Genomic DNA, 47364 nt, shown 5'->3' on the forward strand with positions numbered 1-47364 from the left:
GCTCTTGTCCCTCCGTCATGAGCCGATAGGCCCGCTCGGAATCCTGAATGGCGTATCGGTGCGTCACCAAAGGTTTCAGACGGATCCTTCCCTGCTGGACCAGGTCGAGAAAAGCCCGCATGTTGCGGTTTTCGGTCCATCGGACATAACCGTAGGGGTAGTCGTGTCCCTTCTCCTCGTATTCGCCGTCGTAGCGACCCGGCCCGTAAGACATGGACAAGCGCAGGTCCAATTCCTTCTTATAATAGGGCTCGCGGGGCAGGGTCATCCCCACCGCGCCCACCACGACAACGCGTCCTTTCTTTCGCGAGATCTCTCCGGCGACCTCGACCGGACCGTTTTCCTTGGTACTGGCCGTGATCAGCGCGGCGTCGACGCCGTGCCCGGACGTAAAAGCGGCGGCTGCGTCGACCAAGGCGTCGGGAAGCGCCGCCGAGTCCGCGCCGAAGGTCCTGGCCATCTCCAGTCTGTCGGGGTCAAGATCCGAAGCCAGCACGAAACATCCCGAGGCTTTTAACAATTGGACGGTCATCTGGCCCAAAAGACCGAGACCGATCACCGCCACACGATCGCCCAAACGAGGCTCGGTCTGACGGACCGCCTGAAGCGCAATCGCGCCCAGGGCCACGAAGGAGGCATCCTCAAAATCGACTCCGGTCGGAATCTTAACGCAAAGGTTCTTTGGAACATAAACGACCTCGGCATGCGAGGCATAATTCTGTCCCGCACAGGCCACACCCTCGCCCACCGAAAGTCCGCTCACCTTCTCCCCCACGCTCAGTACGGTGCCGGCGCAGCTGTAGCCGAGGGCGGCCGGGGAATCGAGCCGATCGAGGGCCATTCTCAGCGTATCGATCAGACCGTCTTTCCGGGCCTGATTCAGCATTTTCCGGACCATCTCGGGGCGATCGAGGGCCTTGCCCACCAGGCTTTTCTGCGCCATCTGCACGGTGGTTTTCTCCGTTCCGGCACTGATCAGGGAAAAGCGATTGGCCACCAAAATTCCGCCGGGACGCAAGGTCGGAGCGGGAAGTTCGTCGACCTTCAACACGCCTGTACGATAATTTTGAACGATCTGCTTCATAGGAATCGATATTGGCACACACACACCAAAAAACCTAATGACGACGGCACCGCGGGTTTCATGGAAGGGAACTTATCACGCCGTCAATCACGGCATAATCAAGGTCATGTAAATTCTCTGTTAACTCTTATCAATCCAAGAAATTTTTCCGATTCAGAATTGGAGGGAGACCCAAGGGGCCGAAGGAAAGGATCTCTTTGAAAACGTGGTTACGCGATTAGGGGGAAGTGGATGTTGAGCAAGGAAGATGAGAAACAACAAAACGAAATTTTCCACCGGCCGTTCGATCGATGCGTTCCACGTATTCGAACCGCACGCGAATCGAATCCCCGAGCCGGAGACGGGCCTCGGCCCGAATCCGTTGTTCATCGTGCGGCGAATAACCCGGGTTGCGGACGACCCGGATGACCACCTCGTCCGGTCGACTCTGCACGATCTGCGCTTCGCGGACGCGGGTCGCATCTTTAAAAAGGTGATCGAGCCGCCCCACGATACGACCCTCGGGGGTCCGGACATAATCTTCAACGCGGCCTTCGATCCGCTCAACCAGGGGAAAGGCGCAACCGCAGGCGCACGGACCCTTCCGCGGGGTGGCCGCATCGCCCACGCGGTAGCGTATCAGCGGCATGGCCCGGTTGTTCAAGCCGGTGCAGACCATTGTGCCGTCATCGAGCAGGTCCAACAGACCGTAGTCCGTGCGATAATGCAAGCCGCCCGCGGCGCATTGCACGATATTGCAGGTCATCTCGGTATTCCCATACCAATTGAACACCGGCGCGCCGAAAGCTTGCCGGATCGCTTCGCGTTGGAAATCAAGCAAGGTTTCGCTGGCGGTAAAGACGGCCCGCGGCCGAAGCGCATCGATCCCGTTGTCCTGGACATGGCGCGCCAGAAGATAAAGCGACGAAGGATACCCATGCACAAAGTCCGGCCGGAAGTCGGTCAGCGCCTTAATATAGGAGGCAAGGTTTTGGGGCGTGAAATGATACGAGGAGCACAGCAATCGTTTTTCGACATGGTCCGCCCGCCAGAACGGCGGATGGCTTTGACGGGCGGGAACCACGGGATGGCCTGAAACGTAGGCCCCTCGGCTCAGGTAGGGGACGCCGCCCCAGGCCCGGTGACGCCACCGGAACGCCATCTCCATTTGGTGATAGTCCCGACTGATGCGGACCGTCAACGGCGTCCCCGTGGTACCGCTGGTTTTCAGCGTCAACAGCGCCCCGGGCGAATACTCATCGGACAAGAATTCTTCGAGCCGGGCGGCCACGGCGCTTTTTTCCAAAAGAGGCCACGCCGACAGGTCGTCGGGGGGCAGACCCTGCCGCCGGTAATACGGCACATGCCGACTGGCATACTCCAACATCCGGCGCACGGCCGCCTGTTGTTCATCGAGCAACCGATCCAGGGAGGCGCGTTCGTTCTGCTCCAGTCGACGGAGCGACTCATGGAAAAACGCGCCGTATTTCAACCGGAACGTCCGCAGGCTGACCAGATTGACCGCGAACGTTTGCGCCCAGACGGGCAACGCATCGTATGCCGTTTTACCCGGGATCATGGAAAGGTCGCCGGCCCCGGCTCCGCGACGCCGACCCCGTTCTCCGCTTCGATATGACCGGTCCACCCGAAATGGGGTCGAAAATGGAGGATCCTTCCCGCGTCCGGAACGATCCGGATCTGCTCGGGAGAAAAATCAACCAACGGCAGGTCGGAAAGACGAAAGGCCTCCCGAATGGTCGGAATTTTCCGCCAGTCGAATCCCATGAGTTCGGCCGCCGCCCAATCGGCCGCGACGGGATTCGTCCCGCCGACCAGCACGCCGCAGGGCTTGGCGTCGGCCTCCATCGGCCCGTTGCCCTCCCCCGCGACGATGCCGTCGATAATCGTGAGATACCGGAGCGGTTTTCGTCTCGCTTGAGCCGTCCCGTCGAAGTGAAAGAGGATCCGATTCAAATCCAGGGTCATCCGCCAGGTCGTGTCGTTGCCGTGCCAGTTGCCGCTGCGGACCACCGCGTGGGTGGACCCGAACATCCTCGCGCCGAGGCGGACGGCGACGGGCGCCCACAGTTTCGCGGCCGGCCCGGACCATTTCGCCGCCTGCTTGAAACCGGAAATGAGCAGACTTTGCAGCCGAGAGGCGGAGTCGCTGCGCGGAAACTCGTCGCCCCCTTGGGCCGGCGTGCCGATGCAGAAATGCGGGAGATAATTTTTGTCCCCGTTGATGCCGACCAGATTTTTAAGGCTCAACGTGACGCCGACCTTCTTGTGCGTTTTCAACTTGGGCAAGTTGATAAAAACATCCGCGTCCATCGCGCTTCGCGAAATCAGGTACTCGTGACGTCCGTTCGAATGGTGCGACGCGGTAAACGCCGTGTCGTAATCGGCGCCGTAGAAGGCTCCGGCCTTGCCGTGAAAGCTGCTGTGTTCGCCGAGATCCACCAAGGTGTATCCCCGCGGGTCCTCCCGAAGCCGGCGCCGCTCGACCACCACACCGCGCTCGGTCCGCCAGTACTCGCGGCGAAGGTCGAGGATCTCCACGTTCATGCCGGGATGGTCGCGTCCCAACCGCTCTTGCAACGCCGCCATGCCCGTCCGCGAGCATATCCGGCCGAAATCGCTGTCGGTCTGAGGCGCATCGGCGATCGTAATCGTCCCCCGGCCGCCGAGGGCGTCCGCCACCTCGAAGGCGACGGCCGCGATGACCGACCCGTGCGTGATAATCTGTTCCCATTCGCCGGGACGTTCCGTGTGCGACTCGCGGATGAAATTCGGTTTCAGCAGCACGCGATCCCCCGGCCGGATGATCTCCGACCAGGTCAAGCCGAGTTCCTTCAGAACGCGTCGGACCGAAGCGCGCACCACGTCGATCTCGTACCGGGGCTCCTGCCGAATGACCGCAACGAGTCGAGGATCGATCATGACAGCCCCCCGACGTCCGCCCGCCGGCGGCCCCGTCTCTGCGCGGAGGCCATCGTCTGACGAAAGGCCCCCTCCAGGCGAAACGCAAACCGTTCCATCGTAAAACATTCCTCGACGCGCTTCAGGGCGTTCGCCGCCATCTCCCGCCGCAAAGCGGGATGGCGAATCAACCGGACGATTTTTTCCGCGATGGCCTGCGGCGAATGGGGAGGAATGATAAACCCGGTGACCCCGTCCAGAACGGTCTCTTTCAGACAACCGCGGTCCGTTGCGACCACCGGAAGCCCCGCGCTCATCGCCTCCAGCACCGTGATCGGCTGACCCTCTTGCTGGATGCCGGGGAACACAAAGACGTCGCCGGAGCGCAGGAAGTCGCTTTTGGGCCGTCCCGTGACGGAGCCGACAAAGCGGACTTTCCCCGCCAGGCCGAGCGCCGCCACCGTTTCCTCGGCTTCCATCCGGGTCGCGTCCCCCCACCACGGCCCCGCGATGAGAAATTCCACGTCGGCGTGGGCCGTCACGACCATCGGAACCGCCTCCAGCAACACGAAGAGGCCTTTTTGCCGGCTCAGGCTGGATAAGAACACCACCCGAAATATTTTGGGCCCGGGCGGAGCCAAAACCGGCCCGGACCGTTGCCGAACGGCATCGGACGGCACGCCGTTGGGAACGACCGAGATCCGCTCCGGCGCCGCCCAGCGGCGGAAGATCGGCCGGAGCATTTCGCCCAGGACGATGAACCGCGAGACTCGCCTGAGAATCATCCCCATATAGGCCTTCCAGAATAGTCCCCCATTGGAATATAACGTCTCCAAATAAGCGCCGTGGAGATGAACCACAACGGGGATCCGCGCGAGGAAGGCCGGAATCATGAACAGGCTGTCCCGGAGAAACCCGATCCGTGTCTGGGAAACGGGCAGGTAGAACAGCGCCGGCCTCTCCTTCAGGATGAGCGCCAGGTTCCGAAAAAATTGCCTCGCGAAGAGCGCGACATCGTAAACATCGGGCTTGTCGACATGGTCGATGCCCCTCCGGTCCGTAATATCCAAATGGACCAACCGGAACGTCTCGGCCATCGGCGATGCCAAAAGGGTCTGCATGGCCGTGCTGACGCCGTGATGGGGCGGCGGAATCGGGCCGATCAGGAGCAGGGTCGGTCTCTCAGCCATTAGGCTTGATCCTTTTTCGAAAAGGTTGGATCACCGTTGTTTGTCCGGCCTTCAGACAACCGTGCATGCCGTCCCGATGAGCGAAGGTCGTCCGAAGCTTACGCCGCCGCGGTCGCTCTGTTCCAACGCGGACGGGCCGGCGTCGCAAATGTCGTTCTGCGAAGATTTTCTATCTGATCGTCGGTCAGTAAATTGTACAGATAGAGGGCAACCCCATTACCCCCTCCAACGTCGCGGGACTGCGCCAGCACGCGTGCGACCTCTTCCCCATCCCGAGCGACGGCCCTTCGGCTGGAACCGATAAAACCGAAGTTCCCGCAAAGAACCGCCATGGCCTGCGGCCGCTTCATACGGGCCTTCAGGGCCTTCAGTCGCGTCCAGTCCGGATTCTCGGAATACTCCATGCTGTACAGCACATCGATCAGCCCGCTGTCGGCCCACCGAAGGCTATCCTGTCCTTGAATATAGGTGTCCGGGCTTCCCGGATTGGCGCATACGCTGATCACCATGTTCCTCCCCGTTTGTCGAACCGCCGTCGAGACTCGACGCACGATTTCTCCAACGGCCTTTTCTTGCCACCGGGCCAGGGCCCCTCGCGCATCGCTCGACACGCCATAAATCATACGGTCCGCAACGAGATTTCTCCCGGTTTCTTTGCGGTAGTCATCGATACAGTACGGGCTTTGCGATATTCCCACCGCGCGAATGTAGTCCAGATTGATCCCCTGCACGGGATACCGGGAGACGCATTCCAGCATGAGGTCGCAGATAAAGTCCCGAAACTCAGGGCGATGGACATCGAAGGCCAGCTCGGGGGTGCCCGGATCGTGGAATTGCGGAAAAAAATCCCGCTGCCTTAACATCACATTGAACCAGGGATGAACCTCGATCTGATAACGGCCGGCGGTCTTGATCAGGTTATCCAGAGGATCAAATCCCGGGTCGGACTTCGCGATGTCCGCCAATCGATCGCTGTCCCAGGGAGCCGTGCCGGACGGCCAACTGGTTCCCCTTCCATGCCATACGCTCGGCATCAACACGTTGAAGCCGGCCCGTTTGATCCTTTCGCACATTTTTTCCGCCCTGCGCGGCGTGATCCAATTCAAGCTCTCGTCAAACATGGCGCGCGATTCGTACATTTCCTCCCCGGACCCGGCTCCGTCGTAAAACGGCCACAGCCCGGCCCCCGCCGATAAAGCGGCCAGCTTTAGAAATTCACGCCGCGAGAAATTCATACGCATTCTGATATCGAAGGTGCGACCGGCCGGCCATGACGGCCCTCACGTCACTCACGAGCGCGAATCCGGACGAAGCGCCGTCGTTTCCGGCGACCGGATGGACACTCATTTTCTGGCCTCGACAAAAAGGGTTTCGTCCGGCCGGTTATCGAGGATGTCGATATCCGGGACGTTTCCCTCGCGGAACGTCATTCGTTCGATTTGAGCAAATCCGGCCTTCTCCAGAAGCATCTTTAACAGATCGAAATCGTACATATAGTGGTGGTGATTCCAATAGCCCGCCCGTGATCGGTTAAAGAAGAATTCAAGGGCCTGCTCCTTTGCGCCTTGCTGGAACAATCGAAAGGCGTGCTCGACGTCCGGAACGGCGATTCGGATCAGGCCGTCCCGCCGGAGGGCGCGGAACGCATCGCGCAGGAGCCGTTCCGCTTCCTCCCGAAACATGTGTTCCAAAACGTGCGAGGAATAAATCACATCCACCGTCTCATCCTCAAACGGCACCCCGTACTCCAAGCGGTGGTGCACGAAACGGTGGCTCTTTAAAATCGAGATATACTCCGAGCGGGAATACCACTGCCGGTTGTCGGACCAGTCGTACAACCGGTTCAGAACGAACGACGGAAACCCCGAAACCAGCGCGTTGAGGCTGGCATCCACATTGATCCATCCCGGCGCGACGGTGAGACCCGAACCAAGATTGACCTTGACGGGCGTGTCGCCCGCCGAAACACGTCGACGCTTCCTCGCCCACGCGATAAAAATCGCGGCCTTGTCAAACAGACGCGCCATGGCGTACAAAACCATTGAAAGGTTGTTTGTTCATAACGGTCGGTCTTCCCCTCTCATCCGCACGGCGCATCCATTCATAAATACGGCCATCCTCTATTAATGAATCAACGCTCTTATGACACCTCTCACGGCATTCACAACGGTGAGCAAGGAAGGGAACGCATGCGTGCATCCGGATGCCGCCACCCATAGGGGATGGTATAAACGGAGCCAGAGAGGCAAGTTCAACAAGCGGTGGGCTCTTCGCCGGACGAGCTTGAGGGTCTCCACCTGCTCCCGGCGGCTTTTTTGTTTGAAGTAGCTTCCGGGATTGGTGTACCACAGCACGGTGCGACGGGGCAGAATGACGGCCTTGCCGTATTGCAAGGCGCGCAGCTGAAAGTCGTAATCCTCGCTGAGCGGCAGCCGCTCATCGTATCCCCCGATCCGCCGCCAGGTGGATTTAGGATAGAACAACGTCGAGTTGACGAAGACGTTGCGTCTGTACACCGTCATGGGACTGAGCCAGCCGATCCGATCCGGAACGGCCTCCCCGGAAGTGGACAGTAACTCCCGGGGGATATGTTCATGAAAAACATTTGTCGTGACGTATTCAGTGCCCAGGAAAGCGAGATCCGGGTGCCGGCGCGCAAAGCTCATCGAGTATTCCAATCGAAGGGGCAAACTCAAGTCATCGGCATCGTTGATCGCAATATAGTCTCCCGTCGCCGCGGAAACACCCTCATTCAGAGCCCGCCCCCGTCCGAGTCTTCCTCTTTGAAGATACCGAAACCTGGCGTCATCGACGGCCGCGCAAATTTCGCCCGTTTGATCGAACGATCCGTCATCCACCACGACAACCTCAAAGTTCGGATAGGTCTGGGCCAGCGCCGCGCTCACGGAGGCGCGAATATACCGCTCCGCATTGTAAGCCGTAATCACAACGGACACTTTCGGCTGTCGATCGGGGTTGTCCATCGGCGTTCACGGGGAGGCGGAGGGAAACCATCGCGCAAGCGGCGGGACCTTCCGGGCCAGACCGCGAAGCGCCTCCCGATCCTCGGCTTCCACTTTCATAACCAAGAGCGCCGCGCCGAAGATCGCCGTGGCCGCGAATCCCGCGGCCGCGGCGGAGGACAGCACGTGTTCCGACCGCAGGAACATTCCGACGGCCAATGTCAAAGCGCCGGCCAAGATCGACTTCACCATGCCGCGTGAAAACGGAATCACGCCGCAGAGCCGCCTCGCTTCCGCAACGCACAGGATGCTTCCCGCGATCACATTCAACGACACCGCCCACGCGGCGCCAAGCGGCCCGTAGCGCGGGATCAGCACCATGTTCGCGCCGATCAACAGCAGTCCCATGACGATGGAATTCATCATGATCGTCCCCGGGTATCCGGCCATGATGATGGTCGCCGTTGCCGGTCCCGATGCGCTGCTCACCAAATATCCCGCGGCCAGAATGATCAGCCAGGGAACGCCCTTCGTGAAATCCTCCCCGAAGAGATGAAGAATCTCCCGGCCGAAGAGCACGAAATAGATGAAGATCAGGATCGACAGAGCCAGGGTCCAACGAGAAGTGAACCCGTAAAGCGATTTGAGACGAACGCGGTCCTTCCGGGCGAAAAGAGTCCCGACCATCGGGATCACCGCCGAATGAAACGCGGTCATGATGAGACCGAGAATCGCCGCGGTCTGCGACGCGGCGCTGTAGACGCCGACGTCCCGGGAGGGAAACCACGCTCCCACAAACAGCATATCGGACCGGGGCGCAAACACCCCGAAGAGATTCGAGATCACCAGGGGAAACGAAAAAGCCAGGAGCGCGGGAGCGGTTCGCCTCCATCCGGAACCGTCGTGACGGGAACGGACGTCCGTCATTCGCAGAAGGCATGCGATCGCGAGCCCCGCAGTCAGTGTGAGGACCGCCAGAACGGCTCCCAGAACTCCCGCGAGCCCCCACCCCATCCAGAGCGCGAGTCCGGCGAGCGCAAACTTTCCCCCCGGCTCGACAACATATTTGATCGAAACAAACCGCCGGACATCGTGCAACGCCCTGAGGGAAGAAAGCAGAACGGCCGAAACGGCCGCCCCGGGAATTCCGACGGCCAATACGGTCAGGACCGTCGCCAAATCGGGCTTTCCGAAAACCTTCTCCGACAACGGGTGCGCCAACAAGGCCAGACAGACCCCCAACGCGCTTCCGAACAGGAGCGCCATGCCGCTCGCGGCGGTGATATACGGCCCGATCCGACCCGTTTTATCCCGATCGAGCGATTGCGAGACAAACTTCATGACCGACGTATCGAGACTGAGGGGTGCAAACAGGATCAGGATGTTGAAGAGGCTGAGGCCGAGGGCATACAGGCCGAAATCCGTCGGTCCCAACACACGCGCGAGATAGATTCCGAACAGATAGTTGAGCCCGCAACCGAACACGGACGCGACCAGGATGAGGGCGCTGCTGCCGAGGGCGTCCGGCGCGTCACCCGTCGTCGAAACGCGCTCGGGTGCGGGGAAACCGCTATTCAAAGGATCGGAAGAGCCCGGGTCGATGACCGCCGACGCCTCCGCCGTTTCGAGCATCGTTGTCGTTTTACTTTCCATCACCTTTGCTCCGGATTATGACTTGACGGCGTCGGTTGGAAAACGCCTTGATGGCGTCAAGAAAACGCTCCACCGACACGCTCATCCTCAGCCCGTCTCCCGCCTGCATGGCGGCGGCCCGCATGGCTTTGAGTCGATTCGGCGACTTCAAAAGGGCTTCAATCGCCGCCGCATATTCATCGACGTCCTGCTTCGTCATGACGCCGGTCTCGGTCGTCAGATATTCGATCTCCGGACTGTGCGCGGGGTAGTCGGTCGTGACCAGCGGCAGTCCATAGGCGAATCCATGCACGATGGCCAGGCCGACCAATCCCGGGATCACCAGCATCTCGGCCAGACGGAAATAAACGCTGAGACGTCCGGGGTCGATTAAGGCTCCGAGGAAATGGGCATGCCGCAGGTTCAGCGCATCCCGCAAGGCCTCCAGACCTTTCCGCTCGGGACCGTCCCCGACGACCAGAAGGGCCGCGTTCGGCCGGCGCTCCTGCAGCCGCGCGAAGGCCCGCAAGAGGATATCGACACGCTTCTCTCCGTACAATCGGCCCGAAAACAAGAGAACGCTTTTTTCATCGAGTTCCAGAGTCGCCCGGGCCCGCGCGAGATCTTCTTCAGTCACCTTCGCAGCGGCCGACCGAAAACCCTCCACGTCGATGGTATTGTAATGAGGTCTGACCCGCTCGCCCGGAAGGCCGTTCTTGCGCCAATAGTTGGCGCCTCCCTCGGTATAAGTGATCAGGCCGTCCGCATGCCGGGTCATGAACCGTTTCGCCGCTTCCTTCACGGCCCGCGACCATGAGAGGCGATCCACCGCTTGGAAGTTATACCCGTGCCCCCACCAGATCCACCGCCGACAAAGCCCGCGCCGTCGCGCCCATAAATAGGGGATATTCAACCCCTGCAGCTCCTGGGGAGCGATGATAATATCCGATCCGGCGATCGCCTTGGTCAGGCCCGTAAGCCAGAGTCCGCCCTCCCTTCTCCCGATCGGATGCGAAGGAAGCGGCCGGTGTCGAAATTCGCCGCGGGGAGGTCCCGATTCGGCTGCGCTGAGCACGGTGATTCGGAACCCTTCCCGCTCGCCGCGCGCGCTCAGTTGCGAGAAAAACGGCACGCGGTAATGAGGAATTTCCCGTTGAATGATGGACACGGTCTGCATCAAGCCCCCATCCGGCCTCACTCGACGGGATCCCCGCAGCTTCCGGGATCATCCCCCGTCGGAAAATCGTCGGCACCACATCTCCAGCACCAGGGCTTTGTACGACGGAGGAACCACCGCCCCCAGCGCAAAAGGACCGTCGGACAATGTTCGCGCGGCCTCCGGCTTGAGCACGCCGGCCTGAACAAGATAGCCGTCGTGGAGAAGCGGGCCGTACTTGGCGAACAGGGCCCGGTGCCACTCGATGACCGGAGGATGGAACCCCCGCTTCCGGCGCCGGAGCACCCAGTCCGGCAAGATGCCCTTGAGGGCGGTCCTGAACCACGCTTTGGGCGGCAACTCATAATCGGTTTGTGCCTTGCGGAGTCCGATCACCGTTTCGACCAAGCGGTAATCGACGAGCGGGAGTCGGAGCTCGACCGAGGAGGCCATGCCGAGACGATCTCCCTGCGCCATGCCGTTTTCCAGAAGGTAGGTCGAACAGATCAACCGGGTCAGCAGGATGTCGGGACGCGGCCATGGTTGCGCGATCGTGAAGGGGTCGTACGGCGTTGCGGTTCCGAGCGACTCGACAAACGCGGGGGCATACCAATTTCGCATCTGGCGGCGCGCGATGCGGAAATCCGGCGTCAGGTCGTAGAAGACCGCTTGATCGCGGCGGCTGTCCCGGTCACGAAGGAAGGATTCCCACGACGTTCGCAGACCGCCCGCCGACGTGCCCCAATTCCACAACCCGCGCTTTGACCACGTCTGCGGAAGCCACTGCACCGAGAGATAGTCTTGGAATCTGCGTTGACCCATGGCCGGAACGGCGCCCTTGCGGAACGATTCTTTCGCCGCCTGAGCCGTCCAGGGATAGCCCCAGAACAGTTCGTCGCCTCCCTGCCCCTGGAGCATGACGGCTACCCCCGCCTGCCTCGCGGCGTTCATCACGGCGTAGTACCCGAAGCCGGAGAGGTCGGCGATCGGATCGTCACACCAATACACCAACTCCGGAAAGAACCGCACCATCCAGTCTTGGGTAATTTCAACTCCGTGAAACGGCAAGCCCAGGTGGTCCGCCAAGGCCTTCGCGTCGGCGCGCTCGTCGTGAAGGGGCTTTCCGGAATACCCGATGCTGAAGGCGTGCATTTGACCGGGGTATTTCTTCGCGGCGACGGCCGCGATCGCGCTGGAGTCCAACCCGCCGCTGAGCGCGACGCCGACCGGCACATCGGACCGCACGACGAGTTCGCCTACCGTTTCTAACTCGGCCCGGATCGCTTCGACCGGATCGCCGGAACGCGCCGCGATTTCGTCCATGCTCCAATACGCCGTCTCCTCGACCTTCCAAGGATCAAGGGCTACGGTCAACATATGGGCCGCCGGCAGTTTGCGGAGGTGTCGCAGAGCTGTCCGCGGTTCGGGGACGTAGTTAAAGTGGAAGAACAGATCGACGGCATGAGGGTCCAACTCAAACGGAAGCAATTTCGAGTTCAAAAGAGTCTTCAACTCGGAACCGAAGACCAGCATTTGGCGGTCGAGGAACAGGTACAGGGGTTTTTCCCCCATCCGGTCCCGGACGAGGATCAGGCGTCTTACTCGACCGTCCCACAAGGCGAACGAAAACATGCCCCGCAAGTGATGAACGCAGTCCCGGCCGTATTCCTCGTACAGGTGCACGATCACTTCGCAGTCGCTTCCCGTCGCGAACCGATGGCCTCGCGCCTGAAGCCGGGCGCGGAGCTCGACGTAATTGTAAATTTCTCCGTTGGCGATCACGGTCAGCGTCCCGTCTTCGTTGTGAAGCGGCTGCCATCCGCGGGCGACATCGATGATGCTCAAGCGGCGCATCGCAAGAGCGACGTGCTTATCGTAGTAGTGCCCCTCGCCGTCGGGCCCACGGTGCACCATGGCCTTGCTCATGAGCGAGACCCGTTCATAATGTTCCGGCCGGAGAGGGTCACGAGCAATCAACCCGGCTATGCCGCACATGACATTTTCCTCATGCTCAGGACAACGGCTCGATGCTTCCAAACATCCCTTGGATCTTTCTCTCTCCTCCTAAACGGGGAGAGAATGAGTTTGCCGCCGGACCCGGGGAAATCGGAGCCGGTCGAAGCCGGCCGCCGCCGGCCGGGCGCCCGACCCGGCCCGGGGCAACGCGGTCGCGCCTTTTTCCGTTTGCCTCAAGCTCATGGCAAAGATCGCGATATACCAATACAGCACTCCGGAGTACATGGCGGCGGAAAAAATAACGGTTTCACCCACATTCGAAAGGCTCATAAAAATTAAGACATACAGTTCCGCCCCGTATTGTCTCGCCGTGTCCCGCTTAAACAGCGCCCATAAGGCATAGCCGATAATCGCAACGTACAGGAAGGCGCCCAACGCGCCCGAATCAAGCAATGCCTGGATAAAACCGTCGTGGAGCGTCGGAGTGAATGATCGTTGATGTTGCGCATCCGTGCCGGGTGCCTTCATAACCTTCAGTCCCTGCGCTTCGTTGTCGAACGCATCCGCCCCGATTGTAAATCCGTAGCCTAAAAAAGGCCTGTTCCAGAACTTGGCAAGAGCGACATTCCATATGGTCACTCTTCCCGACAGATTTGTTATGGACTTTTCCCGCAAAATCTGTGATTCCTCTTTCGATGAAATACGAAGATCGGCCGCCGCCATCATCAACGGCAAGATCGCCGCGAAGATAATCGTAGCCGTCGTCCATGTCCGCTTATGCTTAAAATAGAAAGCGGCGGTGACGCACAACGCCACGACCGCGGCCACCCAAAAAGTCCTGGATCCGGTCAGATAGAGACATGGAAGAGAGACGAACAGCCCCGCAATACGAAGCGGCCAATTCCATCGGCCCAGCACGGATAAACCGAACAGGATGCCCGATGCCGCCCCCATCATGGCGGCTTTGCCGAACAGACCGTTGAATCGATATCCCTCCCGGGTTGATTCATAGACCCATTGAGGCCGATCATAGGCCAGGATCAAACTGGCCAGACAGACCGCTGTGAACACCAGCGCCGTCATCATCAGGGCCGCCTTATTTTTATGAATCTCCTTCCGCTGTGTCTCGATGTACGCGATGAAAAACAAGATCGTGGCGATCAGCGACGAGGTCTGAACAACGACATAGAGCGGCCTCCGTGAAACGACCGACGTCAGAAGCAAAAGCGCCAGATAGGCAAAGACCAGGGCATATCGCTTAGGGAGGTCCGCACTCCCCCATGTCATGAGCCAGTATAATCCGACCATCAATGCCGGTCCCTCGGAGATGCCGCGCAACACATAACTGTCTCCAAAAGGCAATACATCTTTTCCGACAAGAGCGATCACCAAGAGCGCAAAAACATATCCCATCTTTGAAGCGGCGCCCCCTATGTTCTTCCCCTCGGCTCATCCGGAGAGCAAAGAATGCGGCCGGCTGCTGTCCGAACCGCGAAATCGGGGGGCTCGGTGCCATAGATCGTGACATCCAGATCCGCGCCGGATGCCCGAGATCGGATCTCTCCAAAGAACGGAACCCGATCATGGGGAATCTTTCTCCGGATGACGGCCACGGTCGGTACATCGACCCGGATCAATCGACGGCGATGTTTCAGCAAGGACGCGCGCTCAAGTTTCGAACACGATCATCCCCTTTTCTTGTTATAAGACCGTTATGCGGATGTTAGCTTCAGGTTAATTTTTCCGGGGCGGAAAAGAAAAAATCATTTTGAGCGCATCCTGCCGGTCTTTGTGACCCCTCTTAGACGGACCAGCATCCGAGACAACGAACGATGGTGTAGGAATCCGAACCATCCCGTGAGGCCGGTGACGAAGAGCCACGCGGCGCCCGGGAGGGGGACCGAGGATACCGGGCTCACTTGGCCGCTCAGAACGATATCGACGCTGCCTCCGGTCGTCCCCGTGATCTCTCCGGAGAAAGAGGCGGGAACAGTGCCGGAGAGGCTCCCGCTAAAGAAACCGCCCGGTTGAAATTGAAAGGGATTGCTCGAACCGCCAAGAACATCGCCGCTGCCGGGAGCATCCGTCACCGATGGATCGGGAATTGAAATCGACGCCGGCGGATAGTAGGATGGGAGGAGATCCATGGCATGCGGTTTCGAAAATAACACATCGGCAAAGATCGGCCCGAAGTTTTCCTTTTCCCACCGGCCGACCGCGAATCCGTTGGACGAGAACGGGATATAAAACAGACCTTCGCTCATGCTTTCTTGTTTTCGGAGGAGCGGATCCATCAATTCCTGGGGGGTTTCAAGATCCCCGGCGACCGCGATCCATCCCCATCCGGACGGACTCGGGCGAACCACCTGGACGAGGGAGGCCTCGGCCATCTGGACCGACAGGATCGATAAAGCCGCCGCGCAGACCAGAAATTTGAGAGGCATACAACAGCGTTTCTTGGCGATGCGCATTTCTTACGAGAGATCGGTCAAAATCCGACCCGACCCTCCCCAACCCAACAAGGCCAGGGCCAAGATCCCCGTCGCAAAGAGTCCCAAGGCTGCGGGAAGAGGGACGGGAGCGACTTCCGTGGTGCCCTGCAGGTTCATCGTGAAGGAGGAAACATCCACATAAACATGTTGCCACGAAAGGCTGAATTGCCCGGTATTGGGATCGTAGGTGCCGGTCGCCAAACCGCCGATGTTCAAGGTCGCATTGATCACGGGTCCCGCAATTCCGGCAAACAGGGACGAGAGGTCCGCCGTCACCGTTGTTCCGGAGATCTGCGCGGACGGCGGAGCGTACAGTCCGCCGGAGGAAGCGGTGAAGATCGAGAAAGTGTGTCCGTCGATCGGAATCGGCGGAAAGATGTCCGGCGGAGGCTGGAATTGCCCCATCGCCAGCGTTCCGTTCTGTGTAAAGTTTCCGGAGAGAGAACCGAAGGCCCCTAAATTCAACGAGAGGCTCCCGCCGGTAATGTCCAACTGCGACACCGTATCCGCGTGAGCGGCGGCGCCGCAGAAATAAAAAAGAAGACCCACAAATGAAACGATCAGTATTTTTTGGAGTTTCATGATGTCTCCGGAGCAATTCCGCCCGGAGAATTTTTCCCCGGGCGGAATGCATTGTTTATCCAAATAGCCTTTGCCAACTCATGCCGACAAAGCCGACCAAACCCGTAGCGAACATCAACAGGGAGGTCGGAATCGGGACCGGCGCCGGCGCCATGCCGTCATAGGGATTCACGGCAAAGGTCAGCGTTATTCCCGCGTCTTGCAGAGGATTAAACCCGTTTCCGTTCAAATCCCACTCGATGGCCAGCGTGTTGTAATACGTATAAGCCACTTGTGGATTGACGGAATGAGACGGATCGATCGGATTCAAATAAACCTGATTGGCATAATCCGCCGGGTCGGAGATTGTGTAGATCGTACTCGTCTGGTCATTTCGCAACGCAAAATTCACCAAAGAACCGCCTGAAAACGTGTATTGCCCATACAGGGAAGCGGGACCATTGGGCGCCAGGGCGATCGGTGTAAACCCGCTGCCGTCTACAAACCCAAAGTCATACATCGGAACCGGCAGGGTGAGGTCAATATTAAACGTCGCATCCCCGCTGTTATGATCGGTCCCGTCGATCATCAGCACAAGACCCGGGTTGTTCACAACCAAGTCCGCCGACGCCTGACCCGGCGGGATGCCCCACAGGACGCCTACCAGCAAAGCCAGTAAAGCCATCTTGTTTTTCATTGTTAACCTCGATCAATGCTTTGAGCCTAAAGCCCCGCCGGGGATCTTGCGGTCCCCGGCAGGACGATGGCTGTTGTGAAATCCCTTTTACTGAGCGCAGGGATGCGCACCGGCCTTCCACTGCACCGGGCCCGCATCCGCATTCTTGAAGGTATACATGTCGGAGCCCGCGACCCAGAAGGCCCCGGCCGGCAGAAGCGCGACCGTGGCCGACGATGACGCGTTCGTGACAAAATCGGACATCAACGCGGTCTGATCCGCCGAGATGCCCGGGTCCGAGTAGTTCCTTACGTTCAAGCGTTCCCCGGCCCAGTAGAGGTACATACCGCAACGGACGTTCATCTTATGATCGGGCAGGGAAGCGTCGTTTGCAAAAAGGCCGTCGAGTTTGATCGGGTACGCAGGAGCCGTAACCACGCTCACGTCGGCATCTACGTAGCCGATGCCCCTCGGATGAGCCGGCCGGCCCAAGCCCGCGTTTCCTCTCATGCAGTCCTGGACATCCTGAGTGCTTTGTCCGAAGTAGACTCCATCGGCCGCGAGGGTCAGATTCGTCGACCCGCTTGGGGTCTCGGTGGCGTCTTTCATGACGGTTTGATCAAGCGCCGCCTTGGAACCGGATCCCGCCGCGCGAAGACAGAGGGTGATCGGCGAGGTCGCATCCGGAGTGCCGGGCGTGGTCACGTCCGTCACCAGACCGACTTGAGACCAGTCGGTGACGTTCCGGCTGAAGATCGCCTCGATTTCGGTACGGTTCAAGCCCGTCACGGGCACCAGAACTCCGCCGACGTTTTTCTTGACATGCTCTCCCACGATGAACTGCCACGGCACGATCGCCGCCTGGTTGCTGGTCAGCATGCTCTGGTCCAACGGCTTCACGACCGTGGTGATCGGCCCGACTTGGCCGAAGGAACTTCCGGCCACGTCCGCCGCCCCCATGGTCACCGGAAGATCTCCCGCGACGATCGTATTGCAGCCGGTGTATTCATAATACTGTTTGCCGTCGGCGGCCCGGGTCAAGAGGTTCGGTCCCGATGTGCAGGTGCTCGCAAGGTGATCCAGATAGTGCATGTACGAATGCGCCGTGTCGGATGTCGGATTCTGAAGTTTCAGGATCCCATCGGAAGAGCCCGTGGCCGAGTACCGGATGATGGTCGGCACGCCGGCCCGCGATCCGGTCCAGACATGGAGTTTGCCGGATGTGATGACCGGGCTTGCAATGTCACCGTTTACGTAATGAATCGGAAGATTTGGGGCCTGGTCCAGCAGGTTTAATGGAACCTGCGTCATGAACGGTGTGGCCGCGGAAGATCCGCCGGCATTTAACGCAACGCACGAGGTGGGTTGCGGTCCTGTACATTGCTCGACCTGGGCCGACGCCGGCGAGGCGTTCATCCAAAGAAGGCCGGCGAGCAAGCCGCCTACAACGGCCAGTTTGTTCAATTTCATCGGTTTCATCTGCATTTCTCCTTTTTAGTTTATTGAACCCTTTTTGATGGCTCGTTATGTTTTAATGGTTGAACGTTTTAGACGGACATCAGATTGCGACGGGCCACACCCACCAGCCCGACCAAACCCGTGCCGAACAACACCATGGCGGCCGGGATCGGCACCGGAGCAATCGCATTCCCGGAGATCGTAAGCAAGCCGCCCGCCGTCAACGTCGCATGTCCCAGCTGGGCGATGGCATCGGAAGAATAATCCGCCGAAATAATGCCCAAAGTGCCCCCGAGCCCCGTCTGCATGGAGACCGGGAAACTGCCGGCCAGCGTGCCGCTCGTACCGAAATTGCTTGTGAACGAATTGGGGTCCGAAGCGGGAAGAAGCTTCGAGGAAAGTCCGTCTCCTGAACTGAGCGCGGCCCAAACGGCGTCCGTGTTCCAGGCGTTCTGCGGAGCCACTTGCGACAACTGGGCCGCCGTGTAGGCGCTGGCGTCCTGGCTCGACCCGGCCACAAGATAGGTCGGATCACCCGTGCTCGGATTATAGTAAAAACCGATCAAGGCCCAAGCCGGAGAATTCGTCCCTTGTATCGCGGACATGGTGGAAGAATCGATGGTAAAGTTCGTCGACGCTCCCGGTGTGAGCAACGGAGTGGCCGCGCCGATATTGTCGATGAACTCGGTGTTATTGCCGAAGACGGCCAAGACCAGGTCGCCGTTATTGATATCAACGGCGAGGGCTTTTCCGTTAAAGCCCGCAACGAACATGACAGCCAAGGTAAAAATCCCGAGGACTGTTTGTTTCAACTTCGTTTTGTAATTCATTGTCTTCTCCTTATAATAAGGATTACGGTTACGTACCCGGCTCGTCCGAAGACGCCCCCCGGTCGCCTTCCCTTCCGAGCCGCTTCTTCCTCCGGCTGAGCTTCCTTGCTCAACCGGGGCGATTATCTCATCGCAGGCATTAAAAACCGATCAAGATGAAATAAAATGAAGTAAAGTTTTTATGATTTAATGTTTCCTCCTTTCCGTTTGATTCATGGTTGAGGGTTGCGCAATCGGCACGGTCCGGCGCGGCCGACTTTACTGAAACCTTCCGCCGCTTGATAAGGCGTCCCCCCGGCCGCCCTCCCTTCCGAGCCGCTTCTTCCTACGGCTGAGCTTCCTTGCTCAACCTGGGCGATTATCTCACCGCACGCATTAAGAACGGATCAAGATGAAATAAAATGAAGTAAAACTGTTCCCCGTTTTCTTTGATCAAATATCAGATGAAGCCCGTCTCTCCATCGACCCCAATCCGCATCGCGGGGGAACGACTCGGACCCGGCGTCGAAGGAGAGACCGGATGACACGCTTCGCGCGGAAGCGAACAAAGTCTATGACGAACAAATTAAAGCCCGGTCAAGATCCGGTTAAATCGGATTCAATTTCCCGGAGGGCCGTAGATGGGAGGAGGACGGAGGATACGGGAGCTTTCAAAAAAGGTCGACGTCGATCGTTCTCAAATATTACTCTTTTGTAACACGCTCTTGAGATCAAGGTAACAAGACCCTTCTATGCTGTCGGACAAATTACAGGCGATATTCAATTCAGAACCGGACACCCCATGCCGAAAAAAGTTCTGATCATCGAAGACGATCCGGACACTTCCAGCCTCGTCGCACATTACCTGAAGCAGGAAGGATACTCTGTCGGCACGGCTTCCGATGGAGTGATGGGGCTTAAACAGGTCCGGAAAAACTCTCCGGATCTGTTGATTCTGGACATCATCCTTCCTCACATGGACGGTTTCGAGGTTTGCAAAAAACTGCGCCAAGACGCGGCCACATCGCGATTGCCCATTTTGATGCTCACCGCCCTGGGCGAGGAATCGGACAAGGTCGTCGGGCTGGAATTGGGAACGGACGACTATGTCACCAAACCCTTCAGCCCCAAAGAACTCGTGGCCCGCGTCAAGGGACTCTTGCGGCGCTACGAGCACAGGGAGATCGGGACCTTGTCGTCCTTCCACAAATACGGGCCCCTCATCTTGGACGAGGCGCGCCAATCGGTCAAGGTAAACGGCCAAGGGGTTCGTCTCACGGCCAAGGAGTTCGCTCTCTTGGCGCAGCTTTTAAAAAGAAAGGGAAGGGTGCTGACTCGTCAAATGCTTCTCGAAACGGTCTGGGGGTATGAATCTCAAGTGACCACCCGAACCATCGAGGTCCATATCTACGGACTCCGACAAAAGATCCCATTCCTGACCAAAGCCATTCAGACCGTCGTGTCTTCCGGATACAAGCTCTTGGATGAAGGAAATCAGGGAACGGTCTGACGCCGAGGACTTCTCCGGGAGCTTCCTGTGAAGCCCGCTCCGGACCGCTCTCATACAGCCTGTGAGAATGAGTACAATCAGGAGGCGGGTCAATGAAGTGCGGCAAAGCGCGTCTTGGGCTGGTGACGAGCATTCTTATTATCGGCGGGACCGCCGTCGTCTTGAATAGCTGCGGCCACGAAGGGGACGGATCGAGTAGCCGCGGCGGTACGAGTACAACCCCGATCGCCGATGCGGCCGAAGGCAGCGCGGCGGCCGGCTCGGCACAGGCTGCGGCTTCGGTTGGAACAGGAATTTCAGACCTGGCCGACTCACTCGGCCACTTGGGCGGGAGTTCGCTAGGCCTAGATCTTCCTTCAAAACCGATCAACCCGCTGACCGCGCCGGACTCCAGCCTGGCCAAAATGGCGACCAAGGCCCGAAAGGCGGCCGCCTCGAAAGTTATCTCCATCGCAGCGACCCGTCTAAAGGCGGCCGCGACGGGTTTCAAATCGGCGCTGACGGCGGTTTCTCCCGGCGGCGCCTGCGGCGACGGCGGAAGCTGGACGGCCTCCGGCACGGCGGACATAAGCGGAACGTTTGACGTCGTCGTGACCTTGGCCGGCTGCCGCGAAGACGGCGATCAGATGGACGGCGAGATGCATATAACCGGGAACGCCTCTTCGACCGGCGTCAACGTAAACGCCGCCCTGGGTGACGATTCCAGTTTACCGACAACCGATCTCGTCATCCTGACCTTTAATGACGCAACTTATTCCAGCCTGGTAGGACGTTTCAAAACCGCCATGGATCTACAAGACACCTCTCTTTGCGGGGTCGGCTCTTTTACAGACGGCGCCTGCACCGCGGGCTCTTATTCCCTCGCGGCGAGCGGGACGGCCTCTTATGACGACTATACCCTGACGCCGGTCCAGACGATCAATCTGTCATTGAGCCGTTTTACCGATAGCGGTTCCTTCTCGATGAACACCGGCTCCACCGCGGAGACGGACACCTACGACGACACCCTGGGAGGGAGGATCGATGAGTCCTGGACCGATCCTACGGACCGTTCGCCTCACGGCGTGACGGTCGGTTTTTCCAACTTCAACGTCCACGTCGAGGACGACATCGCCCCGTCGGCGCCGCTCGTGTCCCGGAGCTCGGTTAACTCGTTTGATCGTTTCACCTCTTTCTCCGGAACGGTCTCGATCGATTTTACGCCGGATTCGGATTGTCCCTTTGAAGGGACTTTCAGTCTCGTCACGGACTCGCCGTTGCATCGAACGAGCCCCGACCGTTGCCCGATAGGCGGCCATCTGACCATAAACGGCCGTACGACGCTTACGTATAACAGCGACGGCAGCGTGGATGTGGCAACGGGAGCCGACACGATGCATTATGATTCCTGCCGCGAAATGGACGCCGTCTGCCCATTCGAGGACTTTCAAGCCTCCGGAGGCCGGCTGTCCGGGAGCTACGGGACACCGGTCAGCGGGAACGGTTTTCTGGTCACGTTGAGTTGGAACGACTTCGACCTCAACGGGTCACCCGGACCGACCGATGCATCGGGAAGCCAAACCAGCGACATGGATCTTCATGTGGGTTATTACAGCAACCCCAACCCGACCGCCGGCCCCGCGGAGGCCGAAATATCCTGGGATACGGGCGATAATCTCATGGTGGGCTATAACAGCACGCGCTTCGGCGCCGCCACGGCGGTTCTTGATTTCGACGATTCACAGGGGAAGGGTCCGGAACATATCACGGTGACCGGGCTTCCGGCCGGTTACTACGTCATCGCCGTTGACAGCTTTGACCTGCATCTGGCCGCGAGCGTCGCGGTCAACACAAGCGTAACGATCGGAGGAAGCATCTACACGTTTCCCCCGCATACTTTTACCACGGCGGACCATGACGCGAGCGAACCTTCAACGAGCGTGCCCTCGGCCTGGTACCGTGTGACCGATCTGCAATGCCTATCGGACGGCCATTGCACCTTTGTAACGCCGAATCCCGATCTTCAAGTGGAAGACAGCCCTTTCCAATATTAACCCGAATCAAAGAGGTGGTCCCGTCGCCGGGCGCCGCGGATGGGGAAAAGGGATAAGTTCTCGAAGGGTTTGGGGGCGGAGGGATCGGTTCGCCTGACGGGTCAAGAAGCACAAAAAGAAAATGGAGTAATGGAACAGTAGACCGCATTGTGAGCAGTGTCCACTCTCCAATGTCCACTGCTCCAATGCTCCAAATTTTTGTCCGCCTCGGCGGACAAAAATTTAGCGGCGGAGGGATTTGAACCCCCGGCCAAGAGATTATGATTCTCCTGCTCTACCACTGAGCTACGCCGCCGTAAGATCGTCGGGTGCTACTCTACCAAGTTTAAAGGCCTATCGTCAAGAAGAGTGCGGAGAAAATACGAAGAGCGCCGAATCAGCGCTCTTCGCCTAAATGAATTCCTTTAACCGGCGCGGCCTATCCCCCGAGCAGCTCCAGCGTTTCTTTAAGACCCCGGTTCACGCAGGTGAAAATCGGCGTATCGCGCTGGGTGTAGAGCCGTCCCTGGGTTTCGCGGAGATCCATCAGCAGATTGAGGAAATCCTCCGGTTTGTCCGTCTCAAACGCCAGCGCAAACTCCTGATCGTCCAGCCCGAACGAGTAGGTCGTGTTCAACTTAACCGAGGGATACTTGTTGCCGACGATGATATGCTCGTCCATCATTCCCTGACGCGTGTGCTTTGTCAAAAGGTACCACTCGGGGGTCTTCACGAACGGATACATAAAGAGGTACTTGGCCTTGCCGGGGATGATGCGCAAGCGCTGCTCTTCGTGCTCCGGATTGATTTTATCCACGTAGATCGAGCGCTTGGTGATGGCAAGGTACGAATACGGCGTCGTTAAATAATTCCCAAGCTTTGTGGCGAAAAGCTTGGCGGTGAACTCCTGCATGTACTCGAGCGAGTAACCGATCCGCCACATCATGAAATCCACATCGCCCCGCGTGCCCATGGTGGAATAGGTCATCACCATGAACTGCTTCCGGTCCTTGGTGTATTCTTCCACGACCTGGCTGAACTCTTTCTTGCCCTGTTCCCGTTCGGACTGTGGAAGCCGTCTCCAAAGCGGATCGACCTTGTAGAAGAGAAAGCTGACGTATTGCTGGGCCGCCGGGCGTTTCGGCGCCGTCTGGGTTTCTTCCTGGGCCTGCGCGGCCGGAGCTCCCCCCTGCTCCCGCGCCGACTTGGCTTGAGCCACGACGGACGGATCGATCATGGTAATGCCCCGGCTCTTGGCAAATTCCTCCACGCCGCGCATGGCCGATTTTCGCACGATGAACGGCACGTTTTGCATCTGAGCCCGGCCTTCCTCCGTCCATTCCGGCTGAACGGGCGCCGCGGTCTTGATCTCTTCATGGTCGCTCATGGAATCCTCCCTTACTCCCTATTGTATGAGTTCAGAATTACAGGAATTCAGAGCAAAAGAACTCTCATATATTATAGGATGAGTTAATCCATAAATATACTAATTCGACCCGACTTGTCAATTTTTTTCTGAGTCCGGAATCCGACTAGTCGGGCTTTCTTGACAAGGTCCGTCGAGGATGTTACTATCAAAAAATTCCAAACGTTTAGATGAGTTAGCGAATTTAAATCCAAAAATCATGGACTACAAACCGACCCTCAACCTCCCCAAAACCGATTTTCCCATGAAGGCCAACCTGAGCCAAAAGGAGCCCCAATGTCTGGCCCAATGGTCCGCCTCGGGCGGACGGGACGGGCTTTACGAGCGTCTCCAAGAGAAAAACCGGGATCGTTCGCGCTACATCCTTCATGACGGCCCGCCGTATGCGAACGGGCGGATCCATATCGGCCATGCCCTCAACAAGATCCTGAAAGACTTCGTGGTCAAGTCGAAGGCCATGGAAGGATTTGCGACGCCCTTTGTTCCGGGCTGGGACTGCCACGGACTCCCGATCGAGCACCAGGTCTTAAAAGATCTCGGACCGAGAAAACAGGGCATGAGTCAGACCGAGATCCGAAGGCTCTGCCGTGAATACGCACAGAAATACATTGAGATCCAGCGGGACGAATTTAAGCGGCTCGGCGTACTGGGCGATTGGGAGCATCCCTATCTGACGATGAACCCGGCTTACGAGGCCGCGATCGTCCGCGAATTCGGGAAAGTGGTTGAAACCGGCGCGGTCTACCGCGCGAAGAAACCGGTGCTCTGGTGTCCCAACGACGAAACGGCCCTGGCCGAGGCCGAGGTGGAATACGAAGACCACACCTCGCCGTCCATCTATGTGAAGTTTCCGTTTGTCATGTCCCCTCAGGAGCTTTCAAAACTTTGGGAGATTTCACTGGGGCCCAATGTCAGGCAGGTCTCGGCAGTTATTTGGACCACCACTCCTTGGACGCTGCCTGCTAATCAAGCCGTCTGCGCTCATCCTGCATATGATTATGCGTTTGTGGAAGTCGGCGACCAGGCATTTGTGATCGCGGAGAAACTTGTTGATTCATTCGTGAAGGCTTGTGGGTTATCAGGATTTTCTGTTCATGCGGCCAAAAGGCGAGGTAATCGTATCCAGGGATTGCGTTGTCGGCGACCATTCTCTGAAGAGCTTTCCCCAGTTGTTTCCGGTAATTTCGTCACTCTAGATCAGGGCACCGGCTGCGTCCACATCGCGCCGGGTCATGGCCAGGAAGACTATGAGCTATCGTTGAGCAATCCTTTGCTCAAAGTTTTTGCTCCGGTGGATGACCGGGGACGTTTTACGGATGAGGTGCCGGAGTTTCGGGGCCTCAAGGTCTTTGAAGCCAACCCGCTCATCACACAAAAGTTAAAAGAGAAAGGCCTCCTTCTTAATAAAGTTGATGACAAACAGACGCACACCTACCCCCACTGCTGGCGCTGCAAGAAGCCGGTGATCTTTCGCGCGACTGAGCAATGGTTCATCTCGATGGAGACGAAGGAACTGCGTCGGCGCGCGCTGGAGGCGATCGACCGGAACGTGAACTGGATTCCCAAATGGGGGCGGGACCGAATCTACGGAATGATCGAGAACCGTCCGGACTGGTGCATCTCCCGTCAGCGGGCATGGGGCGTGCCGATTGTCGCCTTCACTTGTCAGGACTGCAAAAAGATTCTTTACATCGACGATCCTGAAAAATACGCCGGGATCATCCGGCACGTCGCGGAGCGAATGGAACGCGAAGGCGGAAGCGACATCTGGTTCACAAAAACGGCCGAGGAACTTCTTCCGAATGGAACGGCCTGTCCGAAATGCAAAAGCGGCCGGTTTTCCAAGGAGAACGACATTCTGGACGTCTGGTTTGAGTCGGGCGTCAGCCACGCCGCCGTGCTCAAAACGAGACCGGAATTGAAATGGCCGGCCGATCTTTACCTCGAAGGCTCGGACCAGCACCGCGGCTGGTTTCACAGCGCGCTCCTGACGGCTCTCCTGACGGAAGGACAAGCGCCTTACAAATCCGTCCTGACCCACGGCTTCGTCGTTGACGGCGCCGGCAAGAAGATGTCCAAATCGGCCGGCAACGTGGTCGCGCCCCAGGAGGTGATCGAGAAACACGGGGCCGAGATCCTGCGGCTCTGGATCGCCGCGACCGATTTTCGCGAAGACGTCCGAATCTCGCAGGAGATTCTGTCCCATTTGATTGAAGCCTATCGGAAGATCCGCAACACCGGCCGCTTTCTTCTGAGCAATCTGTACGACTACGACCCGAAACGTGACGCGGTTCCGGATGAGAATCTGTTTGAAATCGACCGATGGGCGCTGCACCGGCTCCAGGGGCTGATCCGGCGCGTGCGGCAGGGCTACGCCCAGTTCGAATTCCACACGGTGTTTCATTCCCTTAATAATTTCTGCGCCGTGGACCTGAGCGCCATCTACCTGGACATCCTGAAAGACCGGCTTTATTCCGATCCGGCCGCTTCGACTTCCCGCCGGGCGGCCCAACGGGTGCTGTTCGAAACCCTGACGGTATTGACCCGGCTCATGGCCCCGGTCCTCTCCTTCACGGCGGAAGAGATCTGGAATCACATTCCCCGCGGGACCGCCGCGGCGGTCGGGCTTCGGGACGAGGACAGCGTTCACCTGGGCTCGTTTCCCACGGTGAGAGAGGCCGCCGTCGATGCAACGCTGGAAGCCCGGTGGGAAAAGCTCCTTGCCGTCCGCGAAGAAGTGGCCAAGTCGCTGGAGGCCAAACGAAACGAGAAGGCGATCGGAGCGTCCCAGGATGCTCGGGTCCGGCTGTGGGCGTCGGGAGACCTGTACGACTTTTTATTGAAATACGAACCCCAACTGGCCGCGGTTTTCATCGTGTCGAAAGCGGAGGTGAGACCTTTCGAAAGCCGGAACCCGAACGACGCGGCGTTCGTCAGCGGCCTCCTCCCGTCTTTTGCCGTAACCGTCGCGCGATCCGACGATCCCAAATGCGCGCGCTGCTGGTTCTACCGCGACACCGTAGGTAAAAATCCCCGGCAACCCCAGCTCTGCGCCCGCTGCGCGGAGGCGGTTGGCTGAAATGGCGCTCAAGGCCGCCTTCAAGACCGTCAAGGAAGATCCGCGGCGGTATCTCTTCCTGGCCGGGGTGGTCGGGACGATTTTCATCCTGGATCAGACCACGAAGGCCCTGATCCAGCGAACCATGCGACTGCACGAGTCCATTCCGGTCGTCGATCGGCTTTTCAGCCTCACCTACATCCGCAACGCCGGGGCGGCCTTCGGACTTTTCGCCGATCACGGCAACGCGCTCCGGATGGCTTTCTTTGTGACGATCTCGGTCGCGGCCGTTCTTTTTCTATTGACGTTCTTCGCGAAGATCCCGAAAGAGGCCCGGCTGGGCCGACTGTCCGTCGCCATGGTCATGGGCGGCGCCCTAGGGAACCTGATCGATCGGATCCGATTCGGCGAGGTGGTCGACTTCCTGGATTTTTATGTCGGCTCGTATCACTGGCCGGCTTTCAACGTGGCCGATTCCTGCATCAGCGTCGGCGTCACCCTCCTGATCTGGTACTTCATCCGGGAGGAACAGCGGGCCAAATCGTCGAAGCACCCTCCCTCCGTTCATGTCTAAAGAAGGTAGATACCCAGCCCCTATAACAGACCGCATCGTTTCTCGGGATATCATCGTCGCCCCCAAGTTCGCCTCCGAGCGGCTGGACCATTATCTGATCCGGCAGCAGGTGCACGCCTCCCGCACCTATCTTCAGCGACTCGTCCGGGACGGCGAAATTCGCGTGAACGACCGGGAGGTCAAGCCCAATTATAAGGTCCGTCCGGGAGACCGCGTGACCTGCCGCGTGCCGACCCCGGTCCCCCTGGAAATAACGGCCGAGCCGATCCCGCTGGACGTGCTTTACGAAGACGCCGGTCTTCTGGTGCTGAACAAACCGGCGGGCCTGGTAATGCATCCCGCGCCGGGACATTACACCGGGACCCTCGTCCACGCCCTTTTGGCCCATTGTAAAAACCTTTCCGGGATCGGCGGCCGGCAACGGCCGGGCCTGGTCCATCGGCTTGACAAAGACACCTCCGGCGTCATCGTCGTGGCCAAGACCGACGCCGCCCACCGGTCGCTTTCCCGGCAGTTTAAAGACCATTCCATTGAACGGACGTATCAGGCCGTCGTGGCGGGCCGTCTGCCGAAGAACGGAGGGATGATCGACCTGGCCATCGGTCGGGATCGATGGGAACGGAAAAAGATTTCCCATCGGACCTCCAGGCCCCGCGAGGCCCGGACGGCGTATCGCGTCCTCGAACGCTTCAAGACCGCCACGCGGGTCGAAGTCCGTCCCCAGACGGGGCGCACCCACCAGATCCGCGTGCATTTCGCGTCCCTCGGCCACCCGGTTCTGGGCGACCGGGTCTATGGGGGACGGTCGGTGATTCCGGCCGCGGCCACCGCGGCCCGTCAGATGCTCCATGCCGAACGGTTGGGATTTGTTCATCCGCAAAGACGGGAGTACGTCGAGTACTCCGCCCCCCTTCCTCCCGACATGGAGCGCGTGATTGAAGCCCTTCGCGCGGATAAACAACCTTGACTTTGACGACTATACGGCGGTATACTCCATATTGAACTTTCTATTTTTGATCTCATCCTGTTAAGGAATTACGAAACTCCAACCGGCAAGGGGGATATGACATGAAGCGCGTATCGAAGACGCACGTGGGGCAGCGGATCCGCGCGATCCGCGGGAAAATGAATCAAACCGACTTCGCCAAGATCATCGGGGTGCGCAAACAAAATTACGTGAGCCGGTACGAACACGGCCGGATTCCCAACCCGGAACTTCTGGTTCGCATCGCCAATCACGGGAAGGTCACGGTGGATTGGCTCTTAACCGGTCGAGGCAAGGGGCCGAAATCCCGTTAAAACACCCAGCCCCGTAAAACGATCTTACGGGGCCGGGGTCCTTTCCTTCTAAGTCGTTCCTTCCCTAAAAGGCAAAGTCAAACGCGAGCAGCGCGGTCTGTCCGACCTGATTGCCGCCCGCGGCGTCCGTCTTCTTCGTCTGAAAATAGTTGTATTCGGCATGCAAGGTGGTGTCGACCCGCGTCGAGATGTTGAAGTTGTACCGCGCCATGACGGTGTGTGAATTCACGTCGTTAAAGCTCTTGGCAAACGCGGGGTCGCCCTGACGGCTGTTGCGGACAATATCATACCGGTAGATGAACAGCCACGCGGGAATCTGAACGGGATTGTAATCCAGTTCCGCGAAGCCTCCGTTCCAGACCGCGTTCTGGGCCCCCGCGATTCCCTGCGAGGAAAACAGCTCTTTGTTGTCGTTCGCATGCATGTAGGCCCCGAAGATATTCAGCTGATTTAACGCGGTCACGCTGACATCCCCTCCGATGCGGGAAAACGCCTGGCCGTCCGACGCGATCGCCCCGCAACCGCTCGGCCCGGAGGGCGACGCCGCGCAGACGGAATTCGGCGCCGTGGGCGCCTTGCCGTACGCTCCGAAGACCCCGACCCGTTGACCGGAGACAATCCCGTAGCCGCCGAAGGATTGAGTGACGTGCCCGTAGAAATTGAGCCGATGACCTCCGCCGGTGGCATCGGCGTTGACATCGCTGTTGGAAAGCGCGTTTAACGAATACCGGAAAAAACCGTCGCCGGGAGTGGCCTTGATTCCCGCCAGCTCCAACCCCGGATGATTATCGCCGATGCCGAAATCGTTGGGATCGGCATAGCCCTGGGTCGGGAGAAGCCCGGGATTGGCCAACAACGTCGTATAGGGCGTTCCGGCCACATAATGGTACATCACAAACGGGGTGTTGAGCGTCGGGCTGCGTTTCTCGCTGAACGGGAGGTCCAGCTCGTACTTCCCCACCCTCATGTTCAAGAGATAATCACTGTGGAAGAGATTGTCCACCTTCAGGAAGGCCGATTCCAGATCGCTGTCGTCCAGGCTGCTCCCGGAGCCGAATCCGGCGCTTCCCAGGCCCGGAGTAAAAACGACGCCGAAACTGATATCCCGGGCCAGGGTGCCGAAACTCAGGACATCCAGGCCGGTGAACCCGAACCCCCCGCTGGAAATGTTCGCCGTCGGATCACCCGGAGTCCCGTCGCCCGCCTTGTGGAGGCTGGAATACTGATAGCCCACCGTGGTCCGGAACGCGACCGGCCAGTACCCGTTCGTCAAGCCTTCCGAGGTCGGCAGATCCTGTTCGCCCAGAAGCTGATAACCGCGGTCACGGAACAGGTTCCCGAAGTCGCTCAATTTTGGAAAGGACGGCACATGGCAGACGCTGCAGGGGAGATTGTATTTCCGGGCAAAGGCCGGGATCGCGAGGGCCTGTTTGGGCGTAAGCGGTATCGTAAGTAAGAAGGCAAGACCGGCGAACAAACCGAGAAGGATCCGTTGCATTGAAACCTCCTTGTTGATGGTAACGCTGAACGAGTCTAGAACCTCCATCGACTTAGAATCCGGTCGACCTCTAAAATAAAACTATATCACTCATTTACAAAATGTCAATACTATAATTAGTATACCAATGGTTTTTCCTTGAACCGCTTCATCCGGAAAGTCTCCTCCCGCTCCCGCTCCTCCAGGGCAAAGCGGATCGTCCGGATCTGGTAACGCAATTCCGGCAGGACGATCTCGGTGAGGGCGTTGATCCGGCGCGTTGTTTTCTTGATCTCTTCGCCGATCTTCTTCAGTCGCATCTCGACCGAAATGATCTTGAGAATCTGGTCCAGCACCTTTTCAAAATCGCGCGCCGCCGTGTTCGTGTAACCGGAAACGCTCGGCACGGCGTACCCTCGCGCGTCGGCGGAGCGGACGACGCTCCGGCACTGGATTTCCGGAAACGTAACGCCCCAAACATTCCGTTCGACCAGCTCAAACGGGATGTCCCGCCGGGCCGCGAAGGCGGCCGATTCAACGACGGCCCGGCCGTCCAGCCCGAGGGCCACGGCCAGGGAGTTCATGGCCCCCTCCATCATCCGCCGAAGAAGATCCCGCGAGGCGACCACGGTGTCCATCGCCGAGAAAAATTCGCGGACCAGCGCCTCACGCTTGCTGCGCAGAAGATCCAGCCCCTTCCGGGTCGATCCCACCCGGGCTTTCAGGATCAGGAGGTTCATTCGCGTCGGACTGGTTTTCTGCATTCACACCCCCGCTTCGGGATGACCGGAAACCGTCACCCTTTATAAAAGCGCTGGACAAACTCGGGCTTGATCCGCGTGAGCCGTTCCTTGGGAAGAAGGCCCAAAAGCGACCACCCCAGGTCCAGGGTCTGCTCCAGGCGGCGCTCCTCCCCGCCCTGGCTCACGAATTCCCGCTCGAACCGCTCGGCGAATTGAAGCAGCCGCTTGTCCGATTCGGTCAAGCCCTCTTCGCCGACGATGGCGGCCAGACGGCGGAGATCCCGTCCCTGGGCGTAGAAGGCGTACAGCTGGTCCGCCACGCCGCGGTGGTCCGCCCGGGTTTTCCCCTCGCCGATCCCCAGATTCATCAGGCGCGACAGGCTCGGCAGAACGTCGATCGGCGGATAAATCCCCTTTCGGTGAAGATCCCGCGACAGGACGATCTGGCCTTCGGTGATGTAACCCGTGAGATCGGGAATCGGGTGGGTGATGTCGTCGTCGGGCATCGTCAAAATGGGCAGCTGCGTCACCGAGCCGGGAAGTCCTTTGATCCGTCCGGCCCGCTCGTAGATCATGGCCAAATCCGTATACATATACCCGGGATACCCCCGGCGACCCGGAATCTCCTCGCGCGCCGTGGCGATCTCGCGGAGCGCCTCGCAGTAATTGGTGATGTCCGTGAGGATGACCAGGACATGACGGTTGCGGGTGAAGGCGAGATACTCGGCCGCGGTCAGGGCGAATCGCGGCGTCAGGAGCCTCTCGATCGTGGGATCGTCGGCCAGGTTTAAAAACACGACGGTGTGCTCCGACACCCCGCTCTTTTCAAACTCCTCCAGGAAGAACGAGGCTTCGCGGAAAGTAATGCCCATCGCGGCGAAAACGATGGCGAACTCGGCCTCCTCGCCGATCACCTTGGCCTGCCGGAGGATCTGGGCCGCGATTTCTTTCGCCGGCAGACCGGATCCCGAGAAAATCGGCAGTTTCTGCCCGCGCACCAACGTGTTCAGCCCGTCGACGGTGGAGAGCCCGGTCTGGATGAAATGCCCGGGCTTGTCGCGCGCGACGGGATTGATCGGACTGCCGATGATTCCGACCCACCGCTCCGGAATAATCTCCGGCAGGCCGTCGATCGGCTCGCCCACCCCGTTGAAACGACGGCCCAGAATGTCCGGCGAAAGTCCCATCCGGGCGACGTTCTCGGAGAACCGGAGCCGCGTGCCGGTGGTGCTGATGCCGGCGGTGGCCTCCAGCACCTGGATCACGGCATGCCGGTCCGAAATCTCGATCACCTGACCCCGGCGTTCCCGGCCGTCGGGCAAAAGGATCGCGACCATCTCGCCGACGGAGACCCGGCGGACCTTCTCCACAAACAGCAGCGGGCCGCTGACGGAATGAAGGGTGCCGTATTCCCGGGTCAGATAATCCATCAGCCGGTTTCCCGCTTGCGTTCCTGGTCCATTCGAGCCATTAATTCCTTCGCCCGATCGACGAACCCGGTCGCCGGGATCTCTTTCATCCGTCCGAGCTCTTCCCGGATCGGAAGACCGAAGATCTCCTCCACCGGCCGGCCTTTTTTCTGGAGGTCCTGACAGAGAAGCTCAAAGTCGAAGATCACCTTGAGCATCCAGTACTGCTTTTCCATCGGACAGGAAGCGTCCGTCTCCGAGAACGCGTGCTGTCGGAGAAAATCCTCCCGAAGCACGCGGCCGAGTTCCAGCGTGATCCGTTGCGGCTCCTGCAGGGCGTCGATGCCGACCAGTTGAACGATCTCCTGGAGTTCCTCTTCCTGTTGCAACAGCGCCATCATCCGTTTACGGAGGCCGGACCAGTCGGGCGCGACCGACCGCCGGTAATAGTCCTCCAACGAATCCATGTAAAGCGAGTAGCTGCGTTTCCAGTCGATGGCCGGGAAATGCCGCCGGTGGGCCAGGTCGGAGTCCAGGGCCCATAATGTCCCGGCCACGCGCATCGAACACTGCGTCACCGGTTCGGAGAAATCGCCCCCGGGCGGGGAGATCGCCGAAACCACGGTAATGGATCCCTGACGCTCGCCCGATCCCAGACAGGCCGCGCGTCCCCCGCGCTCGTAGAAATTGGCCAGCCGCGTGGCCAGATACGTGGGGTATCCCTCTTCCCCCGGCATCTCCTCCAGCCTCGAAGAAATCTCCCGCAGCGCCTCGGCCCATCGAGAAGTGGAATCGGCCATGAGGGCGACGCGATATCCCATGTCGCGATAATACTCGGCGATCGTGATCCCGGTGTAGATCGAGGCCTCGCGGGCCGCCACCGGCATGTTGGAGGTGTTGATCACCAAAACGGTCCGCTCCATCAGCGGGCGGCCCGAGACCGGGTCCGTCAGCTCCGGGAAATCGGCCAGGACTTCGGTCATCTCATTGCCCCGCTCGCCGCAGCCCACGTATATAATGATGTCGGCCTGCGCGTGCTTGGCCAGGGTCTGCTCGACCACCGTCTTGCCGGTTCCAAAGCCGCCCGGCACGATCGCCGTGCCGCCGGCCGCCACGGGAAACAGAAGATCGAAGATCCGCTGGCCGGTGATGAACGGCAGCGTGGGAGAGAGACGTTCACGGAACGGACGCGGGGTGCGCACGGGCCAGTTCTGCATCAACGTCAGCGGCGTTCCGTTATCGAGCGCGGCGATCGTGTCCGTCACCCGGAACGAGCCTTCATGGATCTCGGTCACCTTCCCGGAAACGGCGGGCGGAACCAACACGCGGTGCTCGATTCGCGGCGTCTCGGCAATGGTGCCGATCACGTCCCCGCCGGAAACGGACTCGCCGGATTTCACGGTCGGGACAAACGGCCACTGTTTGGCGCGAGGGAGAGCGGGAACGACGACGCCGCGGCCGATAAAGTTCCCTTCCTCTTGTCGGATCACGTCCAGCGGCCGTTGCACACCGTCGAAGATCGATCCGAGCAGGCCCGGGCCGAGCTCCGCCAGCAGCGGTTCCCCCGCATCGATCACCGCCTCCCCGAGCGAAAGCCCGGTCGTGTCCTCGTACACCTGGATCGTGGCGCGATCGCCCTCCAACCGGATCACTTCGCCCAGAAGGCCGGTTTCGCCCACGATCACGCGATTGTACATCCGGGTCCCGATCATACCCGCCGCCACCACCGTGGGGCCCGAGACTTGGCTGATGACCCCTCTGAGCGGTTCCCGGTTTGAAGCCGGCCGCTCCCGCTTCTTATCCATGCAGGCCCCTCTCCATGCCGCCTCTATTTCCGGATCCGGATCTGGTAGCCGATGGCCCTGCGGATCAGCCGGGCCGCGTACTCCTCCGGCGGCACCGCTTCCCGCCAGATCTTGACCGTCGGAATCGGCAGAAACAACGGCTCGGTGCTGTGCTCGAGCCGCCGCTCCAATTTCTCCGGGAGCCGACGAACCATCTCCTCATCGAGGATCACAAGCCGTGCGTTCTTTTCCCTCAACAGTTCTTCGAGCCGCTCTTGCAACTCCTCCATGGTATCGGCCTTTCTCACCTCGACCCCGCTCAGACGAAAACCCAACGCGGTGTCCCGGTCGAGAACGGCCACAATGCGGTCCATCAAACCTCCATCGTCAGCAGGCCGAGAAGCGTGGGCTCCGGAAGATTCACCAGGCGGCCCCGGACAATCATCCGGAGGTTCATGAGTTCGTGGATTTTATCCCAAAGGAAAGCCATGACGACTCCGACGCCCAGGGGATCCGTCCGATGGATGCGGTGCGCCGTTCGAAGCGTCGCGCGCTCCAGTTGTTTTTCGACCCACGCGAGCGTTCCGAGCCCAGGGGGGGGTTCGCCCAACCCGGCCAACACCGGCCCGAAGCGCGTCGCCCGGACCCGCAGAAGGGCTTCGGCCAGACCGCCGGCTTCGAGCACTTTCACGAAATCCCCGTACGGGAAACTCGTTCCGCCGGGGAGGAAAAACCTTCCCCTTTCGAGAAAAACGGCTCGTTCATCGGCCATTTTCAAGGCCGTCATGAGATTGGTCTTGTCCGCGAGGTGGCCCAGGAACGCACGGAGGGACTTTTGATGGGTCGAACGCTCCGATTCAAGGATCCATCCGTCGGCGTCGATCCGGCCGGGCTGCCGGAAATAGAATCGGTCCAGCGCGAGTTCCAAGAGATAGAGATCCCGCGCCTCATGGTAATCCCGCAGGGCCTCCGTCAACGGCGCGGCATGCGGGCTCCGCCAGGTCAGGAGGAGATCGACGACGGCCCGGAGCGACGGCTGCTTGGCCAGCTCCCTGAGCGCGGGCTCATCGTAGGTGGCCGTGGGGATCAGGGAACGGACGATCTCTTCCGGCGGCAGGAGGATCTGTTTTCCCCTGAGAATCGTCTTGAGGTTATAGAGGTCCCAATACGCCAACAGCATCTCCACCCAGACCCGGGGTTCATCGCCGGACATCCGAAGGAGTTTGGTGAGAGTCGCGCTGAAATCCCGTCGGAGCCCTTCCTCGATCTTGACCGGATCCGCCTCCGCTTCCCCTGCCGCCTCGATGGCCGGCCCATAGGGGCCGTTCAGCAGGGCGGCCAGGATCGCCGGGAAATCCGGAAGGACGATCAATTCCTCATAGGCTCTTCGCGTCAACAACCGGGATCGCATCGCACCCAGACGCGCGGCCAGGCAGTTAAAATCGGACATGATCGGCTTTCAACCCCTCGGATCGTTCTCAAACAAGACCCGATTCGCCTCAACCAACAAGTCCGATCGGGCTTTGAGAAGTCTGGACCGCAATGTGTTCCGGATCACGACCCGGTACTCTCCGTCGGACAACTCAAACCCTCCGTACGGATCTTCTCCCGTCCCCGCCATCGGCTCAAAACGGAAAGCTCCGTTTCCGACCAACGACTTGAGCAACGGGAGGGTTTTGGAATCGGCCCGGATGACGATCTCCCCTTCCGGCCATTCCGGCCGGGTTTCACTTAACAGTCTCTCCAATACCATCGGATATCTTTTTTCGGATGCCACGGCCTTGAGTTTCTCTTCCAATCGGCCGAAAACTTCCCGCATCAGATCCGACCGGACCCGGGCCCATTCAAGGCGGGCCTCCCGCCGCGCGCGATTCAACAGCCGGGTTCGTTCCTGATCCAGATCCCGGGCGATCGAGTCCTGAAACTCCCGTTCCAATCGATCGCATTGGCGCATCGCGTCCTCGATGATTTGCCGGGCCTGTTCCCGGGCCGCCGTCAACGCCCCCTCTTTCTTGAGTTCGGTTCCCCGCCGGAGATCCCCGATCAGTTCTTCGTAACCCATGCCGTCTCACTTCAAGGTGAAAAGAATCAGGATCGCGATGGTAAAGCCGAAGATCACGAGCGTTTCCGGAATCACCAGGAGGATGATCGCTGTTCCAAACGATTCCGGTTTTTCGAGAATGGCCCCGACCGCCGCCGCCCCGATTCGGGCCTGGGCCATACCGGTCGCGAGGGCCGTCAAGCCGATCGCCAACCCCGCCCCGATCGCAATGAGTCCGATCTCCATAATCACGCGCTCCTTTCATGGTGTAGTTTTTTAAAGGGCTTGTACTCAAGACCTCCGCCTTGGAAAAAGTTCTCAAAAAATTCGACGTAATGCAAGCGCAGCGACTGGATCGTGGGCGAGATGATTCCGAAGATCAGATTCAGAGCGTGGAGGATGCTTGCGATCAGGATTCCCAGCACAACGTTTCCGACCAGCCCCCCCAATTTGTTGGCGGCAAAGGCCAGCGCCACCGAAGCCACGCCGATGCCCATCAACCGGAGGTAGGACAGGATATTCACCAGATTGTGGATTTCCATCGCAGCCGCCGCACCTCCGCGGATGATCATCAACGCAACGCTGGCCAAGGCCAATATCAGCCCCGCCGTCACGGCGGACTTGGGAAGAAACCCGACGATCCCGGTCGCCGTCAGAAGAAAGCCCACCATCAGCCCAAGGCTGCTGAATTTCACCCAGATCTCCCGACGATTCCCGTGTTTGACGGCCGTGAAGATCCCCAGTCCGATGCCGAGCAGGATATGAACCACGCCGACGGCCAGGGCCAGATAAAGATTCTGCAGGAAGCCGCCCATACGGTTCATCAGAATCGGACGGAGGCCCAGCTGCTCGCCCAGATCGCCGAAGAACTCGCCGTACAAGACGCCCCAGAGGATCGAAGAGACGGACGCCGCGGTAAAAATAGAGGCAAAGTCCTCGACAAAAACATTGCCGCGAAAACGCTTCCGGACGATCGCGGCCGCGATCAGCAGAAGCGCGCCGTAGCCGATGTCGCCGATGATCATCCCGAAAAACAACGGGAAGAAGATCGCGATGTACGGCGTCGGATCGATCGTCCCGTATTTGGGCAGAGGGAGGATCCGCGTGAACTGTTCAAACGGCCGCAGGAAGCGGGGGTTGTCCAAAAAAACCGGTATCCGTTCCCGTTCCCGTTCATCGACATGAACCGGGTCAATCACCACACGGCCCTCCCATTGATCGGCCAGATGGCGTCGCAAGCCCTCGAGGTCCCGGCTGGGCACCCAGCCGTAGATCACAAAGGTCATCTTTGTCTCATAGAAAGAGGCCGAGATCAGGATTTCGCTGATCTTGTTCTCAAGCCAGGACCGGAGTTCCGCCAGCGACCCGTACCACCGTGCGGACAAGGCCGCGAGCTCCCGATCCACCTCCTTAATCCGCCGGGGCAGCTCCCGGCGTTTATGCAGGATGATTTTGAACGCTTCGCCCAGCGGCTTGTTCGTGACGGAGGAAGGCAGCCGCAGTTCGCCGATATCCTCATCCAACAGCAACCGCTTCACCCGGGCGTATCCGTCCTTCGGAAAGACAAGAAGCGCGGCCAGGACTTCGTCGTCCACCGGGGCATAAAAGATCTCGTACTGGTTCTGGGTCATCCGAGCCATCGCCTGTTCCAGAAGCGGGATCACGTCCTTTTCTTTGATCCGGATGGCGATGCCCAGGTAATCCAAATCCCGGCTTTCCCGGACTTGGGAGATCAGCGGCGAGAGGACCTGAAGGATTTTTTCATACCGTTCCAGGATCGACAGCTCATCCGTGTAGACCTTCTTCTTTGCGACGAGCCGATCCAGACGCGCGGCCAGCGATTCGATCTTGACCCCGGCCTCCTTGAAAAAACGGTCCGTCGCTCCGGACGGCGCGCCGACCGGAGCCGGCCAGGATTCCCCCGACGGCGCGGGGAGAAGCAGCAGGATCTTTTTCACCTGTTCAAGAAAGATCTCCAGGGTTTCTTTATCGTGGAGGGTGGGAGCCGCGATCGAAAACCGCCGGAGAAGGATCTCATCGATCTTTTGAACGTCCGGCGGCCGGGATTCGACATGGATCCGGCCGAAGCCGTGGAGAAAATCGGTGACCTGGGGGAGAAGCCCTTTCGGCCCCATGATCCGGATCTTGGTCATCTTCACAACCATGCCGACACTCCCTTCCGCGTCAGAACGGGAGAAGGCGTTTGAGCAATTGTTCGACGACTTCGGGAATCTTGGTTGCCGCCGATTCCTGCACTCGGCGGGCCTGTTCGCGGGCCTCTTCAACGATGCGCTGGGCTTCCTGGCGGATTTCCAGCAACTGCCGCGCAAGCAGCGACTCGCGCCGGTCCGCGCATTCCTGTTTTTTCATCCGTAGAATATCGGCCGCCTTGGATTGAGCCTGCTCGCGCATGGAGCGCGCCTCGGCCTCCGCTTCCCGGAGAACCCGATCGGCGTCCCGCTCCGTTTCATGAATCCTGTGCAAGATATCCTGATCCTGGATCGGCCGATCGTCCATAAAGTGGGCCCTATCTTACTCGTATCCGATGAAAACTGTCAATTGGGGAGGCCGCGCGGCTCGCCGATCGATCCGTTCAGGCCCTGGCAATAAGAACGGCCAGATAAATCACGCCCAAGGCCAACACGAGATTAATCCGAGCCAGCCAAGGAACCAGTCGCCGCAGACGCGAGGATGGAGGGTCTTCCGCCGCCGGCCGCGAGGTAAGCAAAGGTCCCAGGATAAAATCGTGGAGGGCGCTCAGGACAATCATGACGGCGACCAGCGAGAGTTTGAGCATGAGGAGGCGGCCGATCAGCGTATCCCATTGGAGCTGGAGATGGACGACGTTCAGAAAACCCGTGAACAGCAATACCATGACGGCGATCCAGCCCACGCCTTTGGCCGCGGTTCCCACCGTCCCGAGCAGCTCCCGGCGCGTGTCCTGGGGAAACCGCCGCAGCGCGGGGGCCAGGATAAGGCTGATAAAGATCATCCCGCCGATCCAGACGACCGCCGCAAGAATATGAAGCCAGACCACGATCCCCCAGGACAGAAACTCTCCGATGGGTCAGCCTCCGATGCCGGACATGGCGATCTGGTACACCGGTTCGGGATCTTCCGCGAAATGATTCCCGGCCGGTTTGCGGTAGGCCGTTTCGAGAATGAGGTTGGAAAGCTCGACGTCGCTCCAACCCTGCCGCAGGGGAGTCTTCAGGTCCACCCCGTCCTCGTGGGCGAGGCAGAGTTGAAGGCGACCGCGGGACGACAGTCTTAAGCGGTTGCAGGTGGAGCAGAACCGCTCGCTCACCGGACTGACGATCCCGATCCGGGCCGGCGTTCCCGCGATCCGGAATTCCCGGGCCGTGGAGCCGTTTTGAAACGGCAGCGGGATCAAGGGATATCTCCGCTCGATGCTTTGTTGTATCTCCGCCGCCGAAACGAAACGATCGCGGTTCCCGATCCCGACAGACCCCAGCGGCATCACCTCCAGGAACCGATGCGTCACGCCCTTGGAGACCGCGAACTCGACCAACCCGGGCAGCTCATCGTCATTGATCCCCCGCAGGACCACGGTGTTGAGCTTCACCGGCGTCAGCCCGACCTTAAGAGCCCGGTCGATCCCCGCCAAAACGTCCGACAATCGGCCGCCGCGCGTGATTCGATGGAAGCGGTCCGGATCCAGGGAATCGAGGCTGATATTGATCCGGTTCAGACCGGCGGTTTTCAGTTCCCAAGCCGCCGGGGCGAGACGCGAGGCGTTGGTGGTCAGGGATAGATCCGCCCGTCTCCCGATTTCGCCGTCCCTGGCAAGCATCGCGACCAGAACGGGCAAGTCGCGTCGCACCAGCGGTTCCCCGCCCGTGATACGGACCTGTGTGATTCCCAAACGGCAAAGGATGCGAACAAGACGGCGAATCTCCTCAAACGTGAGGAGTTCGCTGCGGGCTTCTTGCGGCTCGCCCGCTTCCGGCATGCAATAAAGACAGCGCATGTCGCACCGATCGGTTACGGACAAGCGCAAATACGACATGGAACGGGAAAACCGGTCCACCAGACGGCTCATGTCGCGTTCTTTCCCTTCGAATCGTCTTTCGGCGGCTTGTCTTTATCAGGAAGGGAAGGCGGTTCGTGTTCCGACATGGATTTTCGGAATCCGCGGATGGCCTTGCCCAAACCTTCGCCGATCTCCGGCAGTTTTCCCACGCCGAAAATCAACAGAACGATCACCAGGATGACCAGCAACTCCGGCATGCCGATTCCGAACATGCTTCACCTCAACGCCGATGGATTTTTGGGGCAGCTTGTCATGCGCCGCTTTCCTCGCCCAGGATATAGTTCACCATGTGAAGAAACCGTTCGTTCATTTTTTGAAGGGCCGTGCTCAGCGTGAGCGCGATCACTTTCATGATCTTTTGTGTGATCACGGGATCGTTTTTCTCCAGACGGTCGTATTGATTCTTCGTCAGGACAAAGACCTTTACGTCCTGCGTCGCCCGCGCCAGGGCCGAATGGTTTCGTCCGGACAGAAAAGACAGCTCCCCGAAGAGACGCCCCTTCTTGAAGACCGCCAGGGTTTCCTGATACCAACCTTTCATGGTCTTGACCACTTCCACCTCACCCTCGACCAGCAGATATAAAGCCTTTCCTTCCTCCCCTTCATTGAAGATGATCTCCCCCTTTTTAAACGACTTCTCTTCCATGACCTCCGTTAATTTTTTTAATTCGTCCTCGGACAGTTCCTGGAAAAACGGGACCGTCTTCAGGTCCGCGACCTGGATCATCTGGGTCTCCTGTTTTATAGGGGCTTGACGAGACAATTATACGCCCCTTGATAGGACCCTTCAAGCGGAAAAGCGGGCCGGGAGGATCACCGATATAAGCGCCGCCGGAACTCACCGCGTGTTGGGGGAGGAGCCGCCGGGCACAACGCGTTCATCGCTTCGACCGGAAACCGGCGCCAGTGTACGCTCGCCGCCGAGATCGCCCGGGAGCACCGGTCGTTCCGGAAGGATGTATTCCACGTCCCGGGATTGCCCGTCCCGGTAGACCGACAAACGGACCTTCATGCCGACCTTCAAAGCGCGCATACCGTCGAGCAAGGCTTCCGGAGAGACCATCCGCACACCGTTCATGCCGGTGATGATGTCGCCGCCGAGCAGGAAAGACCGTCCGTTGATCACGACCTCCACTTGTCCACCCCGGAGCCCCGCCTTCTCCGCCGGACTCCCCGGCTCGATGACCTCCACCAGAAGGCCTGCGACCAACGGAATGCGGATAAGCTCTTGGAGGGATTCATCGACGAGCTGTCCATGAAAGCCGAGCCACGGGCGGATGACACGACCCTGCGTCATCAATGAAGGCTGTACCGTTTTGGCCAAATTGATCGGGACCGCAAACCCGATATTTTGGGCCTCCTCCATCATGGCCGTCGTGATCCCGATCACCTCGCCGCATCGGTTCAGAAGCGGGCCGCCGGAGTTGCCGGGGTTAATCGGCGTATCGGTCTGGATCATCGGCTCCATGAGCGAAAAAGGAGTCTCGGGCAGGATTCGGTTGACCGCGGAGACGATGCCTCGTGTCAAGGTCTGATCGAGCCCCAGGGGGTTTCCAATCGCCAGGACTTCCTCGCCGACGCGGACGCGATCGGAGTCGCCCAAGGTCGCCGCGGGCAGCTTGCCCGACGAGGGCGGCGGGATGCGCAGGAGGGCCAGGTCGAAAATCGGGTCTCCCCCCACAAGTTGAGCCGCAAGGCTCGTGCCGTCGTCCAGGGTCACCGTGATCACCTGGCGGTCGGATACCACGTGGAAGTTGGTCAGAATCAGTCCGGCCGGATCGATGATCACACCCGATCCCACGCTGTGGCTCACGCGGTCGAACGGTTGGTAGGGATTGACGGCCGTCGTGGCGATAAAAACAACGGACGGCGACACCCGATCAAAAATATCCGGAATGGATTCCGTGCAGCCGCCCGCCGGAGACCGCTCCGCGGCCGCGCTCGTTCGAACGGCGCTAAAGGCATTGACAACGAGAACGCCGGCCAGAAGCAACCTCCACGCGATAACCCTGGCACGCGGACCGCCGCGCTCCATCCTCATACTTGCGCCCGCTCTTTCAGCAAACCCGCCCACCGTGCAAACACCGCCCGTCCAAGGGCGTTAAGCCTCGGCAGATGCTTTCCGGCCTGCTGAAGGATCCGGCGACCGTTCAGACCCGATGCCGGAAGCTCGTCCTGAAACGTCTTCACCATGTCCTCGATGATTTGTTCGGTCACTTCCATGTGAAACAGAACCCCGTAGGACGAGCGGCCGTGGCGGAACGCCTGATGGGGGGTCCGTTCCGACGACGCCAGGGAAACCGCGCCGGAAGGCAGATCAAAAACATCGCCGTGCCAATGGTACGCTGTAAACGAGGGATCCAGGGCGGTCCAGACCGGATCCGTTTTTCCCTCCGGGGTCAACGTCACTCGATACCATCCGATCTCTTTTGTGGGCCCTTCCGCCACCACCGCACCCAACGCCGAGGCCAACAGCTGGCTGCCCAGACAGACTCCCAGAATCGGCTTGTCGTCCCGAAGCGCCTCTTCCATCAGCCGGATTTCTTGTCTTAAGAACGGATAGCGGTCCTGCTCATAGACCCCCATCGGCCCGCCCATGACGATCAGGCCGGACGATGTCTCCAAAGAATGCGGCACCGGCTGGCTTTCAAAGATGCGGACCGTTCGGATCGAAATATTTTCTTGGCGGAGAACCTCGGCAATCGTCCCGAGCGTTTCACAACGAACATGCTGTAACGCCAGGATCTCCGACATAAGGCTCCTTGCGGACCGCCCGCGTGATTCCGCCGGATTCCCGCCGGCTCCCGCCCGTCCCAATAAAGTATTCGTTCCTTGAAAGGCTTACTTTGGCGGCGGAGCAGATGCACCGTTTGATTTATTTGAACCGGAGGGTGTCGTTGGCGAGGATGTCCTCGCCCGCAATCATTCGCCCGATCGCCGTATCCTCGCCGACTTGATCGATCACGACCTCGCCCACGATCACCGGCGTGGGTTTCGGAATCTCACCCGTCTCGGGGTCATTGACCTTTTCCAGATAGGTCTGGACGTAGCCGGTCATGCCGACCACAAGGCCTTTGTTGGAACCCCCGTTCAAGGTCACGAGGTCGGCATTCTTACTGACGATTTTCATGTCGGGAACCCGGGGAACCGCTTTCGAAATCGATTCTCCGAGAGTAACGACGTCGTCCCGCGTGATCTCCATGGACCGGCGGCCCTGAAAGCTCAAGGTATGCTGGTCGGCGTACATGACGGCCTTGTTTCGGCTAAGAAGCCGAAGCTCCACCACGATCGTCTTATCGATCCGGGAAAATCGGGTGACGGTCCCCGAGACCACGCCGTCGATCATGCGCTTGTCCATCAAGCTTTGGATCGTCTCGCCGGCGTCCCGGGGCGAGAGTCCGCGAAGGGGCTCTCTCTCATAGAGATCCAGCCGACCCGTTTTGAACAGGACCGTTGTCAGGATGTCGGGAATCGTCTTCACCAGATCTCCGGCCTGACCGGTCTGGTCCGTGAAATCCATGACGGCCACCCGGAATTTGAAGTTTTCAATCGCCACATCCTGCCGCGGACGGAACGGCGCCGTCAACGGCGGAGGAACGATGACGCCGCAACCCCACGCCCACAGACCGCAGACGAAGAGGACGAGCCCTCTTCTCATGGCGCGTCGTTGTAAATCCGCTCCCATCCTCGGCTCCCGTTGATCATCTGATCCGCGACTTGGCCCATTCCCCGATATCGATCGGGTCGGCCAGCTCCGCGGACTTCTTGTAGGCCTCTTGCGCTTCCTTCGGTTTTTTCATCACCTCGTCGCAGTAACCCATCCAGGCATAGACCTGGGAGTAGGACCATCGACTGGTGAGCAGCGCGGTAAAGATCCGCATGGCTTTATCGCATTGACCCCGGCGCGCCGCGATCTCTGCAAGATAATAATAACCCTGGGCATCCAACCGCTGGGTGCTTAGGGCTTGTTGGACATAGGTCATCGCGGTCACAAGAGATTTCTCACGCGCTTGCGGACTTAAGCCCGGAAACGTCGACTCGACGATGTACGTGAAACCCGTGTTCAGGAGCGCATAGGGCTGGTCGGGCTTGATATCCAGGACCATTTGATAGCATGTGCGGGCCCGGAGGCCGTGAATTCCCCGAACCTGCGACCAGAGCTCCGGTGGAGTATGATCATCGGACTTTTCGCGCATCATGACGTCGCGATGAGCGTCGCCGCGCCTCAGCAGTTCCTTGACCGGTTGGTCTTTCTTACAATCGAGGGGATAGTCCGCCTCGCGAACCGGGGGAGGCGCGGCACAGGCCGTCAGTAAGATCATCAAGGACAGACTGAAGAGACAAAGCATCCTGAAGCAGGGCGTCAGGAATGGGCTTCTGGACTCCGACATCGACGGGATCACGCCTCTCCGCGCAAATTGGCGACATGGTAACATGCACAAAGCCGCATGTCAATTCACTCGTTTCGGGTTTGTTGGCCTTGCCATTCGCGAGCCCCTCCATTATAGTAGGGTTGTCATCCAATAGATAGTAAAGAATCCATTGCAAAGGAGTGGAATATGAATAAACGCTCTCGATCGCTTCTGGGCATATTCGCGCTGACGCTTTTCTGGACCGGCTGCGTCAGTCAGCAGAGTTATCAATCCGTGGTTCAACAGTTTGAAAGGGAGCGCCAACAAAACGAGCAGCTTCGGAAGGAGAATGATCAGCTCAAAGCGGACGCGGTGAAGATTAAGGAAGAGGCCGCCCGATTGACCGGAGACAATCAAAGTTTGTTGAAATCGGCCCAGGAAGATAAAACGAGGGCGGATGACCTCTCGGCCCAGATCGAAAATCTGTCCCGTGAGAACAAGGTTCTTTTAAAGAAAAAGGGCGTCCTCAGGCAACCGAATATGGCGTGGTCCAAAGGTATGGCGGACGCCTTTCAGAAAACCTTCCAGGAAGAAATCCGGAAGGGGGAGGCTCAGGTGAAACCGACGCAGGATCGACTGACCTTTATCCTTGCGGAATCTCTTTTATTTGATGAAGACGATGTGGAGATTACCCAAGAAGGCGAGGATGTTCTCGCTAAACTCGGCGAGGTCTTGTCCAAGGCCAAAGGCCGACAAATTGTGATCGGCAGCCATTTGGATGACGCCCCGATCGCCGCCTCGATGGCCCGGGATTTTCCAACGGCATGGGAGTTTACCGGAACGAGAGCCGTTGCGGTGGTCCGCTTCCTTCAGGAGGAGAGCAAGATCAACGGGAGAACGCTGACCGCGGCGGCCTACGGTTCAACCCGGCCGATCGCCGGCAATACGACCGATTCCGGCCGGGCGCAGAACCGACGTCTCGAGGTAACGTTGTTGCCTTAATCCATGGAGGGAGCTCTTCCGGAAGGACCGAAGACCTTCCCCGGCGGGATCAATTCCGCAGAACGACCTCGGCATCCACGAAGTGCTCGAAGGACCGGCCGGCCTGCATGCCCTCGATGTGATAGACCCCTTGAACGAGGGCGCGGTCGCCTTCGCGCACCTTCGGTATCGTGGGAATGTAAACCTGAACCGGTTTGACCTTTCCGGAGGATGCGGGCGAATCCTCTTCCAGGATGATCATCAAATATTCGCTCCCTCGACGGCCAAGCTGCATTTCCATGGATCGGACGCGGCCGGTCACCACAACCCGATGCCCGTCGTACTGTCCCGGTTTTTCAGCCAGGTCGCCCACGGTCACCAGCACCGGAAGCTCTTTGGCCGGCCCTTGGGCCGGAAGATCGTTCCCCAGCGTCAGCAAGAAGATGAGCAAAAAGAAACCGCTCAAGCCCCGTCGATACAAGGCTCGGAGGCGTTGTCCCTCGCTCAGACTCGACTGTGTTCGGATCACGGGAGACCCTTTTCAACGGGTTTGTCTTCTGCTAGAATAGTACAAATCCTGCGATTCAGCATTGAACAATCGGACGACCGGGTAGAAAGATCCATGACAACAAGAAGCATCCTGTTCCGGCATCTTGGAAGCTCCCTTATTGTAATATTATACACCTTCATCGCCGGTCCGGCGGCGCGCGCGGCGGAGATGGGAGGGGAAAGCGCGCATCCCGCGATCCTTCTCGCGCAGGAGTCGGGAAATTCGCAGTCCAACAGCAACATACTCGTCGAGCTCTTTCTCGGACCCGATCGTCGAAGCGACCTGGACGCGATCAAGAAGGGGCTGGAAGCCGTCTCCATAACCCGGATTCGGACCCAATTTTTCCGTCTTGGAAACCCGCCGGAGAACATCGCCATCGGGAATCATGTCCCGGCCGACGTGGCGAGGCTGGCCATCCATCTCGCCGTGACCTACAACCGAGGGGTCAAGTATCTCCTCCCGCAATACCGTTTCTTTCCGGACCACATCGCGATCGGGACCTCGGCCTTTGATGAGAAATCGCAGATCCCGATCCAACCGAAAGATCTTGAGCGGCTCTCCGATCCCAGCCTGACCACGCAACAATTCCATGCGCTCTACCGGCACTTGACCGGGGAAGACAAACAATTCCCAACGTATCTGAAATAAATCGTTCAGGCAGATCCCGGTTCATGACATTGATCCTTCTTCCCCAAACAAAAAAGGGCAGGGGGATTCGGACCACCCCCCCTGCCCTTGTGTTTTGATGAACACGGAACCTTAAGGATTCGGCTCCAGCATCGAGACCGGCACGGCGGTTTCTTTTTTCGGCGACTCGGCCGTGCGGCTCCCTCCCTCGCCGCTGTTCAGCGGAAGAATCCGATGATCTCCCACCGGAAGGACCCGCAGATAGCCCCACTGTCCGGCCTGGGCATAAGGCATCCGGTGGTTCTGCCAGACATAGTCCCCCGGAATACGGAACGGTCCTCCCGCCCCTTCTTTGATGTAGGCGTCGAGATACTCCGAACCGCCGAACTGCTGGCTGCTCATCATGTCGGCCCCCGGCATGTTCGGTTTTAACGGCCATTCATGACCCTCGATGCTGAAGATCTGGTTCTGCTCGTTGAAGGCCCCAAACACATGGATCCGAACCGGATCCCCCGCGTGCGCCAGGATCGTCGGCGTGGCCGGCTCCGCTTCCCCCGTCACGCACGCCGTGAACATATTCCCCGGCTCGCAG

Annotated in this window: 46 protein-coding genes and 1 tRNA gene (1 of these 47 cut by a window edge); 8 read left to right on the forward strand and 39 right to left on the reverse strand. The window is 59.2% G+C overall.

The genetic code is table 11. The features are described 5' to 3' along the window. From VLY20_06035 to VLY20_06115, 17 genes are all read right to left on the reverse strand, one after another. Window positions 1–1084: the start of a bi-domain-containing oxidoreductase gene (locus VLY20_06035; GenBank protein ID HUK56200.1), read on the reverse strand. 1109 nt of this gene lie to the left of the window's left edge; only the first 1084 of its 2193 coding nucleotides appear in the window; it begins with the start codon at window positions 1082–1084; the stop codon falls past the left edge of the window. A 217-nt stretch (window positions 1085–1301) separates the two neighbouring features. Then, window positions 1302–2642 (reverse strand): hypothetical protein, encoded by a 1341-nt coding sequence (locus VLY20_06040; GenBank protein ID HUK56201.1) that lies wholly within the window; start codon window positions 2640–2642, stop codon window positions 1302–1304. Then, window positions 2639–4003 carry a DUF362 domain-containing protein gene (locus VLY20_06045; GenBank protein ID HUK56202.1) on the reverse strand — a complete coding sequence of 455 codons (1365 nt, stop codon included), beginning with the start codon at window positions 4001–4003 and terminating at the stop codon, window positions 2639–2641. Before VLY20_06045 ends, VLY20_06040 begins: the two co-directional genes overlap by 4 nt. After that, complete coding sequence (locus tag VLY20_06050) at window positions 4000–5172, reverse strand: glycosyltransferase family 4 protein (protein HUK56203.1); 1173 nt, start codon at window positions 5170–5172, stop codon at window positions 4000–4002. The genes VLY20_06045 and VLY20_06050 overlap by 4 nt, the downstream gene beginning before the upstream one ends. Window positions 5173–5270: 98 nt before the next feature. Further along, on the reverse strand, window positions 5271–6407 hold the full coding sequence (locus VLY20_06055) for a family 10 glycosylhydrolase (protein ID HUK56204.1): 1137 nt from the start codon (window positions 6405–6407) through the stop codon (window positions 5271–5273). Next, window positions 6388–6519, reverse strand: a complete 132-nt coding sequence (locus VLY20_06060) for a hypothetical protein (protein ID HUK56205.1) — start codon at window positions 6517–6519, stop codon at window positions 6388–6390. Before VLY20_06060 ends, VLY20_06055 begins: the two co-directional genes overlap by 20 nt. Then, window positions 6516–7199 (reverse strand): methyltransferase domain-containing protein, encoded by a 684-nt coding sequence (locus VLY20_06065; GenBank protein HUK56206.1) that lies wholly within the window; start codon window positions 7197–7199, stop codon window positions 6516–6518. Before VLY20_06065 ends, VLY20_06060 begins: the two co-directional genes overlap by 4 nt. A gap of 96 nt (window positions 7200–7295) precedes the next feature. Beyond that, complete coding sequence (locus VLY20_06070; protein ID HUK56207.1) at window positions 7296–8156, reverse strand: glycosyltransferase family A protein; 861 nt, start codon at window positions 8154–8156, stop codon at window positions 7296–7298. 6 nt (window positions 8157–8162) lie between these two features. Continuing rightward, window positions 8163–9788, reverse strand: a complete 1626-nt coding sequence (locus VLY20_06075) for a flippase (protein ID HUK56208.1) — start codon at window positions 9786–9788, stop codon at window positions 8163–8165. Continuing rightward, entirely contained in the window at window positions 9778–10944 is a 1167-nt protein-coding gene (locus VLY20_06080; GenBank protein ID HUK56209.1) for a glycosyltransferase family 4 protein, read from the reverse strand. The genes VLY20_06075 and VLY20_06080 overlap by 11 nt, the downstream gene beginning before the upstream one ends. 48 nt (window positions 10945–10992) lie before the next feature. Then, window positions 10993–12918 (reverse strand): asparagine synthase (glutamine-hydrolyzing), encoded by a 1926-nt coding sequence (gene asnB, locus VLY20_06085; protein ID HUK56210.1) that lies wholly within the window; start codon window positions 12916–12918, stop codon window positions 10993–10995. A 69-nt stretch (window positions 12919–12987) separates the two neighbouring features. Next, the gene (locus VLY20_06090) at window positions 12988–14292 is read right to left on the reverse strand and encodes an O-antigen ligase family protein (GenBank protein ID HUK56211.1); all 1305 of its coding nucleotides are present in this window, start codon (window positions 14290–14292) and stop codon (window positions 12988–12990) included. A 350-nt stretch (window positions 14293–14642) separates the two neighbouring features. Further along, a complete protein-coding gene (locus tag VLY20_06095; protein ID HUK56212.1) occupies window positions 14643–15323 on the reverse strand; it encodes a hypothetical protein in 681 nt (226 codons plus the stop codon). Between the two features lie 30 nt (window positions 15324–15353). Then, a complete protein-coding gene (locus tag VLY20_06100; protein HUK56213.1) occupies window positions 15354–15953 on the reverse strand; it encodes a hypothetical protein in 600 nt (199 codons plus the stop codon). Between the two features lie 55 nt (window positions 15954–16008). Then, window positions 16009–16629: a hypothetical protein gene (locus VLY20_06105; GenBank protein HUK56214.1), complete on the reverse strand. Its 621-nt coding sequence runs from the start codon at window positions 16627–16629 to the stop codon at window positions 16009–16011. An 87-nt stretch (window positions 16630–16716) separates the two neighbouring features. Further along, window positions 16717–18087 carry a hypothetical protein gene (locus VLY20_06110; GenBank protein HUK56215.1) on the reverse strand — a complete coding sequence of 457 codons (1371 nt, stop codon included), beginning with the start codon at window positions 18085–18087 and terminating at the stop codon, window positions 16717–16719. 68 nt (window positions 18088–18155) lie between these two features. Further along, a complete protein-coding gene (locus tag VLY20_06115; protein HUK56216.1) occupies window positions 18156–18896 on the reverse strand; it encodes a VPLPA-CTERM sorting domain-containing protein in 741 nt (246 codons plus the stop codon). 781 nt (window positions 18897–19677) lie between these two features. On the opposite strand from VLY20_06115, the gene VLY20_06120 reads away from it, so the two are divergent. Together VLY20_06120 and VLY20_06125 are read left to right on the forward strand one after the other, a co-directional pair. Further along, window positions 19678–20385, forward strand: coding sequence for a response regulator transcription factor (locus VLY20_06120; GenBank protein ID HUK56217.1), 708 nt, complete (start codon window positions 19678–19680; stop codon window positions 20383–20385). A 92-nt stretch (window positions 20386–20477) separates the two neighbouring features. Continuing rightward, a complete protein-coding gene (locus VLY20_06125; GenBank protein HUK56218.1) occupies window positions 20478–22418 on the forward strand; it encodes a hypothetical protein in 1941 nt (646 codons plus the stop codon). 223 nt (window positions 22419–22641) lie between these two features. On the opposite strand, the gene VLY20_06130 is transcribed toward VLY20_06125, so the two are convergent. Together VLY20_06130 and VLY20_06135 are read right to left on the reverse strand one after the other, a co-directional pair. Continuing rightward, window positions 22642–22713: transfer RNA gene (locus tag VLY20_06130), tRNA-Met, on the reverse strand. Between the two features lie 123 nt (window positions 22714–22836). Beyond that, window positions 22837–23784, reverse strand: coding sequence for a chlorite dismutase family protein (locus VLY20_06135; GenBank protein ID HUK56219.1), 948 nt, complete (start codon window positions 23782–23784; stop codon window positions 22837–22839). A gap of 238 nt (window positions 23785–24022) precedes the next feature. Between VLY20_06135 and ileS the strand changes: the two genes are divergently transcribed. From ileS to VLY20_06155, 4 genes are all read left to right on the forward strand, one after another. Further along, window positions 24023–26902 carry an isoleucine--tRNA ligase gene (ileS, locus tag VLY20_06140; protein HUK56220.1) on the forward strand — a complete coding sequence of 960 codons (2880 nt, stop codon included), beginning with the start codon at window positions 24023–24025 and terminating at the stop codon, window positions 26900–26902. 1 nt (window position 26903) lies between these two features. Then, a complete protein-coding gene (lspA, locus tag VLY20_06145; GenBank protein ID HUK56221.1) occupies window positions 26904–27455 on the forward strand; it encodes a signal peptidase II in 552 nt (183 codons plus the stop codon). Beyond that, on the forward strand, window positions 27448–28422 hold the full coding sequence (locus VLY20_06150; GenBank protein HUK56222.1) for an RluA family pseudouridine synthase: 975 nt from the start codon (window positions 27448–27450) through the stop codon (window positions 28420–28422). Before lspA ends, VLY20_06150 begins: the two co-directional genes overlap by 8 nt. 101 nt (window positions 28423–28523) lie before the next feature. Then, window positions 28524–28754 carry a helix-turn-helix transcriptional regulator gene (locus VLY20_06155; GenBank protein HUK56223.1) on the forward strand — a complete coding sequence of 77 codons (231 nt, stop codon included), beginning with the start codon at window positions 28524–28526 and terminating at the stop codon, window positions 28752–28754. 64 nt (window positions 28755–28818) lie between these two features. Here the strand turns inward: VLY20_06155 and VLY20_06160 are convergent, their stop codons facing one another. From VLY20_06160 to VLY20_06245, 18 genes are all read right to left on the reverse strand, one after another. Continuing rightward, the gene (locus tag VLY20_06160; GenBank protein HUK56224.1) at window positions 28819–30252 is read right to left on the reverse strand and encodes a hypothetical protein; all 1434 of its coding nucleotides are present in this window, start codon (window positions 30250–30252) and stop codon (window positions 28819–28821) included. Window positions 30253–30368: 116 nt separating this feature from the next. Continuing rightward, window positions 30369–30995 (reverse strand): V-type ATP synthase subunit D, encoded by a 627-nt coding sequence (locus VLY20_06165; protein HUK56225.1) that lies wholly within the window; start codon window positions 30993–30995, stop codon window positions 30369–30371. Between the two features lie 32 nt (window positions 30996–31027). Continuing rightward, window positions 31028–32404 (reverse strand): V-type ATP synthase subunit B, encoded by a 1377-nt coding sequence (locus tag VLY20_06170; GenBank protein HUK56226.1) that lies wholly within the window; start codon window positions 32402–32404, stop codon window positions 31028–31030. After that, window positions 32404–34188, reverse strand: coding sequence for a V-type ATP synthase subunit A (locus VLY20_06175; protein ID HUK56227.1), 1785 nt, complete (start codon window positions 34186–34188; stop codon window positions 32404–32406). Before VLY20_06175 ends, VLY20_06170 begins: the two co-directional genes overlap by 1 nt. A gap of 23 nt (window positions 34189–34211) precedes the next feature. Then, a complete protein-coding gene (locus VLY20_06180; protein ID HUK56228.1) occupies window positions 34212–34541 on the reverse strand; it encodes a V-type ATP synthase subunit F in 330 nt (109 codons plus the stop codon). After that, window positions 34541–35617, reverse strand: coding sequence for a V-type ATPase subunit (locus VLY20_06185; GenBank protein HUK56229.1), 1077 nt, complete (start codon window positions 35615–35617; stop codon window positions 34541–34543). Before VLY20_06185 ends, VLY20_06180 begins: the two co-directional genes overlap by 1 nt. 9 nt (window positions 35618–35626) lie before the next feature. Beyond that, window positions 35627–36229: a V-type ATP synthase subunit E gene (locus tag VLY20_06190; protein ID HUK56230.1), complete on the reverse strand. Its 603-nt coding sequence runs from the start codon at window positions 36227–36229 to the stop codon at window positions 35627–35629. A gap of 6 nt (window positions 36230–36235) precedes the next feature. Continuing rightward, a complete protein-coding gene (locus tag VLY20_06195) occupies window positions 36236–36454 on the reverse strand; it encodes an ATPase (protein HUK56231.1) in 219 nt (72 codons plus the stop codon). 2 nt (window positions 36455–36456) lie between these two features. Further along, the gene (locus VLY20_06200) at window positions 36457–38373 is read right to left on the reverse strand and encodes a V-type ATPase 116kDa subunit family protein (protein ID HUK56232.1); all 1917 of its coding nucleotides are present in this window, start codon (window positions 38371–38373) and stop codon (window positions 36457–36459) included. 19 nt (window positions 38374–38392) lie between these two features. Continuing rightward, complete coding sequence (locus tag VLY20_06205) at window positions 38393–38692, reverse strand: hypothetical protein (GenBank protein HUK56233.1); 300 nt, start codon at window positions 38690–38692, stop codon at window positions 38393–38395. Window positions 38693–38801: 109 nt separating this feature from the next. Next, window positions 38802–39245 carry a DUF4149 domain-containing protein gene (locus VLY20_06210; GenBank protein HUK56234.1) on the reverse strand — a complete coding sequence of 148 codons (444 nt, stop codon included), beginning with the start codon at window positions 39243–39245 and terminating at the stop codon, window positions 38802–38804. Between the two features lie 30 nt (window positions 39246–39275). Continuing rightward, window positions 39276–40271: a GTP 3',8-cyclase MoaA gene (moaA, locus tag VLY20_06215; GenBank protein ID HUK56235.1), complete on the reverse strand. Its 996-nt coding sequence runs from the start codon at window positions 40269–40271 to the stop codon at window positions 39276–39278. Then, window positions 40268–40474, reverse strand: a complete 207-nt coding sequence (gene tatA, locus VLY20_06220; GenBank protein HUK56236.1) for a twin-arginine translocase TatA/TatE family subunit — start codon at window positions 40472–40474, stop codon at window positions 40268–40270. The genes moaA and tatA overlap by 4 nt, the downstream gene beginning before the upstream one ends. 38 nt (window positions 40475–40512) lie before the next feature. Further along, the gene (locus VLY20_06225) at window positions 40513–40989 is read right to left on the reverse strand and encodes a cyclic nucleotide-binding domain-containing protein (GenBank protein ID HUK56237.1); all 477 of its coding nucleotides are present in this window, start codon (window positions 40987–40989) and stop codon (window positions 40513–40515) included. A gap of 111 nt (window positions 40990–41100) precedes the next feature. After that, window positions 41101–42297: a trypsin-like peptidase domain-containing protein gene (locus VLY20_06230; protein HUK56238.1), complete on the reverse strand. Its 1197-nt coding sequence runs from the start codon at window positions 42295–42297 to the stop codon at window positions 41101–41103. Between the two features lie 2 nt (window positions 42298–42299). Continuing rightward, a complete protein-coding gene (locus tag VLY20_06235; GenBank protein ID HUK56239.1) occupies window positions 42300–43016 on the reverse strand; it encodes a gamma-glutamyl-gamma-aminobutyrate hydrolase family protein in 717 nt (238 codons plus the stop codon). 121 nt (window positions 43017–43137) lie between these two features. Further along, the gene (locus tag VLY20_06240) at window positions 43138–43947 is read right to left on the reverse strand and encodes a hypothetical protein (protein ID HUK56240.1); all 810 of its coding nucleotides are present in this window, start codon (window positions 43945–43947) and stop codon (window positions 43138–43140) included. A 16-nt stretch (window positions 43948–43963) separates the two neighbouring features. Then, window positions 43964–44584, reverse strand: a complete 621-nt coding sequence (locus VLY20_06245) for a hypothetical protein (protein HUK56241.1) — start codon at window positions 44582–44584, stop codon at window positions 43964–43966. 237 nt (window positions 44585–44821) lie between these two features. Here VLY20_06245 and VLY20_06250 point away from each other — a divergent pair, with 237 nt between their 5' ends. Beyond that, the gene (locus VLY20_06250; protein ID HUK56242.1) at window positions 44822–45616 is read left to right on the forward strand and encodes an OmpA family protein; all 795 of its coding nucleotides are present in this window, start codon (window positions 44822–44824) and stop codon (window positions 45614–45616) included. A 49-nt stretch (window positions 45617–45665) separates the two neighbouring features. Here VLY20_06250 and VLY20_06255 read toward each other — a convergent pair whose 3' ends face one another. Next, window positions 45666–46124 (reverse strand): hypothetical protein, encoded by a 459-nt coding sequence (locus VLY20_06255; GenBank protein HUK56243.1) that lies wholly within the window; start codon window positions 46122–46124, stop codon window positions 45666–45668. Between the two features lie 93 nt (window positions 46125–46217). Here VLY20_06255 and VLY20_06260 point away from each other — a divergent pair, with 93 nt between their 5' ends. Further along, the gene (locus VLY20_06260) at window positions 46218–46793 is read left to right on the forward strand and encodes a hypothetical protein (GenBank protein HUK56244.1); all 576 of its coding nucleotides are present in this window, start codon (window positions 46218–46220) and stop codon (window positions 46791–46793) included. Window positions 46794–46904: 111 nt separating this feature from the next. Here VLY20_06260 and VLY20_06265 read toward each other — a convergent pair. Next, the coding region (locus VLY20_06265) for a hypothetical protein (GenBank protein HUK56245.1) at window positions 46905–47364 on the reverse strand (460 nt) is incomplete at its 5' end.

The organism is Nitrospiria bacterium, assembly GCA_035517655.1.
In the GTDB taxonomy this organism is placed as follows: domain Bacteria; phylum Nitrospirota; class Nitrospiria; order JACQBZ01; family JACQBZ01; genus JACQBZ01.

Coding starts and splice junctions, on each gene's coding strand:
- VLY20_06040 (HUK56201.1), bottom strand. CDS start 2,642: ATGATCCCGGGTAAAACGGCATACGATGCGTTGCCCGTCTGGGCGCAA.
- VLY20_06045 (HUK56202.1), bottom strand. CDS start 4,003: ATGATCGATCCTCGACTCGTTGCGGTCATTCGGCAGGAGCCCCGGTAC.
- VLY20_06050 (HUK56203.1), bottom strand. CDS start 5,172: ATGGCTGAGAGACCGACCCTGCTCCTGATCGGCCCGATTCCGCCGCCC.
- VLY20_06055 (HUK56204.1), bottom strand. CDS start 6,407: ATGAATTTCTCGCGGCGTGAATTTCTAAAGCTGGCCGCTTTATCGGCG.
- VLY20_06060 (HUK56205.1), bottom strand. CDS start 6,519: ATGAGTGTCCATCCGGTCGCCGGAAACGACGGCGCTTCGTCCGGATTC.
- VLY20_06065 (HUK56206.1), bottom strand. CDS start 7,199: ATGGCGCGTCTGTTTGACAAGGCCGCGATTTTTATCGCGTGGGCGAGG.
- VLY20_06070 (HUK56207.1), bottom strand. CDS start 8,156: ATGGACAACCCCGATCGACAGCCGAAAGTGTCCGTTGTGATTACGGCT.
- VLY20_06075 (HUK56208.1), bottom strand. CDS start 9,788: ATGGAAAGTAAAACGACAACGATGCTCGAAACGGCGGAGGCGTCGGCG.
- VLY20_06080 (HUK56209.1), bottom strand. CDS start 10,944: ATGCAGACCGTGTCCATCATTCAACGGGAAATTCCTCATTACCGCGTG.
- asnB (HUK56210.1), bottom strand. CDS start 12,918: ATGTGCGGCATAGCCGGGTTGATTGCTCGTGACCCTCTCCGGCCGGAA.
- VLY20_06090 (HUK56211.1), bottom strand. CDS start 14,292: ATGGGATATGTTTTTGCGCTCTTGGTGATCGCTCTTGTCGGAAAAGAT.
- VLY20_06095 (HUK56212.1), bottom strand. CDS start 15,323: ATGCCTCTCAAATTTCTGGTCTGCGCGGCGGCTTTATCGATCCTGTCG.
- VLY20_06100 (HUK56213.1), bottom strand. CDS start 15,953: ATGAAACTCCAAAAAATACTGATCGTTTCATTTGTGGGTCTTCTTTTT.
- VLY20_06105 (HUK56214.1), bottom strand. CDS start 16,629: ATGAAAAACAAGATGGCTTTACTGGCTTTGCTGGTAGGCGTCCTGTGG.
- VLY20_06110 (HUK56215.1), bottom strand. CDS start 18,087: ATGAAACCGATGAAATTGAACAAACTGGCCGTTGTAGGCGGCTTGCTC.
- VLY20_06115 (HUK56216.1), bottom strand. CDS start 18,896: ATGAATTACAAAACGAAGTTGAAACAAACAGTCCTCGGGATTTTTACC.
- VLY20_06120 (HUK56217.1), top strand. CDS start 19,678: ATGCCGAAAAAAGTTCTGATCATCGAAGACGATCCGGACACTTCCAGC.
- VLY20_06125 (HUK56218.1), top strand. CDS start 20,478: ATGAAGTGCGGCAAAGCGCGTCTTGGGCTGGTGACGAGCATTCTTATT.
- VLY20_06135 (HUK56219.1), bottom strand. CDS start 23,784: ATGAGCGACCATGAAGAGATCAAGACCGCGGCGCCCGTTCAGCCGGAA.
- ileS (HUK56220.1), top strand. CDS start 24,023: ATGGACTACAAACCGACCCTCAACCTCCCCAAAACCGATTTTCCCATG.
- lspA (HUK56221.1), top strand. CDS start 26,904: ATGGCGCTCAAGGCCGCCTTCAAGACCGTCAAGGAAGATCCGCGGCGG.
- VLY20_06150 (HUK56222.1), top strand. CDS start 27,448: ATGTCTAAAGAAGGTAGATACCCAGCCCCTATAACAGACCGCATCGTT.
- VLY20_06155 (HUK56223.1), top strand. CDS start 28,524: ATGAAGCGCGTATCGAAGACGCACGTGGGGCAGCGGATCCGCGCGATC.
- VLY20_06160 (HUK56224.1), bottom strand. CDS start 30,252: ATGCAACGGATCCTTCTCGGTTTGTTCGCCGGTCTTGCCTTCTTACTT.
- VLY20_06165 (HUK56225.1), bottom strand. CDS start 30,995: ATGCAGAAAACCAGTCCGACGCGAATGAACCTCCTGATCCTGAAAGCC.
- VLY20_06170 (HUK56226.1), bottom strand. CDS start 32,404: ATGGATTATCTGACCCGGGAATACGGCACCCTTCATTCCGTCAGCGGC.
- VLY20_06175 (HUK56227.1), bottom strand. CDS start 34,188: ATGGATAAGAAGCGGGAGCGGCCGGCTTCAAACCGGGAACCGCTCAGA.
- VLY20_06180 (HUK56228.1), bottom strand. CDS start 34,541: ATGGACCGCATTGTGGCCGTTCTCGACCGGGACACCGCGTTGGGTTTT.
- VLY20_06185 (HUK56229.1), bottom strand. CDS start 35,617: ATGTCCGATTTTAACTGCCTGGCCGCGCGTCTGGGTGCGATGCGATCC.
- VLY20_06190 (HUK56230.1), bottom strand. CDS start 36,229: ATGGGTTACGAAGAACTGATCGGGGATCTCCGGCGGGGAACCGAACTC.
- VLY20_06195 (HUK56231.1), bottom strand. CDS start 36,454: ATGGAGATCGGACTCATTGCGATCGGGGCGGGGTTGGCGATCGGCTTG.
- VLY20_06200 (HUK56232.1), bottom strand. CDS start 38,373: ATGGTTGTGAAGATGACCAAGATCCGGATCATGGGGCCGAAAGGGCTT.
- moaA (HUK56235.1), bottom strand. CDS start 40,271: ATGAGCCGTCTGGTGGACCGGTTTTCCCGTTCCATGTCGTATTTGCGC.
- tatA (HUK56236.1), bottom strand. CDS start 40,474: ATGTTCGGAATCGGCATGCCGGAGTTGCTGGTCATCCTGGTGATCGTT.
- VLY20_06225 (HUK56237.1), bottom strand. CDS start 40,989: ATGATCCAGGTCGCGGACCTGAAGACGGTCCCGTTTTTCCAGGAACTG.
- VLY20_06230 (HUK56238.1), bottom strand. CDS start 42,297: ATGGAGCGCGGCGGTCCGCGTGCCAGGGTTATCGCGTGGAGGTTGCTT.
- VLY20_06235 (HUK56239.1), bottom strand. CDS start 43,016: ATGTCGGAGATCCTGGCGTTACAGCATGTTCGTTGTGAAACGCTCGGG.
- VLY20_06240 (HUK56240.1), bottom strand. CDS start 43,947: ATGGGAGCGGATTTACAACGACGCGCCATGAGAAGAGGGCTCGTCCTC.
- VLY20_06245 (HUK56241.1), bottom strand. CDS start 44,584: ATGATCTTACTGACGGCCTGTGCCGCGCCTCCCCCGGTTCGCGAGGCG.
- VLY20_06250 (HUK56242.1), top strand. CDS start 44,822: ATGAATAAACGCTCTCGATCGCTTCTGGGCATATTCGCGCTGACGCTT.
- VLY20_06260 (HUK56244.1), top strand. CDS start 46,218: ATGACAACAAGAAGCATCCTGTTCCGGCATCTTGGAAGCTCCCTTATT.